Origin of the sequence: Helicobacter valdiviensis (genome assembly GCF_003245365.1) — a bacterium.
Taxonomy (GTDB): Bacteria; Campylobacterota; Campylobacteria; order Campylobacterales; family Helicobacteraceae; genus Helicobacter_D; species Helicobacter_D valdiviensis.
The window spans coordinates 1-44,106 of sequence record NZ_NBIU01000013.1 but is presented as its reverse complement, the minus strand read 5'-3'; the positions used below and the strand labels follow the sequence as shown (position 1 = coordinate 44,106).

Genomic DNA, 44,106 nt, shown 5'->3' with positions numbered 1-44,106 from the left:
AACCAAAGAACTTGTGTGGTGAGTGAGAACTTTAAGACAAACAATCCTTGTATGGCACAAAGAATATAGAGGAAATTTGTATTCAAGATATCTAGCATATAGATTTATAAAATTTCAAGAGGCACGGACACTAAGTCCGCTAACCTCTTAAAATTTCATAAAAGCTAAAGCTATATACCGTAACTATTAGAATTTATTACATCTTTTTCTTTTTTAGCCTCGTTCCAAAAATTTATTAAAAACTCACAAAGCTCATCCGCCACTACTAGAATTTATTTTTAATTCTTGCAGTTTTTTTAACTTATAAAATTTTAATAATTTCATTGATAATCTCTTGTCATTGCGAAGCTCTTTAGAACTGAAGCAATCTATAAAACAATCTTTAAAAGTAAATCCTTTAGAGTAAGTATTTAATAGATTTTAAAAATTTTATAGGGTTTATATTATTTATCTAGTCTCACCCTGCACATTGCATAGCAATTTGCCCATACTTGCACAACATTTTAAAAAACTCCTAAAGCCTTACTGCCACTACTAGAATTTATTAACCTATCTTTACCACTTTATTTTAAATAACTATATTTAAAAACTCTCTAACCTCTTAAAATTTCATAAAAACTAAAGCTATATATAGTAACTACTAGAATTTATTGAATTCTTGTAACCGTTTAACTTATAAAATTTTAATAATTTCATTGATAATCTCTTGCCATTGCAAAGCTCTTTAGAACTGAAGCAATCTGAAAAACAATCAAGAAGCTTAAGCATTCATTAGACTGTCACGCAGTGTTCCACTGCTCGCAGTGACGCTCCTATGTTTCTTTAGACTGCCATGCAATTTGTTTTTATTGTCTTTATAGAAGATGTAAAAAGGAGCTAGTATGGAATTAATAATTTTATTTATAATTTTTTTAATAGTTCTCATTCTAGTTTCAAAAAGAAACTAGAATAAAACATATCTAACAAAACAATAAGTTTCTAGTTAATACCTGCTTAACTTAGACTTAAAGTATTTTAAAAAATTCTTCTAAAGGTAAAGAGCGAAGCTCCCCCGCAAGCGTAGCGTAGTGGGACGGGGGCTTCAGGTAGGTGCAGGGAGTGGAACTCCCGCTCGCGTAATGAGGAATTTACAACCCCAGCGAAGTTAAAATAAGCAGGTTAGAATCTTTTCTTTTTGCCTTTTATTTAAACTCTTTTAATTTTTATTACTATTTATAAAATGATAGGTTTATTGATTGTGCTTTGTGGGTCTTTAGATTGCCACACACAAGTCCTATCAATGCTTTTGGTAACAAAATAGTGCATTATAGGGGATTTTCTTATTATTATGTTTAGGTTTATGGCAATCTAAAAAACTCATTAAAAGGCGTTTTTATACATTGCAATTCTAAATAACCCTTAGGATATACTATAGATTTTAATTCTTTTATTTCTAATTTGTAAAAATATATTCCCCCACAATAAAGCTATCTAGCTCATAAACAACCTAAAATCTAATTTTTCATGTGCAAAAGTAGTTAAGTCTATTTCTTGATGTGAGGCAAACAAACAATTTTCTTTATCATTTAAGCTTATATAGCCCTTTTGCAATGTGCTTTGTGCTAGAAACTCACATTTTCTCGCCACTTCTTTGGAAAGTTCTAAATTTTCATACAAAATTTGACTAGATTTCCTATAAGAAAGTGGGATTGCCCTTGTAGCGTTTTGAGTAAGGGTTTTAATATTTGCATAAGCATATTGCTCCATTAAGTCTTCACAGCTTAGCACACTAAAAGCAATAGCAGGATGCGCATAATCTTCATTTTGACAAATCGCATAATACCAACTTGCTATTTGATTATGCAAAAACTCTGTATTTTTCAAAGTAGCTCTTGCTATACTAATTGCACCATTGCGACATTCTTTGCTTAAAAGTGAAGCATTTGCGATGCGTGCTAGCTTCAAAAGACTTAAAGGTTTAGTTTTAAATGCATTAGCTAACACATAAACTACACCCTCTTGAGGTGCAAACACCTCTAACATATAGCCCCTAAGCCATTCTTGAAAGCTTTTAGCATCTACTACCCTACCCCAAGAAATATAAGTTTCTAGCCCAAAGCTATGTGAATATGCCCCATTTGCAAAGGCACTATCAAACAAAAAAGCTCCTAGCATTAATGATGATGGCTTGCATGCTTTAGCGCACATTTTAAAACCTTTTGTGCTTTTTGATAAGGCACTTTATTAGCTTCTAACCATTCTATCAACAAATAATCTTCTTCTACAATCATCGCTCCCTCTTCAAAAACTGCTGGAGTATGTCTATTACCGATAGAATGAGCCACAAAACCCATTTGCATCATATCTTTTGGAGTGATTAAAAGCACATTTTGCGGTAGAAAATCCACCACAAAAATGCTTTTATCATCTTCTCCTAAAATATCGCCATTATGCAAATGTCCCTCTTGCAAATTCACACCTATTTCTATTCCACTATCGCTCTTTAGGCGTATAATCTGCTTTAGTCTATCCTCTGCACTTACTTTTACTTTATCAATAGTTTTACCTTTACAATCAAAACTACTAATATTACCGATTATTTTAGAAACTATCATGATTTTTCCTAGAATAAATAATATCTTTGTGCTAAAGGCAGTTCGCTAACAGGCTCACTATAAGCCTCTTTACCATCTACACTTACCACATAAGTTTGCGGATCTACATCAATTTTTGGCGTAGCATTATTTAGCTTCATATCCGCCTTTTTAGCATGTGCTGCACCTTTGATTGGCAATACTTTTTTCTTAATTCCATATTCCTCTGCTACATTTGCTTCTACTGCCATTTTACACATAAAGCTATAGCAAGTCCTATGCACTGCTTCGCCTATTGCACCAAACATTTTTCTATGCATAATAGGCTCTGGCGTAGGAATAGAAGCATTGCTATCTCCCATTACTGAAAGTGCACAAAAGCCACCTTTAATTACCATTTTAGGCTTTGTTCCAAACGATTTTGGATCCCAAAGAACCAAATCAGCAATTTTTCCTACCTCTACACTTCCTACATACTCGCTAACTCCTGCAGCAATAGCTGGATTAATTGTGTATTTTGCAATATAGCGTTTAATTCTATTGTTATCACAATATTCGCTATCACCCTCCATAGCACCTCTTTGCTCTTTCATTTTATGTGCGGTTTGCCAAGTTCTACTTACCACTTCACCAATTCTTCCCATAGCTTGAGAATCTGAACTCATAATAGAAATTGCTCCCAAATCATGCAAAACATCTTCAGCACCGATTGTTTCTTTTCTAATACGACTATCTGCAAAAGCAACATCTTCTTTTACATTTTTACTTAAATGGTGGCATACCATTAACATATCTAAATGCTCTTCAATAGTATTTGTAGTAAATGGCATTGTCGGGTTTGTAGAAGCGGGTAGAATGTTTGCATCTCCTGCTAATTTAATAATATCTGGAGCATGTCCACCACCTGCACCCTCTGTGTGGAATGTATGGATAGTTCTTCCACCAATAGCTGCTCTAGTATCCTCTACACAACCAAACTCATTAAGCGTATCTGTATGGATTCCCACAGATACATCTGCAATCTCGGCTGCTTTTAGCGCATTATCAATCGCACTCTTTGTAGTTCCCCAATCTTCATGGATTTTAAGCCCAGCAGCCCCTGCTCTTAATTGCTCCAAATTTACCTCCACATTAGATCCATGTCCTTTTCCATAAAGTCCTATATTAATAGGTAAATCATCTGTCCCTTGTAGCATTCTTTTAATATGGAATTTTCCTGGGGTGCAAGTAGTTGCTTTTGAACCATCATTAGGCCCCGTTCCTCCTCCAAAAAGAGTTGTAACACCATTGCTTAATGCTTCATTTACTTGCTCTGGGTTAATAAAGTGAATATGCGTATCCACGCCACCTGCTGTTAAAATAAGCCCTTCTCCTGCTAATGCTTCTGTGCTAACTCCTGTAACAAAATCTACACCATCCATAATATCTGGGTTTCCACCCTTACCTATTCCATAAATAAGTCCATCTTTAATCCCAATATCTGCTTTATAAATTCCTGTATAATCAATAACCAAAGCATTTGTAATGATTAAATCCACAACATCTTTATCTAGCATTCTAGAATTCTGTCCCATACCATCTCTTAGTGTTTTTCCACCACCAAATTTACATTCCTCACCATAGATTGCATAATCTTTTTCAACTCTAGCAAAAAGATTAGTATCTGCAAGCCTTATACTATCGCCCTTTGTAATCCCAAAATGAGATGCATATTCTGCTCTACTTACTTTAAACATAGCTTCTCCTTATAATTTTCCATTAATTTTGCAGTTTTGTCCCCACACTTCTCTAGTTCCTGCCAAATCTATTAAATTTACGCTTTTTGTAACACCTGGTTCAAAACGCACTGCAGTTCCACTAATAATATCTAATCTTTTTCCTCTAGCTTTTTCTCTATCAAAGATTAAAGCTGTATTGGTTTCATAAAAATGATAATGTGATCCTACCTGAATAGGTCTATCTCCACTATTTGTAACTTCTAGCGTAATTGCTTCACGGTTTGCATTGCAAACAATCTCACCTTGTGCATAAATAATTTCACCAAGTTTCATATTAACTCCTTAATTTATTGGATGATGGATTGTTACAAGCTTAGTTCCATCTCTAAAAGTCGCTTCTACTTGCACCTCATCTACCATATCAGCAACGCCTTCTAAAACTTGTGATTTAGATAAAACATTCTTACCCTCATTCATAAGCTCACTCACACTTTTGCCATCTCTAGCACCCTCTAATATAAAATCACTTATTATTGCTATTGCCTCAGGACAATTTAGCTTTAATCCTCTTTCTAATCGTTTTCTTGCTACAACAGCTGCATAACTTAATAAAAGTTTTTCTTGCTCTTTTTGCGTTAAAGTCATATTTTCTCCTTAAGTTAAATTTAAATTACTTTGTAATTTTTTTTAATAATTAAAATTCATATTTACTCCTTTTACAAAGTAACGCTTGAGTGCGTTAATGTATTCTAATGCCCCATCTTGATTTTTAGATAAAATTCTTACAATAAGATTGTCTTTGATTTTACTTGCATAAGCTTTGAGGTTTTTTTCATTTTTATGTGGAACCTCATCTAATCCACGGATAAAAATCGTATAAAAATATTCATATTCTAAAAGTAAATGGAGATTTTTTGGACTAAAATAACAAAAAGCATCATTTAAAATAAGCCTACTTTCTATAAATAGCCTAAAATTCATCTTTGCTTTAAAATCTCCTAAAGAATAACCTATAAATCCACCATCTAAATAAAAAAACTTAGAATCTTTTTTGGCAAACAAACTTGTTTGGCTTAAAAAATCACTCTTTGCATAAAAGATATTGGCATCATTATGAAAAACTAGACTTGAATTTTCATCCAAATGGATTTTGCTCTCCAAAATAGAATGCCCTTTATAGATTTTTTGGTTAGATTGAGAATTTAGCGTTACTTTAGAATTAAAAAGTGCAATTTCTTGCCTATAAGTATCTCCGCTTACTAGCCCTCCACCAAGAGTGCTAATATAGGCGAAAAATTCATTTTCACTTAGCCTCTCACCGCAAATAGGAACTTGCAATAATCTTTGCATACCACTTTGATAATGTTCTTTTAAAGCACCTTCTTGAAGTTTGATTTTTAAAATATTCATCTATAAATCTTTTAAAAGGCAATTTCTTTCAATCCAATTAATCACATCTTCTAAACCTTCATCTTTTTTAAGATTTGTAAAATAGAAATCTTTATTGCCTCTAAAATGTCTTGTATCACTTGCCATTACTTCAAGATTTGCACCTACATAAGGCGCTAAGTCGGTTTTATTAATCACAAATAAATCAGATTTTATCATACCTGCACCTGCTTTTCTTGGGATTTTCTCACCCTGCGCCACATCAATAACATAAATACTAAAATCTACTAAATCTGGACTAAAAGTAGCTGCTAAATTATCCCCACCGCTCTCTAAAAACAATAAATCAAGAGAAAATTTCTTTTGCAACTCCATTAATGCTGCCTCATTCATTGAAGCATCTTCTCTAATTGCTGTATGCGGACAACCACCTGTTTCCACACCAATAATCCTATCTTCAGAAAGAACACTGTTTTTAGCCAAAAACAAAGCATCTTCTTTGGTGTAAATATCATTGGTTACTACCGCAATTTCATAATTTTCACTCATTTTTCTAATAACTCTTTCAATAAGCAGTGTTTTTCCAGCACCTACTGGACCGCCAACACCTATAATCACTGGCTTTTTCATATATTTTCTCCATAATTCTTAAACATAAATTCTTAAACATAAGCATAGTAGGCTAATTTATTTTAAATATGGCTTAAATAATATGCTTATTTAATTAACTTATTTGCATAATATTTAATTTTAAGTATAAAATATTGTTTTTTAACATATAAATTAATAATCAGTTACTTTTTGTATCAAATCAAGAGAAAAAAAGAAAAAAAAGAAAAAAATCATTTTTTTAATTATGATTCAGTTTATTTTTTGAATTTTATAGTTATCTTAGGGAGTATTTACGAAAAAATATAATCTATCTATTTATATTTTTAATAAATATTAAAAGTTATTTTAACAAAAAGGAAAAAACATGAATAATGATGAACTAAGAGGCAATGCAACTGCAATGACTTATGTGATATTTCTTGTAGGAATTTTGTTTTTATCTTTTACAGCTCCATGGCAAAAATTATCCAACTTTGATCCAGCAACAGGTGCTTTTGTGCGTTGTTTAATTGGTGCTCTTTGTTTGATACCTTTTGCTATTATGGAAGCAAGAAAAATCGGTTCTCTTAGTAAAAAAGGTGTGCTATTATCTCTTTTGGCTGGACTTGTTTTGGGAATTGATTTTACTGCTTGGAATTATTCTATTTATTTTGTGGGTTCTGGAATTGCTTCTATTTTGTTAAATATTCAAGTAATTATGTTACCTGCTTTAGCATTCTTTGTAGATAGAGAAAAAATCCCTTTTAGCTATTATTTTATAGCACCTATTATGTTAGCAGGTGTGATTTTAGCAGGAGGTGCGTTAGAAAATGGTATCGTAGATCCAAACGGCCCCCAAGAAGTATTTGGGTTAGGAATTATGGCAGTTGGAACAATTTGTGGATTAACTTCTGGATTTTGTTATGGTATCTATCTTTTTGCAAGTAGAAGAGCTGGAAGAATTGGCAATGGACAAGTTGTGCAACCTATTTTTCTTTCAAGCATGGCACAATTAGTAGCACCTCTAATATGGGCATTTTTAATCACAGGGCAAGGATTTGATTTTACAAATGGTGTTATGGTAGATACTGCAGGTGGTATTAAAGCTATGCACTTAAGTGCTGAAATGGGAAATATTACAAGCGTATTTTCATCAGTAACTATCGGAGATCCTATTAATACTACAAATTGGTTTTGGATGATTGTTCTAGGGGTGGCAGGGCAAGCAGCAGCTTGGACTTTTACACAGCATGGTTCTATCAAATTAAACCCAACTTTAGGCGCAGGACTTTTGATTTTAAGCCCTATTGCTACAGTAGCTCTTATTGCTCCTATTATGTTTGGCGAGAGCCTCTCTGCATTACAAATTTTTGGTGTTGTGATTGCTTTGCTTGCAGTTGCTTATCAAAATGGCTTATTAAGTGCAATCTTTGGCAAAAAGAAATAAATTATATCCTCTTAGCATCCATTGCTAAGGGATACAACCAAAACACTCCAAAACAAATCATTTTCTTTACAAATAAGTTGTAATTAATAAAAGATATATTAGAATTCCCACTGCCCTTTTTGAGACTTGTGCAATAGGGTTTTTAAGCAATGCTTCAGGGTGGGAACACAGCAGAGCACTTGAAAATTTTATGTGCCGCAAGTATCTTAAGAGGGGTGCTTATGTATCTAACTCCTTTTCTTCCTCTTCCATAGATTTTAAGATTTCTTGATAAGTTTCTAAAGAAAGTTTTGCTTGTTCTTCATCAATCTTTGCCATTACATAGCCAATATGCAAAAGCACATAATCACCAATCTTAACTTCTTCACTCATTAAATCTAAACTCGCCTCTCGTTCAATTCCTAAAGTATCCAAAACCACCATATTCGTATCTTTATCAATAGAAACCACTTTAGAAGGTATGGCTAGACACATAATTTTCTCCTTTTTTAGTTTTTAAAAATTCGCAAAACTGCACCAAACTTGCTTCATCTTTATTAGAAAGCACAAATAAAGGGATTTTCTTTTTAAGCTTATCCAAATCCTCTCTTACCTGCTCTATTTTAAAGCCAAAAATCTCTATCAAATCTGCTTTACTTACCACTACAGCATCTGCACATAAAAACATGGTAGGATATTTTAAAACCTTATCATCACCCTCTGGAGTTGAAAGCAATACAATATTTAAATTCGCACCCAAATCATAGCTTGCAGGACATACAAGATTTCCCACATTTTCTATAAAAAGATATTCTTTTAGAGGGGCTTTTTTTTGCAATTCCCCCAAAGCCTCTTTTACCATTAATGCTTCCAAATGGCAAGCATCCCCTGTAGTAATCTGATGTGCATTAACACCAAGATTTAGCAATCTTTGTGCATCTCTATTTGTCTGCAAATCTCCTTCTACTACGCTAAATTCCAACAATTTCTTTTTGGCAATGCTTTCTAAAAGAGTAGTTTTTCCACTTCCAGGAGAACTCATAAGATTAATAGCAAAAATATTATTATTTCTATAAAACTCCCTTAATTTTATGGCTTCTTCATCATTTTTAGAAAGAATTCTACTTAGCACTTCTATGCTTTTTTTATTCATTGTAGGATTTTCCATAAATTTCCTTAAAATTTTTAAAAAATTACTAAAATTATGGCTAACCTTATCTAAAATATTCTTGATAAAAGGGTAAATTTCTACCAAAATTTTATCAAATATTTTCCATTTGGTTAAATTTTATTTTAATTTTTTGGTTTTTTTCCTATAATCTATGCAAAACCAAAAAATCCAAGGAGGAAGTTTATGCAAACTCCAAAAATTTTAATCATTGGTGGAGGATATGGAGGTTTAAAGGCCGCTTTAGGCCTCCAAAGAAAACTAAAAACACCAGCAAGCATCACTCTAATTAGCAAACACGATTACCACTATCAAACTACTTTACTCCATAAAGTTTCCATAGGCACACTTAGTGCTAGAAAAGCTAGAATTTATTATAGAAAAATTCTAAATCCCAAAAAAATTCATTTCATCAAGGATAAAATTCTTAAAATTCTTCCTAATGAAAATAAAGTTTTAGGCAATGGCGGAGAATATTCTTATGATTATTTAATTATCGGACTTGGTTTTAAACCCGATAGTTTTGGTATTAAAGGAGTAGAAGAACATACTTTTAAACTCTCTTCTTTAAATGCTTCGCTAAAACTTTCTAAAAACATAGAAAATAAATTTAAAGAATTTGTGCATACTAAAAACCCACAAGATCTCCATACTATCATTTGCGGAACAGGATTTACTGGCATTGAATTTGCAGCAGAGCTTGCCACTCAAATTAGTGAATTAAGTCTTATTTGTGGAATTGACAAGAATATTCCCAAAATCACTTGCATTGGAAGATCTAAACATATTTTGCCCGTATTTGATCAAAAATTAGCAAAAGTTGCACAAGATAAACTCCAAAAACTAGGTGTAGAAATCATCTGTGAAGGAAATATTAAAGAAATTCAAAAAAACAAAGTCCTCTTAGAAAAAGATGGTAAAGAATTAGAAATATGTGGCAATACTATTATTTGGAGTGCGGGTGTTAAAGGAAGCGATATTGTAGAAAAAAGTGAAATCCCCAACAAAAAAGGCAGAATCCCTGTAAATTCGCAACTCCAATGCGAAAGTTTCCCCAATATTTATGCAGTAGGCGATTGTGCTCTTGCTACAAGCAAAGATGTTATCCACGCACCCACTGCGCAACTAGCAGCACAAATGGGAGATTATATAGCTGATTTGTTTGTAGCTAAGCTTTCTAATGAACCTTTTAAAAAAGATTTTAAATTCCACCATAGAGGCACAGTTTGTTCTATAGGACACACTGATGGAGTGGGTGTAGTTTATGGTAAAAAACTCAAAGGAGAAATGGCAGCATTTATGAAAAATACTATTGAAAACAAATGGCTCTTTAGCATTGGAGGTTTTGAAATGGTTTTCAAAAAAGGACAATTCCGCTACCGCACTAGCAATTAATTTAAGCAAAAAGTAAGCTCTTAAAAATATAATTGCTAGATTTTTTACATATTTTTAGTTTAAAAAAGGTTTGCAATGAATAAAGCTTTAATGATTTTCCTTTTTTGTCTTAGTTTCTTAAATGCTAAGCCCACAGTAAGCGTTAGCATTCCTCCACAAGCCTATTTTGTGGAACAAATTGCAAAAGATAGTGTAGAAATTAATATCTTAATTTCACCAAATACAGACGAACACAACTTTGATTTTAAACCACAAGATGCCCTAAAACTCTCTAAAAGCGATTTGTTTTTTAAAGCTAATATGGAATTTGAAAATGCAATGCTAGATAAATTTCAAGAACTTTTTTCCAATCTTACAGTAGTAGATACTAACGCAAATGTTCCTCTTTTATCTCACACACATAATCATTCACATAGCCATTTTGATCCACACACTTGGCTAGATCCAAATCTCGTCAAAATCCAAGCTAAAAATATCTTAGAAGCTTTAAGCCAACAATACCCAACAAACAAAGATTTCTATACAGCAAACTACCTTAATTTTATTGAAAAACTTGAAAAATTAAACGACACAATTAAAGCTTCTCTTGCCCCTTTAAAATCTAAACAATTTATTGTTTATCACCCTAGCTGGAGCTATTTTGCAAAAGCCTATGGATTAGTGCAACTTCCTGTAGAAATTAATGGCAAAGAACCTAAGCCCAAAGAACTTTTAAACCTTATAAAAACTGCTAAAAAAAACAATATCCACACAATCTTTGTCCAATCTGGCTTTCCTGAAAATGCCGCTAAAACCCTAGCCAAAGAACTCAATGCAAATATTGTGCAAATCAACCATCTCTCATACGATTGGGAGAATGAGCTTTTAAAAACCACACAATCTTTAAGCAATAGTCTAAAATGAAGCTCTTTGAAATTAAAAATCTTAGCTTTTCTTACAAGGAAGAACTTGTCTTAAAAAATATCCATCTTAGTTATGACAGTGAAGACTTTTTAGCCATCATTGGTCCTAATGGAGGGGGTAAATCTACCCTCATCAAACTTATTTTAGGTATCTTAGAACCTAAAACACCCCTTTGTTTCCTTATCTCTAAAAATAAAATAGGTTATGTTCCACAAAATCCTATTCCAAATCCAAATTTTCCTTTACGCGTTTTAGAAGTAGTGCTAATGGGAAGAATCCATCAAAAAAAATTTGGATTTTACAGCAAAAAAGACAAAGAGAGTGCTTTGAATGCACTTAAAAAAGTAGGTTTGCAAGATTTATGGGATAGGAGCATACAAGACTTAAGTGGAGGACAAATCCAACGCGTATTTATTGCAAGAGCGTTGGTAAGTGATTGCAAGCTTTTAATTTTAGATGAGCCCACTGCAAGTGTGGATTCTAAAATGTCTATCCAAATCTTTGAACTCTTAAAAGAATTGCACAATCAAGGTATAGGGATTATCCTTATTTGCCACAATATCAATCTTATTTTAGCTTATGCTAATAAAATCGCCCATCTTGATAAAGAGCTTACTTTACACACAAATCCTCAAGAAAAACAAAAATCACATCTTCTAAAGCATCTTTTAAGCGAACATAACCATTTTTGCGATGTGGAATTAAGCCTTAATCTTTGTGAATGCAATATGCCTAAGCACCAAAATATAGGAAAACACAATGCTTGAACTCTTAGAACATGACTTTTTTATCCATGCCCTAATAGGTGCATTTCTTGTAAGCATTGCTTGTGGTATTATGGGTTCTTTAATTATGGTAAATCGCTTACTTTCTATGGCAGGCGGTATAACGCACGCAGCATTTGGAGGTATTGGAATAGCATTTTATTTTGGGATTCCCATTTTATTAAGCACAAGTATTTTTACGCTAATTTTAGCTATTTTAGTTGCATATTTAACCAAAAAATACGAAAAAAGAAGCGACAATATTATCGCTGTAATTTGGGCTTTAGGAATGGCAGTTGGAATTATTTTAATTGATCTTTCTAGTGGATATTCTAGTGATTTAATGTCTTATCTTTTTGGAAGCATTTTAGGAATTTCACAATATGATTTATATCTTATGGGCATTATAGATTTTATCTTTTTAGTCTTGATTGTAGTTTTTTACCGTCAATTTGAAGCAGTAAGCTTTGATTCTCAATTTGCAAAATTAAAAGGGGTTTCTACAGATTTCTTCCATTATCTTTTAGTGATTATGATTGCATTTTGCATTGTAATTACTATTCGCACAGTAGGATTAATATTAGTCATTGCACTGCTTAGTATTCCTTGCTTTATTGCAGAACAATTTACAAAAAGATTAGGCTCTATGATGGCTTTAAGTGCCATCTTAAGTATGTTTTTCTGCTTAGTTGGACTACTTTTAAGCTATTTTTTAAACCTAAGCAGTGGAGCTAGCATTATTTTAGTTGCAAGCTTGGGATTTTTCCTTAGCATCTTTAAAAAACTAACTATTTTTCATAGATAATCACTTCATAAGAGCTCTGTTTTTTAATAATAGATTTCCCACTCTGATTGCTCTTAAACTTCTCTAAATCCATCAAAAGATTTTCAATTTCTTTGTCCTGCTCATCTAAGCGATCTTTAAGACGCAAAATAATATCCACTCCTGCCAAATTCACTCCCAAATCCCGCGTAAGACGCAAAATGGTTTTGATTTTATCAATATCTCTTTGAGAGTAAAGACGCATTTTACCATCTGTCCGCCCTGGTTCCACCAATCCTTCGCGTTCATACTGCCTAAGCGTTTGTGGATGGATTGATAAAATCTTTGCAACAACACTAATAAGATAGACAGGTTCATCATAACTATACATTTTTGCCTCCTTATAAATATTTTTCTAATGCAGTTTTTAATTCCTCTGGCAAAGTATCTACATCTGGCAAAATTACATTAGCTTCTAAAAATAAATCACCCTTTGCACCACTTTTCCTATCATAGCCACCAAGCTCTTTTACTCTAAATCTTTGCTTATTTTTTGTATTTTTAGGCACTTTTAAGGTAATTGTTTTATAAAGTGTTTCTATCTCTACCTTACCTCCAAAAAGTGCAATTTTAAGCGGAAGTTCAAAACTTTTTGTAAGATTATTTCCTTCTTGAGAATATTCAGGATGCTCTGCCACACTTACTTTTAAAAGCAAATCTCCATTCTGCCCCCCTGCACTCCTGCCTTTACCTCTTAAGCGGATTGTTTCGCCATTTTTAATTCCTGCGGGTATTTTAATATCATAAGTTGCACTCTCCACATTCACACTATGCTTTCCACCTAAAACTGCTGTGCTAAAAGGAATGGTAATGTTTGCATTGATATCTAAATTTGCACTTCTAAATCCTCCCCCAAAAGGATTAAATCCCTCTCCAAAACCTCCACCAAATCCTTGAGAGAATCCACCTCCACTTCCAAAAATCTGGCTTAATATATCATCTAAATTAACATTTCCTTGCCCTCTTGCAAAGTCATGGAAATTCTGCCCTCCAAACATAGAATCACCAAACTGATCGTATTGTTTGCGTTTTTTCTCATCGCTTAAAATCTCATAAGCTGCATTGATTTCTTTAAACTTTTCCTCTGCATCCTTTTCTTTATTAATATCAGGATGGTATTTTCTAGCCAAACGGCGATAGGACTTTTTAATCTCATCTGCACTTGCATTTGGGCTTACCTCAAGCGTATCATATAAACTTTTTGACATTTTCTTACTAACCTTTATTTAAAAATATTAACTCTTAATCTAATGCTAATTATATTATAAAAGTTTAGTTTATGTCAATCAAGTTTTAAAATATTTTGCTATAATTATCCTTTATATCTCTCTATTTAGGAAAACTATGAAAAATGCCTTATTATGTCTTAGTGCAAGTGCAGGCAGTGGCAAAACCTACCGTCTTGTTATGCGTTATCTTGAATTACTATTTTTAGGTGCTAAACCCTCTTCTATTCTTACACTTACCTTTACCAAAAAAGCAGCCAAAGAAATGGAAGAAAGAATCGTGCAAAAAATCAAAGAGATTTATGACAATAAAAATGATATTAATTATATAAAAAATCTTGAGTTTATTTCTATCAATAATCCCAAACAGATGGAAGAAAAAATTTCACAAATCTATCACAATTTTTTAAAAGATGATTTGAAAATTACTACCATTGATGCATTTTTTGGCAGGATTTTAAAAAATTTTTGCTGGTATGTAGGAGTAGAGCATAATTTCCAAATAGCCTCCCAAAACCATGAAGAAATCACAAATTTATTTTTAAATCTTTTAGAACATTCTTTTTCTAAAAAGCTTAATTTGGAAAAAATGATTGATTTTGCCCTCCAAAGTAACCAAGATTTAGAATCCCTTTTGTCTTTATGTGCGTTTTTAGATTCTTTTAAAGAAATGCTAGATTCCTCACTTTTTATTCTTCCAGCATTAGCCCAAAATAAAAATTTATCTACTTTAAAAAATGACGCTCTTATCCTTGGCAAAAAACTACAAACAGAATATCTATCACAAAAAGAAAATCTTCACACCGCATTAGATTTCAATGATTATGAAGAAATGCTAACCAAAGGAAAAACATGGCTTACAAAAGAAAATTTAAATGATTATCGCGATTTTAAGAAAATCATTTTTAATCCCTCCATTTTCACAGACTTAAAACTTTGCATTCAAGAAATCTTTTTACAAGAAGAAAGAGAATATTTACAAAAAATTTATGAGATATTTAAACTCTATTTAAAAGCCAAAGAATTGTATTTTAACAACAAAAACTCTCTAAGCTTTGATGGAGTTACCAAAAAGGTTTATGAGCTATTTTCTAAAGAAAATTTTTCTCATGATTTTTTGTATTTTAGGCTTGATAGCACTCTTAGTCATATTTTAATAGATGAATTTCAAGATACAAGCATTTTGCAATATGAAATACTAAAACCTCTTATTGAAGAGATTAAAGCAGGAGTTGGAGCTAAAAATTTCTTAAGAAGCTTTTTTTATGTAGGAGATACCAAACAATCCATTTACCGCTTTAGAGGAGGAAATCCTAGACTTTTTGAAATTGCTTCAACCTCTATGGTTAAAGAAGAAATGGATACAAATTATCGCAGTGCCAAAAACATTGTAGAATTTGTCAATGAAGTTTTTAAAAATAAAATTGCAAACTTCACACCTCAAAATGCCAAAAAAGAGCTTCTAGGCTATGTTAATGTAAGCAAAGTGGAAAATTTAGAAGAAACTTCCTTTTTAAAAATACAAGAACTCCTAGAAAAAGGTGCCAAAGAAGAGGAAATTGCCATTTTAGTGTTTGATAATAAAACGGTGGTGGAAATTGCAACTTTTCTACAAGAAAAGGGTTTGAAAGTAGTAATGGATACTAGCACAAAGCTCATAGAACATAATGAAGTGCGTGCTTTGATTGAATATTTACGCTTTTGTGAGAGTAATAACCCCCTATTTAAAGAAGAATTTTTTATGCTTTTGGGATTAAAATTTGAAGAATTACCTAAATTTTTAGAACACAAAGAGCCTTCATTTAAGCTTTTAGCAATTATGGAAAAATACAAAATTGCAAGTTTGAGTGCTAAAAAATTTTTAGAATACAGCCTAAATTTTGCAAATACACAAGAATTACTAGAAGAAGTTGAAAGACTTGAAACTGATATTGTTTCTAGCGACTTTTCTGGAATTAGAATTATGACAATCCACAAATCTAAAGGCTTAGAGTTTGAAAATATTTTATTATTAGATAGACGGACAAAACCCTCCAATAACAAAGGGAAAGTCTTTTTTGAATTTAAAGAAAATGGCGTAGAAATAAAAAGGATTTATAAGCTTTCCAACCCTATTAGAGAAAGCCTAGATACACAATATAAAGAAGCTATTTTACAAGAAAAAGAACTTGTCCAAAAAGAGCTTAAAAATCAACTTTATGTAGGATTGACACGCGCTAAAAATACTATGCATATCTTACAAAATGACAAAAATAGCATTTTTGATGTTTTAGATATCCAAACACAAGAGCTAGGAGATTTAAAAACAGCTATCTTAGAATACCAACATAATTTTTCCCACACCAAAACTCCTATAAATTCTCCAAAAATCAATGAATTTAACAAAACATTTTTGCAAAATTTAGGACAACAAACCAAAATGCAAATTATAGAAAAACAAAAAATACAAGGGGATTTAAAGTCTTTATATTATGGAATTGCTTTCCATTATGCAATGGAGCAAAAATTAAAATGTGGACTAGATGATACCATTTTAAAAGATGTTCTTTTAAATAAAATGGGTTTCTTTTTAGAAGAAGAAACCATAAATGATATTATAAAAAAATGCAATACATCTTTAAAATTCCCACAATTTAATGAAATTTTAGCTAAAGGTAGTGTAAAATGTGAAGTTCCCTTTTTAATAGAAGGAAGGCAAAAAAGATTAGACATATTAATAGAAAATGCCACAGAAGCATTTGTAATTGATTATAAAAGCGGTATTCATAGCCCTCTTTATCAAGAACAAATGAAAGAATACATCCAGTGTGTAGAAAAATTCCTAAAAAAGCCTGTATATGGCTATATTTTTTACACAGAGGGAGAAGGGAAATGGATAGAAATTATACAAGGAGGTCATTAAAATGGAAAACCAATTTGTTTTAGCGATAAAAAAATTTGCAAAAAGCGAATCTTTTGCGGGTATCTTATTGCTTTGTTGCGCTCTTTTAGCAATGATTGTTGCAAACTCTCCTCTAGCAGAGGGTTACGCACAGCTTTGGAAAAGCAAAATAGGCTTTGATATTAATGGAACTTTCATAGGAATGAGCTTAGAGCATTGGATTAATGATGTATTGATGGCTTTTTTCTTTTTGGTAGTAGGCTTAGAAATTAAACGCGAAGTTTTATTTGGTGAGCTTGCAGGATTTAAAAGAGCAGCTTTACCTGTAATTGCCGCACTTGGTGGTATGGTGGGTCCAGGAATTATTTATTATACCCTCAATATGGGGACTAACTCTGCTGATGGTTTTGGGATTCCAATGGCTACTGATATTGCCTTTGCATTAGGAGTTTTGGCAACTTTAGGCAAGAGAGTTTCTATTTCTGTAAAAGTCTTTTTGGTTTCTTTAGCGGTAGCCGATGATTTGGGTGCTATTATTATAATTGCTGTTGCTTATAGCCAAGGTTTATCTTTTGGATGGTTGGCTGTTGCTGCTGGAATTGTATGCGTTTTAATTCTCTTAAATAAAATGGGTGTTAAACGCCTTGCTCCTTATATGATTTTAGGTGTATTCTTGTGGATTGCTGTGCATAATTGTGGTATCCATGCTACCATTGCAGCAGTAGTTTTAGCCTTTACCATTCCTGTAACTCCTAAAATTGACACAATGTCTTTTATGGAAAAAGCCAAGCTTGTAATTGGACATTTCCAAGAAGCAGATAAGAATAAAGAAAATATTCTTTTACAAAATGAGCAATTAGAAGCATTACACCACTTCGCAAAACATAAAAACGATGTGCAAAATCCACTTGTTAGACTAGAACATGCACTCGCACCTTATTCTAGCTTTTTGATTATGCCTATTTTTGCTTTTGCAAACGCTGGGGTAACCATAGGAGATAACATTAATTTTAGTATTGATCATATATTTTTAGGAATCTTGTGCGGACTTGTTATTGGAAAACCGCTTGGGATTTTCACTTTCACATTCTTAGCAGAAAAATTTGGAATTGCTGCTAGACCTAAAGGTATGACTTGGACAGAAGTTTTTGGTGCAGGAGCTTTGGGGGGAATTGGATTTACAATGTCAATTTTTGTAACCAATCTAGCCTTTAAAGGCGAAGATGCTGTAATGGCAACTGATGTAGCAAAAATCTCTATTTTGATAGCTTCGCTAACTGCTGGTATTTTAGGTAGTCTTTTCTTTATTTTACGCGATAAAGCAACACACCACCATTAATCTTATTTGTTAGAGCCTTTCTTGGCTTTAACACTCTCTTTAAACCAAAAACTTTCTAAAAATACACAAATTAAAATACATAAAATATATTAAAAATCCAAAACTTTAAAGATTGATTGAAAGACTAAAATGGTCGGAGTAGCGGGATTTGAACCCACGACCTCACCCACCCCAAGGGTGTGCGCTAGCCAGGCTGCGCTATACTCCGCTTTAAGAAAATAAGAGTTATAATAAATAAAAGCGGTATCTTATCATAATAAGTTTAAAAAAGCTTAAAAACATTTTGGAATGCAATTTGCTTTAAAGCCATTAATAGTATTCAAAATGCAATATAAGGATATGGAGCAAATGAAGAAAATATCAAAATTCTTAGTAAGTTTATGCCTTGCTTCTTTTTTTGGCACTTCTCTTTTTGGTGCTAAAGTAAGTGATTTAGCTAATATTGTAGGTGTTAGGGATAACCAACTCATTGGCTATGGTTTGGTTGTTGGTTTAAATGGGACGGGAGATAAAACCACTTCTACTTTTACTATGCAATCTATTTCTAATATGCTTGAGAGCGTAAATGTAAAAGTTGATCCTAATGATATAAGCTCTAAAAATGCTGCTGCTGTAATGGTAACTGCTAAACTTCCTCCTTTTGCAAGACAGGGAGATAAAATAGATATTTTAGTTTCAAGCATTGGTGATGCTAAATCCTTAGAAGGTGGAACGCTATTACTTACGCCCCTTTCAGGATTAGATGGCAGAATCTATGCAGTTGCACAAGGTGCAGTAGGAATTGGCGGTAAAAGTGAAAGAGGAGGCAGTGCCAACCACCCGCTAGCTGCTATGCTTTCAGGTGGAGGTATTGTAGAGCGAGAGGTTACTTATGATCTTTACAATAAAACAAATGCAACTTTAAGTCTAAAAGAAGCAAACTTCCAAAATGCCATTAGAATCCAAACAAGCGTTAATCAAGCTTTTAATACAAATACCCCAAATGATTCAAACCAAACGCCACAAGCTATAGCCACTGCGATTGATCCTAGAACAATCCGCCTAGTGCGTCCAGAAAATATGAGTATGGTAGAATTTTTAGCAAAAGTTCAAAATATTGATGTAGATTACATTAAAGAAGAAAAAATCATCATCAATGAACGCACAGGAACAGTCATTGCAGGTATGGGAGTGGAAGTTTCACCAGTAGTAGTTACGCACAATAATATTACCATTAAAGTTTCCACAGAAAACATTAACGATCCAGAAGCACTAGATTTAGGAAGTGGAGCTACTTTTAGCCCTACTCTTGGCATGGTTACTAGCACCAACAATCCGACTATTGCAAGTGTTACAAGAGCTCTTCAAAGAATGGGTGCTACACCAAAAGATATGATTGCCATCATTGAAACTATGAAAAAGGCAGGTGCCTTTAACGCAGATTTAGAAATCATCTAAGGAGTAAAATATGCAACTAGATTTTAAAGGAATTAGTGGATACTCAAAAGAATTATTAGATGCAGCAAAAGAAGCTCCAAAAATCACAAAAACCGATGATGATACAAGATTAAGAGAGCAAACAGATGCATTTGAAGCACTCATTATTAAAAATATGCTAAACACCGCACTTAAAATGGATGATAGTCTCTATCCTAAAGCACCAGGACATGATATTTATGAATCAATGTATAGAGATACTTTATCAGAAAGCTTAAGTGGTAGCTTTGGTTTTAGCGATCTTTTGTTTGATTATCTAAAAGATTTACAAGGCAAGCAAGGCACAAAAGAAGTCAAAGGTTCTAAATGATTGATCAAAATTTACTAGAATCTCTAAGTAGTAGTGATAAAGAATCTTTTGCAAAAGGCTTAAAAGAGCTTATCACACAAACCTATGAAGTAGAAAAAGAATTTGTTGAGTTAAGAGCACTTTTTGAGGAAGTTTTGGATATTTTACCTACTGCTGTTTGGGTTCTACAAGAAAATGGTGAAATTTTTTACCAAAACACTCTTGCAAGTGAAATTAGCGAACTTTTAGAACTCATTAGCAACGAAGAGCGTCAAGAAATAGAATTTGAAACAAAAGTTTATTTGGTGCAGCTTAACAAAAAGCTTAATAAAATTATCATCACCGCCACTGATATCACAAGCGAAAAAAGGCGGGAGCGTCTTGCCTCTATGGGACAAATTTCTGCGCATTTAGCTCATGAGATTAGAAACCCTATTGGTTCAGTTGCCCTGCTTTCCTCCACTCTAGCTAACCGCGTAGATTTAAAGAATAAAGCTTTGGTGCTTGAGATTAAAAAATCTATTTGGCGTGTGGAAAGAATTATCAAAGCAACTCTACTCTTTTCTAAAGGGGTGCATATCCAAAAAGACAGCATTGATCCAATCGCCCTAGAAAATGAACTCCATGAAGCCCTAGGATACTACACCTATACCAAAGAAATCCATTTTGATTTTGATTTTGAAAATACATATTTAATAGGAGATTTTGAGCTTTTATGTATCGTTTTACAAAACTTTCTTTTTAATGCAATTGATGCCATAGAAGAAGGTGAAAATGATACAGGAACCATAAAAATCTCTTATAAAATGCAAAATAATGAAGCCCTCTTTCAAATTTGTGATGATGGTAAAGCTATTGAAAACCCACAAATTTTATTTGAGCCCTTTAAAAGCACCAAACTTAAAGGAAACGGACTAGGTTTAGCACTCTCTTTACAAATTATTGAAGCACACAATGGAGATATTAAGCTACTAAATCAAGAAAGAAAATGCTTTAAAATCCTCTTACCACAAAACCTAATCAAAAACTAAATCCATAAAGCAAGAGAATAAATTAGCATTTTAAAATATGTCCTTGCAACTCTATTGAATTTATTTGGTAGATAAAATAAAACTCCAAAATATTCTTAAAAATATAGACTAGATTAAAAATTTATAAGATTGAAGCAAAGTTTATCTAAACCGCAAAGATAATCATCTAAAGCATTCAAGCTTTATAAAATATATCTTTTGCAAACTTCAACAATTCTCCATTTAAATCACAAGAAAGATCTAGTTTATAATTAATTAAATCATAGATTTTAGCTTCTATGCTTTCTTTATACAATAGTCTATAAATTTTCACTTCTTTTTCTTGTCCAATGCGATGAATTCTACTAAATGCCTGCTCCTCAACTGCAGGATTAAACCAAGGCTCTAAAATAATTGCATTTTGTGCATTTGTAAGATTTAATCCAACACCACCAGCTTTTAAACTTATTAAAAACACATTAAAGGGGCTATCTTTTTCTTGAAAGCTATCCACAAATTTAGCACGATCTTTCTTGGAAGTCGCACCATTTAAATACAATACATTAGTATCTTGCAATGCGTTTTTTAACAAATCCAAACTCTTTGTAAATTGAGAAAATATAAGCACTCTTTCTTTGTTTTCAATAATAGTATGCACCAATTTTAACAACACTTTCATTTTAGAATCTTCTAAATTTCCACAATCACAAAGGGAGTTTGGAACAATTTTATGCAAGGAGCAAAACTGCCTAAGTCTTAAAAGCCCCTCTAACATCACAAAATTTGCTCTTGCAGATAAGCCAGTATGCAATGCTGATACAAAAATATTATAAATTCTATCATATTGCACTCTTTCTTTATCACTAAAATCAACAAAAATCGTTTCATCTTGTCGCTTTGGCAAATTTAAAACTTGCTTTTTCTCTCGCCTTTTAATAAAAGGACTTAAAAATTTTACACTTAGATTAATTGCTGATTGTGTTTCACTCACTAATGGAGCGATTTTATTTTCATAAAGCCATTTAAAATTTACATTAATTGCACTCATCATATTCCACAAATCTAGTAATGAATTTTCAATAGGCGTCCCACTAAGTATCATTGTAAAATCACGCTCAATTTGGCTTAATGCGTTGAAAATTTGCGTTTTATCATTTTTTATTTTTTGCGATTCATCTAAGATTAAAACTTGATAGCTTTTAAGCTGTGCTATCTTGCTTCTAGCACTCTCATAAGATAAGATTTGAATCTTGCGTTGCTCCAAATTCAATGAGATTTCATTCTCTTTAATGTGTGTAAATTTTATAATCTCGTTCTTCCAATTTTGCACCAAAGAAGCTGGTGCAACTATAAGAACACTCTTAATATCATTAGCCACTAAAAAACAAATACTTTGCAAAGTTTTGCCAAGCCCCATATCATCGGCTAACAATCCTCCCCATAAATTATTTTTATAAAGATTACACAACCACAAAACACCTTCATATTGATAGGGTTTTAACTGTGTTTTTATATGGAGTTTTATAGCCTTTAAAATATTATCCATAGGGTATTGTTTAATATTTTCTATCTTCTCTAAAAATTCTACAACATCATAGTTTGTAGTATTTGTTTTTTGCATTAAATGCAAAGTTGTTTTTTCATCAAAATCTGTTTTATTAAAAATAAACACCTCATCATTAAATTCTACATAATTTTTTCCTTTTAAATACGCCCCCAATAAGCGATTATAAAATTCTACATTTTCATCTATTTTTTTCTCAAAAGATAAAAAACCACTAGCAGTTTTACTAAAGCTTACACTCTTAGAAGGGCTATCATTAGATTTTACTAATACACTAAATTCCTCTTTTAGCCTTTTAAGTTCTTCATATTCAAAATATTGCTTTGTAATATCAACAATAGCATTTGCCCTCTGGATAATTTCTGCTGTATCCATCATAAAAAGCTTATTATCGCTCACAATTAAAAAATCATACCAAATAGGGACTTCAATACCATTAAAATCAAAATAAATTTCTACATTAGCAACTTCTTTTTGAAAACCTGTTATGTAAAATTTCATATTTGTAGCTTTAAGTTTTGCAAAATGCTTTTGCTCTGTTTTAAAAGGCATTTTATGTATGCGTTTTAAACTTTTATTTTTGTTATGAGCAAATAAAAAATCAATCTCTTCTATTTTTTCAAAAAGCAAATCGCAAAAAAATTTTTCTGGTATTAAAAAAGGGGGCTTTTCACCATTAAATTGCCTAACAAAAACCAACATCTCCTCTTCAATAGGTTGAAGTTTAGCACTTTTTATTAGACTTTTTGTGCTAATGGCTACACCTAGTCTATCAATATTACTTTGATATCTTATAGAAATTGCTTCTTTTATGCAATCAAATCTTAAACGCAAATTAGATTGCATAGATATATTTTAATCCATTAAGCAATGATTGCTTAAATTTTGTTCTATAAGCTTCACTGCATTCTTTTGTGATTTCTTTATCCATCAACTCTTGTCTTCCTTTAAAATTATACTCATCAATTCTACATCCACCCCCACAAATGTATCGCACACTACAATCTTTACAAGGATTGACGAAATCTACACTGCTTTTGTAATTAAACTCTCTAGCTTTTTTCAAAACTTCTTTTAAATCCTCATTAATATCAGCAAAAGGATGCAATTCATCCACACGATTGCATAGATAAATCTTACCATTACTTGCAATAGTTAAATTACCATAACCACAATTTCTAACGCGTTCTTTTCCTTCAATGCTAATGGCTAAGTTTTTTAGTTTATAATTAGGATAAATCTGCTCCATTACACAATCAGCACTTTTTGCATAGGCTTTAGATTCTTCATCAAATTTCATCTCTATGCCTCTGCCTCCAAGCATTTTTTGCGAAACAATAAATTTTAAATTTTTCCCATAAAGTGCTAATAAATTTTTTGCAAAAGGCACAAATCCTTCTTCAATTTCCTTGATATTATCATAAGTTGGCGTTGTAGCAATAATAACTTTTGCTCCACATTTTATAAACTCTCCAACACTAAATAAAGCTTTATCAAAATTAAAAGCTCCACGCACTTTTGCATTCATCTCTTCATTAATTCCATCAATGCTAATTTGTATATCATCAATAAATTTAGCTATCTCTTCAATCTTTTCTTTAGTCCATAGCGTTCCATTGCTTTTAAGCCTTACAATCAATCCAAGATTTTTAGCATACTTTACAATCTCTAAGCAATCTTTATGTAATAAAATCTCTCCACCGCTAAAAATCACTTCTTTTGTGCCATATTCTACAAGTTTATCAAGCACACTATACCATTGCTCTTTTTTTAGCTCATTTGCATTTGCCTTTCCTGAACTCATATAACAATGAGGGCAAGAAAGATTGCAAGCATTGGTTAAATAAATTTGAGCCGTATCATATTCTTCAATCATACTAAGAGGTGTATCAAAAAACTCTCTATCTAAAATTTGCGCCACGACAAAATTAAAATCTGCTTTACTTTTTGATAATTGTCCTGCTTTAGCTATGGAATATTGTTGCAAATTCTTAAACACGCTAACTTGCTCTTCATTAAACAAACCTATAAAATTCCCACAGCTAGGAGATAAAACCAACACTTCTTTATCTAAAGGAATAAATTCTAAATCTTTTGGTAATGTAAGTAATGTATTTTCATCAATTTGTTTTGTGATTGTCATCTGGTTTCCTAAATATTTTTAAGATTTTTAAAGTTTTTAGGAATCCTAAGAAGATTCCTAAATATAGTTTTTGTAAGAATTAATTAGGATTAGCATTTCCGCAATACTTAAAGCAGTAATAAAATACAATCTCATCTTCAAGATCACGCTTAGCAATTGTAAAATCTTTCATAAAAACTCCTTATAGTTATCTTCCAAAATTGGAGACAACATCGTATCAAAAAAAAAAAAAAAAAAAAAAACAAGTGGGGTTTCTCATTTAGGCTATTAGCTTTAATTAGATTTTAATAACTTATAATCTTTTTATCCAAACTACTTAAAACATCTCCTAGATTTTAAACTCTTTATCAAAATCAAGATTTAATATATTTTTAGCTAAAATCCCACACTAAAATTAAAAGCACAAGGCAGGAAAAAACAAGAGATGGCAAAAATTAGCATATTTGGTGGTGGAGCATGGGGAAGTGCACTACACCACGCTTTTAAAGAAAAAAATCAAAGTTGTATCATTTCAAGAAAAAATTTAAACTCCCCCTTTCAAATTAGCAAAGAAGAAGCACAAGATAGCGACTATTTTGCAGTAGCGATTAAAACTTCTGCACTTATTTCTTGGCTAGAGAGTTTTCCACTTCCTAAGAATGCTAAGATTTTAGTTGCTTCCAAAGGTATCTCACAAGGGCTTTTTGTAAGTGATATTTTTAGCAAATTCTATCCTCTTGCCAAGCTCTCTTTTTTAGCAGGTCCTAGCTTTGCTAAAGAGGTTATACAAAATCTACCTTGTGCTCTTAATATCCATTCAAACAACCTAGAAGATGCAAAAGAATGGCTTCCCCTCTTTCCTAGCTTCATAAAGCCTTATGCAAATACAGATGTAATGGGTGGAGAGATAGGCGGAGCTTATAAAAATGTAATTGCCATTGCAAGTGGAATTTGTTTTGGATTAAATCTAGGAGATAATGCTAAGGCCTCATTGATTGCAAGAGGGCTTGTAGAAATGTGTAGATTTGGGCAATTCTTTGGTGCTAAAGAAGAAACATTTTTAGGCTTAAGCGGTGCTGGAGATTTGTTTTTAACAGCAAATTCCACGCTTTCTCGCAATTTTCGCGTAGGTATTGGACTAGCACAAAACAAAAAACTAGAAACCATTTTAGAAGAACTTGGAGAAGTAGCAGAGGGAGTGCAAACCTCTAAAGAAATCTATGCCTTAGCAGAGAAAAACAATATCTACACCCCTATTGCCAAGGAAGTTTCCCTAATTTTAGATGGGAAAGATCCTAAAAGTAGCCTAATGGATTTAATGAAAAATTAACTAAGCCTCAAAAAATCCTTCACATTTTTTACCACTCCATTAATTAAAATTTCTTTAGAATTTTCATACCCCCACGCATTATGCGGAGTAAGCAAAAATTGCTGGGATAATTTTGGATTTAAAAAGGGGTGGTTTGCCTCCATAGGTTCTTTAGAAAATACATCAAAACCTGCATAAATTTTATGCTTTAGCATTAAAGAGCTTAAATCTTCTTCATTTACAATTCCGCCACGCCCAACATTAATTAAAATTGAACCCTCTTGCATTAAAGGTAAATTAGAAGCATTAAGAAGATTTTTTGTGTTTTCATTTAAAGGAGCATGGATTGAAACAATGCGACTTGTTTTTAAAAGCTCCTCTAAACTTATGCTTTTATAGTCTTTATTATCATTTTTACCACTTGTAGAATAATACACAATCTCTACTCCAAAGGCACTTGCAAGTTTTGCTACTTCTTTGCCTATGCTACCTAATCCTATAATTCCCCATCTTTTGCCCTCCATAAGCTCCAAAGGCTCACTTAAATTAGTAAAAAGCCCACTTTTTGCATATTCTCCACTTTTACAAAAATCATCATAATAAGACACTTTAGCACTTAAGTTTAAAGCCATCATCAAAGCATGTTGTGCTACGCTTTTGGTGGAGTAACCTGCTACATTTTTAACTTCTATGTTAAATTCTCTAGCCGCTTCTAAATCTACATTATTTGTTCCAGTTGCTGTGATACAAATAAGCTTTAAAGTTCCTTGTAACTCTTTTAAAATGTTTCTATCCAACACTACTTTATTACTTAAAACAATCTCTGCTCCTTTACATCTTTGTAAAGTTTCATGGGGTTTTGTGTTCTCATATTCTGTATAAGCACCCAAAGGGCTCAATAATTCTTTTAAGTTATTTTTACCTAAACTTAGTCCATCTAAAAAAACAATTTGCATTTATATTCCTTTTAGTTATAATTCCATATCTATTTTACATCATTAAAGGGAATAAAATGCATAATTCTACAAAAATTGTTTCTATTTTATTAGATTCACTCCCCTATATTAGATTTTTTCGCGGTTCTAAAATTGTGATTAAATATGGGGGTGCAGCACAGATTAACCCAGAGCTCAAAGAGCAATTTGCTATGGATATTGTAATGCTTTATATGCTTGGTATTAAGCCTATTATTGTGCATGGAGGGGGCAAAAGAATCAATGAATTATTAGATTCTTTAAAAATCCATTCTGAATTTGTTGATGGTTTTAGAATTACTAGCATTGATGCTTTGCGTATCGTAGAAATGGTGCTAAGTGGCGAGATAAACAAAGAAATCACTGCCTTTTTAAACCACCATGGCGTAAATGCTCTAGGCATTAGCGGCAAAGATGCCTCTCTTTTTAAAGCTATCCCAAAAGCAAATGGGAAATATGGTTACACAGGAGAGATTATAGAAACAAGAGGAGAAGTGATTGATAATCTCCTCTCTCAAAATCTCATACCCGTGATTGCCCCTATTGCTTGTGGAGATGAAGCAGGACATCCAGGTTTTAATATTAATGCTGATAGTGCTGCAAGTGCGATTGCCATTGCTTCAAAAGCTAAAAGAGCAATTTTTCTCACAGATACAATAGGTGTCTTAGATAACCAAGGAGAAATTTTAGAAAGCTTAAATTTAGAGCAAACTCAAGCACTTATAAAAGATGGAACCATCAAAGGCGGTATGATACCAAAAGTAGAAGCATGTTTAGAATGTATTAGCAAAGGTGTAGAAAAAGCCCATATCATTGATGGAAGAATCCCACACTCTTTGCTTTTAGAGCTTTTTACAAGCAGTGGAATAGGCACAGAATTCACACTAGAATAATTTCCAAATTAATTTTTGGAATGAAAGCCACTTAATTAGTTCAAGTTACTTAATTAATTATTGTAGGGCCCACAACTCTTAAAGCAGTAGCAAAATACAATCTCATCTTCAAAATTACGCTTAGTAATTGTAAAAGATTTCATAAAAACTCCTTGTAGTTATATTTTAAAATTTGAAGATAACATTATATCAAAAAAAACAAAAAAGGCTTCTCATTTAAGTTATTTAGTTCAAAAATAAATTTATAAGAACTTATAATCCATTTTTATCCAAAAATTACTAAAAAATATTCTATGGTTTTTAAACTCTTCATAAAAACAAGTTTTAATATATTTTTAACTAAAACCTAAGAATTATTAGCAAAGATGTCTCCCTTTTTAAAGCAACACAAAAATAAGATGGGAAATATGGTTATGTGGTATAATACCAAAAGTAGAAGCATGTTTAGAATGTATTAGCAAAGGTGTAGAAAAAGCCCATATTATTGATGAAAGAATCCCACACTCTTTGCTTTTAGAGCTTTTTACAAGCAGTGGAATAGGCACAGAATTCACACTAGAATAATTTCCAAATTAATTTTTGGAATGAAAGTTGCTTAAGTCTTTACAACAAATTGCAAATAGGAGTTTTAAATGAGCATATTTAGTTATTCACCAGCACGAGCACTTGCACAAGAGGCATTGGATCATAGAGCATTACGCCGTGATATGATTGCTAGTAATATTGCTAACATTTCTACTCCTATGTATCGCCCAAAAGACATTAATTTTGAACAAATGTTAGCCCAAAAAGCAGATGATATTTTTAACCAAAACAAGAAGTTAGAACTAAAAGTCGCCCTAACCAACAAAAATCATCTCTTGCCACAAAAAGAGTTAGATGATAGACCTACATTCTTCTACCGCGATGGACATTTAGCAAGAAATGATGGAAATAGTGTAGATCTTGATGTGGAAACTAGTGAAATGGCTAAAAATGATACAATGTATCAAGCTCTTGTGGGTGCTTTAAGAAAGCAAGGCGGTATTTATAGCTATGCAGTTGAATCTTCAAAGAATATTTAAGGTAGTGTGAAATGTTTTTATCTAGTTTTGATATTAGTGGTTATGGACTATCCGCACAAAGACAAAGAATTAATTTAATTTCTTCAAATATTGCAAACGCAAATACCACAAGAACGGATGAAGGCGGTCCTTATAGAAGAAGAGAATTGATTTTTAAAGCCTTTGATTTTGATAAAGTTTTAAATCAAAAGTATGAAAAAAGCAATAATTTGCTAGAATATGAAGATCCATTAGATGAAATGGATAGTTTTGATGAGCAAAGGAAGCCAAAACCCACCTTAATGAGTGTCTATGTGGATAAAATCGTAAGAGATGATTCGCAACCTAGACTAAAATATGAGCCAAGCCACCCTGATGCAAATTCAGAAGGCTATGTGGCTTATCCTAATATTAATCCTGTGGTGGAAATGGCCGATTTAATAGATGCTACAAAAGCATACCAAGCAAATGTTGCTGTTTTCCAAAGTGCAAAAAGTATGGCAGCAACTGCTATTTCGATGTTCCAAGCATAAAGGATGATCAATGGAAATCAATAAATACGGTGTAGATTTACAAAAGCTACAAGAAAAGTTACAAGATGTTCCAAACCTATCGCCAAACCATGAGCTTAATCCTCCTGCAAAAACTTTTGGCAGTATGCTAAAAGATGCAGTAGATGAGGTAAATGCTTACCAAAAGACAACCGAACAAGCTATGGCAGATATGGCAACAGGACAGATTAAAGACTTGCATCAAGCTGCTATTGCAATTGGTAAGGCCGAAAATAGTATGAAGCTTATGCTAGAAGTTAGAAATAAGGCGATTAGTGCTTATAAAGAACTCATTAAAACACAAATTTAATGCAGGACGCTGATTTTAAAAAAAGAGGAAAAGTTGCACTGCTTTTCTTCCTTATCACTTTTGGTTTTGTGATTTTTTTAGGAGCTATTTTTTATCATTCTTCCAATAAGCAAGAAGACACAAACTTCACAGCTAAACGCACACAAAGTGCTATAAGAGGTTCTATTTATAGCAGTGATGGCTTTTTACTAGCCTCTAGCAAAAAGGTTTATAAGGCTGTAGTAAATACTTATAACATTGATCCTAACAAAAAAGAGCTTTTTATCAATCTTTTTTCTATTTATAGCAAAATTCCAAAAGATACAATCGCACAAAAACTACAAGAGAAAGGAAATGTCGTCCTCTCTTATGATATTGATTCAAAAACTGCAAGTTATTTGCGTCAATTAAATATCAAACTCAATCAACTAGATGTATTTATCTCTCATATTGATAAAAAAGGCAGAGTGTTTAAATATGGATTATCCGTAGTAGAAAGTGGAGAAAGCAGAGATTATTTATACGGAAATAGCCTAGAACCCATTTTAGGCTATGTCAACAAACAAGATATTAACAATATGACACGCACTATTGGCATTAAAGGAGTCGAAAAAAGCTATAATGAAAATCTAAAGCCTATAAGCGATTCTTTAATGACTGGAGAGAGGGATATTGCTTTTAATATTATCCTTAATAAAAATTCTACCCTAAATGACAGAATAGATGGTTATAACCTCTTTACCACAATTCCTTTAAAATTACAAAAAAAGATAGAACGCCTTGTAGATGAAAATGCTAAAAATTTAGGTGCTAAGGAAGTTGTGGTAGGCATTATAGAAAGCAAAAGTGGCAAGATACTCTCTCTTGCCACAAGTGCTAGATTTGATCCAAACTCCATTAGCAAAGAAGATTATCCAAAACTTAATGCAAGTGCTATTGAATATTCTTATGAACCTGGCAGTATCATAAAACCTATTATCTATTCTATCTTGCTTGAAAACAACCTCATCAATCCTAGTGAGATTATAGAGCTTGATAATGGACGCTACAAACTACACAACTTTTATATTACCGACACACACCGCCTAGAATCTGCTAGCATTGAAGAAATTTTACTCTATTCTAGCAATATTGGTATGGCAAAGATTTCTCAACGCCTTAGTCCTAGCCTTTATAATCTTTTCTTGCAAAATTTTGGCTTTGGAAATCTTAGCGGTATTGATTTACCTTATGAGAGAATAGGAGTTATCCCAGATATTTCCCGCTTTAGAAGCGAAGTATATCGTGCAAGCGTTTCTTATGGATATGGGATTAGAACAACCTTTATCCAAATGCTAAAAGCCTATAATACCATTATAAGCGATGGTTTAGCCTATGAACCCTATGTTGTAGAATACCTGGAGGGTAATAAAGGCGAACTTTATCGCATAAAACACAATCCACCCACACAAATCATCTCTAAAAATACAGCTTCCAAAGTCAAAGAAACTCTCATTAAAGTCGTTACTCAAGGAACAGGAAAAAGTGCAAAAGTGGAAGGATTAACTATTGGTGGAAAAACAGGAACCGCACACATCGCACAAGGAGGAAAATACATCCGCAAATACAATAGCTCCTTTTTTGGCTTTGTAAGCGATGGCAAAAAAGAATACACTATAGGAATTAGCGTTTTTGAACCCAACGAGACTGACGCTTATTTTGCCTCACAAACTGCTGTTCCACTCTTTAAGAGTATTGTGGAACTACTTCTTAAAGAAGATTTCCTAAAACGCTCCAAAAACCCATAATAATATTCTTTATTAAAAAATTATTTTATTTTTAATCTCTCTTAAGCCAAACCTTTTTCTAATTCTAAAAGCTTAATCTTTTTATCTATCCCACCATTATAACCCCCTATTCCACTTTTTGCTACCACTCTATGGCATGGAACTAAAATGGCTAATTTATTCTTACTATTTGCATTACCTACTGCTCTACAAGCTTTTGACTTGTTTATATTTTGTGCAATTTGCTTATAGGTTCTCACCTCTCCATAAGGTATCTTTAAGAGTTCTCCATACACAACCTTTTCAAACTCACTTCCACAAATTCTAAGTGGCAAATCAAACCCTCTTCTTTCTTTTAAAAAATATTCTTTTAATTGTTTTTTGCACTCTATAACTAAGGAATTTTCCCTAATCTCAATCTTTGTATTATTTTCTAAAAAATCCACACATAAAATCACTTCCTTTGTTGCACAAATCTTTAATTTTCCCAATAAACTCTCTAAAACCCCACAAAAAACTTCCTCCATATTCTTGCCTTTTTAATCAAAATAACGCGTAGTATTTACTTGTTTTTTCTTAATTGCAATTTTTGCATAACTCTTTCCTATTTTTCTACATTACCATACTAAAAATTAAAATGAGTTTTTATCTTGTAGATACATATTATTAATATACCCTATAACTCCTATATTTTTCAAACGCCTTAATATTGCCCTTTATCATCTAATGTTTATCATAATATACTTTCTTTAACTTGAAAAAATTTATTCTCCTCTATATTCTCTTATTTTTACAAGCCAATAAATAGTTTTTAAAAATCTTAACTAAATATATTAAGTTTTCAAATCCAAGTCTTTTTTACTAAATAAAATTTAAACAATATTCCTCTATTAATAAATTTTTAGGAAAATCACACATTGCTATCATTTTATTCTTTTTATCTTGCATTGTTTGCATTCGCTTTCTTTGTAAATTTTCTTCATATACTTAAAAATTATTCAAATAATCCCAAATACATTTATTTGAACAATTTTCTAACCTTTAAACCTCATTTAAAATTTATAAAAATTCTCCACTCATTATTAAGCCCAAATAAAATACGCAAAAAAGGTAATCGCACACATACCAAACAAATTTACAAGTCCCCCATATTTTACCATCTCAATTTGCTTAATATAGCCCGTTCCATATACAATTGCATTAGGAGGAGTAGCCACAGGGAGCATAAAAGCACATCCAGCTCCCATTGCAACTACTAAAGGCAAAATATCTTTAGGCATTCCTAGTGCCTCTCCTGCTACAGAAAAAATAGGTAATAAAAGAGCTGCACTTGCTGTGTTGCTTGTAAATTCGGTTAGCAAAATCACAAAAAATGCCACCACAAAAACTACAAGCACAAAACTATCTTTTCCTAAAATCTTCACAATTTCATTTGCAATAAGTCTGCTTGCCCCCGTATCCTGCAAAATAGCATTTAAAGTTAATCCTCCACCAAATAATATTAAAACTCCAAAATCCGTATTTTTTTGAATATCTTTCCAGCTAGCTACCCCACTAATCCCTATAAGCACTACAGCACATATGGCTATATAGGTATCCATCTCTTTAATCCCTCCTAAAATAGAAGAGATCTTTGCACTAAAAATCCACGCAAATGCCGTTAAAATAAAAATGGCTAATGTGATAATCTTTTGCATATTCCAAGCAAATTCTTCACGCTGGATTTGAAAATTTTTATGCAATTTTGGCTTTAGTAGTTGCCATAAAATAAAAATGCAAGCAGGCAACATTACAAGCACAAAAGGAACTCCAATAGACATCCATTCTAAGAAATCCATTTCTAGAAATCTCGCTGTCATTGCATTTGGAGGACTTCCCACCAATGTTCCAAACCCACCAATTCCAGCACTATATGCAATCCCAAGCAATACAAACACAAAAGTATTACGATCTTTACTAAAATCCAAATTAGATAAAACTCCAAGCCCAAGCGGAAGCATAATTGCTGCCGTTGCTGTATTGCTAATCCACATAGAAATGAGCGCACTCAAAATAAAAAGCATAAAAAATGCCAATCTCATATTCCCTTTTGCAAGCAACATCAAACGATTTGCAATCCATCTATCAATTCCTTGAATATGCAAAGCACAAGCAAGTGCAAATCCACCAAAAAATAAAAATATTGTAGGATTTGCAAATTCCCTAAAAGCTCCCACCACATCATTAAGACCCAATATAATTGCAAGAAGAGGAATTAAAAGAGCGGTAAAAGCTATATGAATTGCCTCACTAATCCATAAAATTGCTGCAAAAACTAAAATACAAATCCCAAGATTTGCTTCTCTTTCAAAAGATAAAAAATAATAAAGCAACACAAAAATGAGAATATCCGCCCCCAAAATCCCTAAAGTTTTACCCAATCGCTCCATTTTACTTAAACCATTTTTTAATCTTATCCATTAATCCTTCAAACGCACTAATAGGCTTTGAAGATTCATAGCCAAAAGAGTTATGCAACTCTTCTAGCAATTTTTGCTGATTTTCATCCAATTTTTCTGGATAAATAATCTTAATCACTGCTATAAAATTCCCTCTTTTAGAACCATTAACGCTTTTAATCCCCTCTCCATGAAAAACAAATTGTTGTTTATCTTTAACACCTACAGGGATTTTTAAATCCAATTCTTTTGTAAGTGAGGGGATTTTAATCACTCCTCCAAGCATTACTAGCGTAAAAAATACTGGCACTTCTAAATATACATCATTATGATGTCTTATAAAATGTTCATCTTCTTTCACATCTACTTCAAGATACAAATCTCCTCTTGTGCCATCTTCTGCAATATTCCCTCTTTTGCTAATGCGGATTTGATTGCCACTATCCACACCTTCTGGAATATTTACTTCAAACTTTTCTTTTTCATAAGCATATCCCTTTCCTTGACAGCTAGGACATTTTTCACTAATTTCTTCTCCGCTACCTTGACATTTAGAGCAAGTTTGAGCAAAAGTCATAAAGCCTTGAGAGAATGTTTCTCTTCCGCTACCACCACATGCTTTACAAGTGGTAGTTTTCCCTTCTTTTGCTCCACTTCCTCTACAATCCTTACAAGCAACCTTATAAGAAATTTCAATCTCTTTTTTACAGCCAAAAACTGCTTCATGAAAGCTAAGTTCTAATTCTTGCGCTAAATCTTTTGCATACTTGCTTTGTTTGCCCTGCTTCCTACCTCCGCCAAAGCCTCCAAAACCTCCTCCAAAAAAGGAATTAAACACATCAAAAATATCTTCCATTCCACCACTTGAAAATCCGCTACTCTCCAAGCCTCTTTTGCCATATCTATCATAAATTTGTCTTTTTTCATTGTCGCTTAAAACTTGATAGGCTTCATTGACTTTTTTAAACATCTCTTCTGAATCTTTATCATCTGGATTTCTATCAGGATGGTATTTTAGTGCCATTTTGCGATAAGCTTTTTTAATTGTATCGCCATCTGCACTTCTTTCTACTTGCAAAATCTCATAATAATCAAACTCTTCCAAGAAAAGCTCCTTTAATATTTTAAAAATGTAAATTCTAGCTAAAATTAGTTTTATGAGATATTAAACGACTTTAACATAAAATTCATTTTATGAAATCTTATCCACACCATTTTGCAAAATTAGTCGAATCATTAGAAAAATTACCTAGCATAGGTAGAAAATCTGCTATGCGTCTAGCTTACTTTTTAGCCTATGAGGATAAATTTAGTGCTTTACAAATTGCCCATAGCATTGAAACATGCGTGCAGGAGCTAAGAACTTGCGAGAGTTGCAATGGAATTAGCGAGGGACATTATTGTGAAATCTGCTTAGATGAAAATAGAGACAATGGGGAACTTTGCATTGTTGCAAATCCTAGAGATATTTTCTTAATTGAAGAGGGTGGCGAGTTTAATGGAAAATATTTTGTAATAAAAGATATAGAAACACTTAATCTAAAAGCATTAGAACAAAAAATCATACAAGAAAAAATTGTAGAAGTTATTTTTGCACTTAGTCCTTCATTAGGAAGTGATAGTCTTATTTTATTTTTAGAAGATAAACTCACACATCTAGGATTACAGTTTAGCAAAATTGCTCAAGGTGTCCCTACAGGAGTAAGCCTAGAAAATATTGATCAACTCTCGCTTCTTAGGGCTTTACAATCAAGAATAAAAGTATAATTTAGTTTCTAATTAATTTTTTGCTATAATTCCAATAAAATTTTGCTATTTATTAGGAGTGCAAATGCGTAAAATTAGCCTCTTTAGCCTTATTTTATTCTCTTCTTTTGTTTATGCAGAGCCTATAGAGCCAAGCACACCCAGTGGTGCTATTGATAGCTTCAATGCTTATTATGGTATAGAGCCTACAAACTCTAGCAATTCCACAAACACTCCTATAAATACTCCCTCTAGTCAAAATGCAAATGAAAATCCACTTGAAACCTCGCCTATACAATCCCAAAACCCACAAACTTCTATCCAAACCAACAACACACAAAACCACCCCTTATTAGAACAACGCAAAAAACGCCTACTAGGTGTCTATGGTATGGGTAATATTGTAGAATCGGACGCAAAATTAAGCATTGAGGGTTTTGCTACACAAACTCACAATCTAGAAGAACGCCCTTTAGGTTTTGGTTTGCAAGCAGGCTATCTTTTAAATGAAAACCACAGAATTATCTTAGGCTATGAAAAGTCTCTAAAGAAAAATGGCTTTGCCTATACGAGTGCTACACTTGGTTATGCTTTCACCCCACGCCTCCCAAACACTTCGCGTTGGCGTGCATTACTTGGAGCTAATGCAGGACTTGCATTTGGAAAATTTGATAGAGGCAGTTTTGTGGTTAATAATAGCGCAATGGATGAGCTAAGCTATACTGGGATAACTTATGGCATAAAACTTGGGGCAATTTATGAGAGCAACTATGGGGAGTTAGAGTTTGGTGTGCAATCTAAAAGACTAGATTTTGGCGAGGAGGCTAGTAAGGTGCTTATTAATGATACGCAAACAGGAACTAAACTAGATTTAAGCCAAACTTCAAGCACAGGATTCTTTTTTGGCTACAACTATCTCTTCTAACCCCATAAAACTTCCCAAAAAACCCTCATTTAGCTTTATCCAAAATCTTTTAGAAGAGCAATATAAGCTTTTCAATCAGGAATTAAACGCAAATTCTCACCCTGATCCCATTATGGTAGCAAAGGAGTTTTTAAACCATAAAGAGAGGGATAGACTTATTTTATTTTGTGCCCTTTTTTCTTATGGAAATGCTAAAGCTATTGTAAATTTTCTAAATTCTTGTCAGCTCCAAAACCCCTCCCCTCTATTTTTAAAACCCTACCGCTTCCAAAACCCAAAAGATATAAAAAATTTTTTTGAAACACTTTTAAAAATTCCTATCTATTCAATATTTTTAGAAAACTATCAAAAAGAAAATTCTGTGCTTTATGGCATAGAAGCTTTACAAAATACACTTTTAAAATCATTAGATAAACCACTAAGTGAGGGATTAAAATTCTTAATAGGGATTCCAAACAACCACTCCCCGCTAAAGCGATGGAATATGTTTTTGCGTTGGATGGTTAGAAATGACAAAATTGATTTTGGACTATGGAAAGAAGTGGATAAAAGCACTCTTGTTTTACCTCTTGATACACACACTTTTAAAATCTCTAGCAAGCTTGGCTTATTAAAACGCAAAACTTACGATTTAAAAGCCGCATTAGAAATCACAGATTTTCTAAGAAAGCTAGATCCAAAAGATCCCACAAAATTCGACTTTGCCCTCTATCGTATTGGACAGCTTTGCTTGCTAGACTAATAAATTTTGTGCAATTTTAATCATAAAATTTAAAAGATTTATTTTCTCTTTACTTTTTCAAAAAATTACCGATATATATGTTACACTATTTTAAACAGGCAAAAAGGGAGGGAAAATGCTAAAAAAATGGATTTTATTGGCTACTATTTGCTTTAATCTAGTTTCTTATGCCTATATGCTAGATACAAATGCAAAAGGAGATTTTACTCTTAAAGAACTAAGTGGAGAAGAGCTAAAAAGTGCCTTAGCTAAAGCAAATAAACTAAAAAAAAGGAGATGAGGGGGGAAAGCCTAGGGCTATTAAACCTATTGAACAATTTACCTTTAATAAAACTACAGATATTTTGCTAGAAGCAAGGGATGGCAGTGGTGCTTTATTGTTTTATATTAAAGCAAAAAAAGGCTTGCAAGAGTTCTGCACTAAAAACAAAGATTGGTTGAATTATACAAATGAAGAGAGTGCCAACCAAATGCTTGGCAATACCTAATGGCGATTTTAATGCAACAGGTGGAGGAAGTGCAAGAACTGGAATTAATAGCGTAGGTATGTGGATTTATGCGACTTCTTATGCAGAATTTGCAAATCAAGTGATATTTTCTCGTAACTATAGTGGCACAGGCCCAATAAGAACAGATTATTTTCATGCTATTATTAAACCTGATGGGATTTTACAAGTAACCTCTGCAGTTACAGATTATTCTACTACAAATATAGCTACTACAAAACCTTATCCCCTAAATGAATGGGTGTATATCCAAGTGTATCAATCAGGAAATCTCTATAAAATAGGTTGGAAAAGTGCTAGCGATGAAAATGTGCAAGAAAAGGTTTTTGCTAGAGGTGCTACATTAAAAGCAGATAGGTTTAATAATTTTTTGTTTAACAATCCAAGTGCTTGTGCTAGAGTAAAAGAATTTTTTTGGCAACCTGGTATTAATATGTTTGAACTTATGAATAACTACAATGCAAAAGCAAAAGAAATATTTCAAGTTAGACAATACTTTACTTTAGATACTCGCTTAGTTCAAGAATTAATCAATGCAATACAAGGGATATCTACTACTCTTACAACCAATGATTTTGATGTTTATATTGATACAAATGGTGTTGTTTATGTAGCAGATATTACTATCATGCAATAATAAGGCAATGCTATGAAAACCATAATTACCAATAGCTATCATGGAGGGAAACTTTTTGCACCTAGTGCAGAAAAATATCAAGAATGGTTTAAAAAAGATGCAGAAAAAAAGATTCAAGATTTTATAAAAAATCTTGAACCAAACAAAAATGGCTTTAACTTTTGGGAACCCAATTCTTATTCTTATTATACTTATAATCTTCGCTCTCCCCAACCTTACTATGCTGGCACACATTACAACGCAAGTTTTCATGAGCTTATATCTTATGAAAGTATGCAATATAATGCAAATGGAGAAAGAAATACACTTAAAACCGCACTAGGAGAAGTTGAAGTTTTTTTAGATCTCTTTGGTGATGAATCTATGCTAGAAGCTGGGAAAATCAATAGAATAGGAGATTTGTTTAAGTTTGATAGCAATCAAGATGGATTTTTAAACAAAGAAGATGAGCTATTCTCAAAACTTAAAATTAAAACTTCTAGTGGCAAAACTCTAAATTTAGGCGATGTAGTAGGCACACTAGATTTATATTCCTTTGTGCAAGGAGTAGATAGGACAAGCGCTAAAGAAGTAAAAGAATGGATAGCAAATAACAAAAATGGAAAAATGGATAATACAAATCGTTCTTTAAATGAACATCTTTATGACCCATACAACGATATTCGTTTATATCAAGATGATGTTATGAAGCTTTTTCCACCTGAACAACGCTACAAACCCATCAAAAAAGAAGAAATTAGAGAAATGTTTGATGCCTTGGCAGATAAAGATGGCTGGGTAAATCTAAGAGATCCTAAGATAAATGAAGCACTTTTTGCAAGTGGAGAGTTTATTACAAACTTTGCTTACAAAAAGAAAAATTTAGCAGGAGTAGAAGTCTTAGAAGAATTTAACATTGTTGATAGTTTGGATAATGGCTCAAGAATTCCTCGCTATAAAGATACAAATATAAGAGAATATGAAGAGATTTTGCGAACAAAATATGGCGATAATCAGAGCTATGAGTCCCATTACACAGAACTTTTTAATAGCTTTTATGAAGAATACAAAAAAGCACAAGAAGATTTTAACGCTAAAAAAGAGGCAATTTTAAATGATATACAAGTAAGCGAAGATAAAAAAGAGCAAGTAGCCTCCATAGATAAGTCAAATCTTATGATGGAAATGGAACAAGAATTTAAAAACATCACTGGGCTAGAGTTTAGCAAAGAAAAGCTAGAAGAAATAAAAGAAGCCCTAAATGATCCCACTAAGCAAAAAGAAACCATAGCTAAAATGAGTGATTTAGACTCTGTTACTTCTATGAAACTAGAAGATGATGGATTTATCACTTTGCGTTTTAGCTCTGGAAGAGAAATAAAAGTAGATACACTCTATAATGATACTGGCACACTAAACATCACAAAAAAGGAAGATAGAGCTACTATCAATCTAAAAGCTCAAAGCCTAGAAGAGAAAGAGCTCAATAAACTTGATTTTAAAGAAGTAGGAATTAAACAAGGGGAAAATACTGTAAGTTTGCAAGATATTGGTGCTAAGATGATAGAAAAAATTGTAAGCGAAAATGGAAAATTTCTAGGCTTTGCAATTACAACTGCTAATGATATACTTTTTGTTGATGTGCTTTATAATATTTATACACTTGATAGCCTTAATAAAAATAGAGAATTTAGCGTTGAATTTTAACCATATAAACTCGCTCAACATCTTATAAGCAAAGTTTTCAATGCTTAAAAGTATTGAATGATAGAAATTGTTTTTACCTCTTTTTTAAAGAGGTAATCAAAAATTTAAAATATCTCTATTATTTCATTCCTAAAATTGTATTTATCATCTCATCTATAGCAGTAACCATCTTTGCATTAGCACTATAACCACTTTGGTAGCGGATAAGATTTACAAGCTCATCATCTACTGAAACTTCTGAAATAGCTTTATATTCTTGCTTAATTGACACATAAACAGCTTCTTTTGTTTCCCTTGTAGCATTTGTTGCTTCTGCATCACTTGCTACTTTTGAAGAAAGAAATCTAAAAAATCCGCTAATAGTTTCTTGATGTTCTGTGCCATCAGCACTAAAGAAAGAAATTTTTTGATTTTGCAATTCTTGCATTAAGTTTGCCATTTCAAAATTCCCTTCCACTGGCTCTCTATAAGCATGGATTAAAGTAGGATCATCACGATATTTTAAAGCAAGATTCATATCTAATGCACTACTTCCTTCAAAAAATCTATTAACCCCCAAAGCACCCGCAAAATTTGTGCCACTATCTTGAAAAGAAATATAAATCTCTTCACTTGGATTTTTAGAAGTGATAGCAAAAGTCTTTGTATCATTGTTAAAAGTTGCTACAAACCTATCATCAAAATCATTACTAGCGTTTCCATCAGCATTATCATCAATATTAGCATTGAGTTGATTTACAATATCTTGCATAGTAGTGCTACTATTAATAGTAACCGTTCTTGTGCCTATAGGCTCTCCCTCTTTGTTATACATCACAACATCAAAGCTACCCTCTTTTACATTATATCCACTATTTACCAAGGCATCTTGAGTTCCTATATTTAATACATCAGAACTAGCACCTGTTTGTGCAGTTTGCGCATAAATATTATTTGTAGCTTCAATCATACCTTGTGCGAAAGTATCTAGCTGGTTAATATACTCTTGTAGCTTACCAATATTTCCATTACATCCTAATACATCATCTGTTCTAATTAAATCTAAAATCGCCCCTACTTTTCCACTAGATAGGCTATTTGTAAGATCATACACTTTGTGATCGCTTCTTTGGTATTTAATCTCATAAATACCGCTTGCATTTTGAGTATTATCTAAAACTAAGGGATGAAAAGAAGCTCCATCTACTAAAGCCATACCCCCAACAGTTAAAGTATAACTTTCTTCAAAATCTGCAATTTGATCATCGCCACTCCCTCTAATTCCGTCTTTAAAAACATCTGCACCGATTAAATTATTAAGCTCAAATTCATACTTATCTCTTAAATCTCTTAAATCATTTGCCTTTTTATTAAGCCCTTGATTTTCATAAAGACTAATTTGCTTATTTAATTCAGCAATTTGAGAACCTAATCTATTTACCTCATCTACAGCCACTTTCATTTCATCATTTAAGCGTTGTTGGAGCTGGACTAGGCGCTCTCTTGTATCCCGAACATTTTGCGAGAGGGTTTGTGCTTGTTCTGCTAAAGAAGTCTTTTGTGCAGGGTCTCCTGCTTTAGTAGAAATATCCTTCCAAGCATTAAAATAGTTTTGCAAATCATTAAAAATCCCAACCCCATCAATCTCTGGAAAATAAGAAGAAGCTTCTTTTAAACCTGAAAAACTTGTATCATAATAAGTTTTTTCCACACTTGCCTTTTTATAACGCGAAAAGGTATATTCATCATGGATTCTCTCCACCGTCATGACATGCAAGCCCTGCCCTAAAGCATAATTTTGCTTCCAAAGTGGTGTTTGAGCTGAACTTCTTACAACCTGTCTTGAATAAAATTCATTATTTGCATTTGCTATATTATTACCTGTGGTATCCACCATTACTTGATGGCCACTCAACCCTGTATAAGGAGTATTTAAAGAAGAAAGTAACCCACCCATAAGAACTCCTTATGCTTCTGCTTTAAGAAACGAAGAAGCCCCAAGGGAACTTTTTTGATAACCTTTTTCCTCAAGAGGAACCATCTTTTTAAGCAAGGAATTATAAAGCTCTGAAACTGCTAAAGACATCCTGCCAAAACGATAATTTAACTGTTTTAAAAGTTCTAACTTATCATGTAGTTTGGCTGTAAATTCACTAGCACCCTCACCTAAGAGTTTCTTTTTATCTTCATAGCTTAAATCCGCTATTGTAGCATTTGGATAATCTTTTCTTAATTTTTCTTCAATACTTTTTGCATAAGCTTCTTTTTTGTGGATGAAAGAGGTAGTAAGCTCCTCTTTTTGAGAAATGCGTGCAAAAATTTCTTCATTTTTTGCTTCTTTAATATCTGCAATATCTTGCTCTGTAATTGCAATAAGAGCGTCAATATCTTCTAGTGCATCTTTTAAAAATTGCAAGGACATAAATAACTCCTTATAAATTTAGCTATTTATTCTCCAAGCAAATTTTGTGCCAACTTTTCTGCACTCCCTTTAATATCTATAGTATAGTTTCCTTCTTGAATAGACTTTTTTAAAGCTTCTAACCTTGAATTTCCAGCACTTTGTGCGACATTTTCCTGTTTATTAACATTTTCATTCTTACCATTATTAATGGAGGAATTTCCTCTACTCTGTGTTATAGTAGAAGAAAAAGTCGGATTGGATAGCAAGTTATTAACCATTCTTTTTCTCCTTTTTTGATTTATAAATACTATATCGGATATTTTTCAAAAAACTTAAAAACTTTCTTTAATACTTTTTGAAATATCTTGCAAAAACTTCTCTGCATCAGTTTTTGGAGCAACTTCTACAGGATTATTATTTTGATATAAAGGCACATTTGCTCCGCCAATTTTAATTGCATACAAAACCACAAAAAGCATAAAATAAACAAACATAAAAAAGCCAATAGAAGGCACAAACCAATCTTTCATTTTAGTCCTTTGTGAAAATATACCATAAAACTTCCTATTTTTTCTTAAATCAAACCATAAAAACTTTTAATTATGTTTTTAACACCAAGCCCCCCTATTAAATGCTAAGTCTTCTAACAAACCATCTTACTATTAAAGTCCAATATTCTCACACTCTTGCTTATGGTTTAATTTGTGATTTTTCTTAACAATTAAACCTGCTCCCACGATAAAAATTACCAAAGCAATTGCATTGTTTTATCATAACACTTTCTTTTCTCACTGCAAAAGATTATTAAACCTTGTAACAATCTCTATTTATTAGCTATAAAATCATATTGAGCGATAGCAAAATATTTCTTTATAAAGTTTTAAGATAGCAAAGGAAGTTGGATTGACCTTGCCTTGCTTTCAATAACATAAAGAAGCTTACAAGATTACTTTGTTGTCAAAATTTCTTGCAATAACAGATAAACCAAGTAAAATTAATTTGCCACAGTGATTACATCACCTTGCAATAATATCCTTTTGTCACTGCGAGCAGTGGAACGACTTGCGTGGTTAGTCTTTTTTCATCATTGTAAATACCACCCTCACCAAGTTATTACGAGCAAAACACAGTCTTGCGTGGTAATCTAACATTGTCTTAGGGTATTAATTGCTTCTTTGCCAATACTTTTTGCAATGATATTCCATCTTGTCACTGCGAATGAAACAAAGTGGAGTGTGGCAGTCTAAAGGGTTTGCATTGTAGGGTAAAACTCTATTGAAATACTTTAAAACTCTTGGTTGCTCTTTTAGATTGCTACGCAAATATTGCATATTTGCTCGCAATGACAGTAAAAGACTTGCAATGATAATAGTTTGGTTTTTGTTGTCTTGCTTCTTACAATGATAAATTAAACAAAAATATAAAAAATAAATCATATTTTATTTTTAAAGTAATCTTAAAAGTTAAATGATAAAATTCTAATGTGTTTTAAGCAGTTTTTATTGTCTTTTAAAGGCTTTAAGGAGGCTTAATGGTAGAAATAAATATTTTTATGATACTA

The 44,106-nt window shown here is 32.4% G+C and carries 44 protein-coding genes, 1 tRNA gene, 1 other RNA gene and 1 pseudogene; 25 read left to right on the top strand and 22 right to left on the bottom strand.

All coding sequences use genetic code 11. The features are described from left to right. Positions 1-1,470: 1,470 nt before the first annotated feature. The 7 genes from B6S12_RS05735 to ureG are packed head-to-tail and all read right to left on the bottom strand — an operon-like array spanning position 1,471 to position 6,310. Complete coding sequence (locus tag B6S12_RS05735) at positions 1,471-2,187, bottom strand: urease accessory protein UreF (protein WP_111229846.1); 717 nt, start codon at positions 2,185-2,187, stop codon at positions 1,471-1,473. Further along, positions 2,154-2,594 (bottom strand): urease accessory protein UreE, encoded by a 441-nt coding sequence (locus tag B6S12_RS05730; protein WP_111229845.1) that lies wholly within the window; start codon positions 2,592-2,594, stop codon positions 2,154-2,156. The genes B6S12_RS05735 and B6S12_RS05730 overlap by 34 nt, the downstream gene beginning before the upstream one ends. A gap of 8 nt (positions 2,595-2,602) precedes the next feature. After that, a complete protein-coding gene (gene ureC, locus B6S12_RS05725) occupies positions 2,603-4,309 on the bottom strand; it encodes an urease subunit alpha (protein ID WP_111229844.1) in 1,707 nt (568 codons plus the stop codon). A 9-nt stretch (positions 4,310-4,318) separates the two neighbouring features. Further along, complete coding sequence (locus tag B6S12_RS05720) at positions 4,319-4,624, bottom strand: urease subunit beta (RefSeq protein WP_111229843.1); 306 nt, start codon at positions 4,622-4,624, stop codon at positions 4,319-4,321. Positions 4,625-4,633: 9 nt separating this feature from the next. Continuing rightward, the gene (locus B6S12_RS05715; RefSeq protein ID WP_111229842.1) at positions 4,634-4,936 is read right to left on the bottom strand and encodes an urease subunit gamma; all 303 of its coding nucleotides are present in this window, start codon (positions 4,934-4,936) and stop codon (positions 4,634-4,636) included. A 42-nt stretch (positions 4,937-4,978) separates the two neighbouring features. Next, complete coding sequence (locus B6S12_RS05710) at positions 4,979-5,701, bottom strand: urease accessory protein UreD (protein ID WP_111229841.1); 723 nt, start codon at positions 5,699-5,701, stop codon at positions 4,979-4,981. Further along, positions 5,702-6,310 carry an urease accessory protein UreG gene (ureG, locus tag B6S12_RS05705; protein WP_111229840.1) on the bottom strand — a complete coding sequence of 203 codons (609 nt, stop codon included), beginning with the start codon at positions 6,308-6,310 and terminating at the stop codon, positions 5,702-5,704. Positions 6,311-6,656: 346 nt separating this feature from the next. Between ureG and B6S12_RS05700 the strand changes: the two genes are divergently transcribed. Continuing rightward, on the top strand, positions 6,657-7,718 hold the full coding sequence (locus tag B6S12_RS05700; protein WP_111229839.1) for a DMT family transporter: 1,062 nt from the start codon (positions 6,657-6,659) through the stop codon (positions 7,716-7,718). 117 nt (positions 7,719-7,835) lie between these two features. Further along, an RNA gene (gene ffs / locus B6S12_RS05695) (signal recognition particle sRNA small type) lies at positions 7,836-7,933 on the top strand. Between the two features lie 4 nt (positions 7,934-7,937). Here the strand turns inward: ffs and B6S12_RS05690 are convergent. Together B6S12_RS05690 and hypB are read right to left on the bottom strand one after the other, a co-directional pair. Then, positions 7,938-8,192, bottom strand: coding sequence for a HypC/HybG/HupF family hydrogenase formation chaperone (locus tag B6S12_RS05690; RefSeq protein WP_111229838.1), 255 nt, complete (start codon positions 8,190-8,192; stop codon positions 7,938-7,940). Further along, the gene (hypB, locus tag B6S12_RS05685) at positions 8,170-8,865 is read right to left on the bottom strand and encodes a hydrogenase nickel incorporation protein HypB (RefSeq protein ID WP_111229837.1); all 696 of its coding nucleotides are present in this window, start codon (positions 8,863-8,865) and stop codon (positions 8,170-8,172) included. The genes B6S12_RS05690 and hypB overlap by 23 nt, the downstream gene beginning before the upstream one ends. Positions 8,866-9,051: 186 nt before the next feature. On the opposite strand from hypB, the gene B6S12_RS05680 reads away from it, so the two are divergent. From B6S12_RS05680 to B6S12_RS05665, 4 genes are all read left to right on the top strand, one after another. Continuing rightward, on the top strand, positions 9,052-10,260 hold the full coding sequence (locus B6S12_RS05680) for an NAD(P)/FAD-dependent oxidoreductase (RefSeq protein ID WP_111229836.1): 1,209 nt from the start codon (positions 9,052-9,054) through the stop codon (positions 10,258-10,260). Between the two features lie 75 nt (positions 10,261-10,335). Continuing rightward, a complete protein-coding gene (locus B6S12_RS05675) occupies positions 10,336-11,163 on the top strand; it encodes a metal ABC transporter solute-binding protein, Zn/Mn family (protein ID WP_111229835.1) in 828 nt (275 codons plus the stop codon). Next, the gene (locus B6S12_RS05670) at positions 11,160-11,930 is read left to right on the top strand and encodes a metal ABC transporter ATP-binding protein (RefSeq protein WP_111229834.1); all 771 of its coding nucleotides are present in this window, start codon (positions 11,160-11,162) and stop codon (positions 11,928-11,930) included. Before B6S12_RS05675 ends, B6S12_RS05670 begins: the two co-directional genes overlap by 4 nt. Then, positions 11,923-12,732, top strand: a complete 810-nt coding sequence (locus tag B6S12_RS05665; RefSeq protein WP_111229833.1) for a metal ABC transporter permease — start codon at positions 11,923-11,925, stop codon at positions 12,730-12,732. Before B6S12_RS05670 ends, B6S12_RS05665 begins: the two co-directional genes overlap by 8 nt. On the opposite strand, the gene B6S12_RS05660 is transcribed toward B6S12_RS05665, so the two are convergent. Then, entirely contained in the window at positions 12,716-13,081 is a 366-nt protein-coding gene (locus tag B6S12_RS05660) for a heat shock protein transcriptional repressor HspR (protein ID WP_111229832.1), read from the bottom strand. The two genes, B6S12_RS05665 and B6S12_RS05660, sit on opposite strands and share 17 nt — an antisense overlap. Positions 13,082-13,091: 10 nt before the next feature. Next, positions 13,092-13,958 carry a DnaJ C-terminal domain-containing protein gene (locus B6S12_RS05655; protein ID WP_111229831.1) on the bottom strand — a complete coding sequence of 289 codons (867 nt, stop codon included), beginning with the start codon at positions 13,956-13,958 and terminating at the stop codon, positions 13,092-13,094. 136 nt (positions 13,959-14,094) lie between these two features. Between B6S12_RS05655 and B6S12_RS05650 the strand changes: the two genes are divergently transcribed. Beyond that, positions 14,095-16,878 carry a RecB-like helicase gene (locus B6S12_RS05650; protein ID WP_111229830.1) on the top strand — a complete coding sequence of 928 codons (2,784 nt, stop codon included), beginning with the start codon at positions 14,095-14,097 and terminating at the stop codon, positions 16,876-16,878. A 1-nt stretch (position 16,879) separates the two neighbouring features. Beyond that, on the top strand, positions 16,880-18,196 hold the full coding sequence (gene nhaA, locus B6S12_RS05645; RefSeq protein ID WP_181450970.1) for a Na+/H+ antiporter NhaA: 1,317 nt from the start codon (positions 16,880-16,882) through the stop codon (positions 18,194-18,196). A 130-nt stretch (positions 18,197-18,326) separates the two neighbouring features. Here the strand turns inward: nhaA and B6S12_RS05640 are convergent. Next, positions 18,327-18,404 (bottom strand) — tRNA-Pro (locus tag B6S12_RS05640). A gap of 140 nt (positions 18,405-18,544) precedes the next feature. On the opposite strand from B6S12_RS05640, the gene B6S12_RS05635 reads away from it, so the two are divergent. The 3 genes from B6S12_RS05635 to B6S12_RS05625 are packed head-to-tail and all read left to right on the top strand — an operon-like array spanning position 18,545 to position 20,992. Continuing rightward, positions 18,545-19,633 carry a flagellar basal body P-ring protein FlgI gene (locus B6S12_RS05635; RefSeq protein WP_111229828.1) on the top strand — a complete coding sequence of 363 codons (1,089 nt, stop codon included), beginning with the start codon at positions 18,545-18,547 and terminating at the stop codon, positions 19,631-19,633. Between the two features lie 10 nt (positions 19,634-19,643). Next, complete coding sequence (locus tag B6S12_RS05630; protein ID WP_111229827.1) at positions 19,644-19,982, top strand: rod-binding protein; 339 nt, start codon at positions 19,644-19,646, stop codon at positions 19,980-19,982. Then, on the top strand, positions 19,979-20,992 hold the full coding sequence (locus tag B6S12_RS05625) for a sensor histidine kinase (RefSeq protein WP_111229826.1): 1,014 nt from the start codon (positions 19,979-19,981) through the stop codon (positions 20,990-20,992). The genes B6S12_RS05630 and B6S12_RS05625 overlap by 4 nt, the downstream gene beginning before the upstream one ends. A 175-nt stretch (positions 20,993-21,167) precedes the next feature. On the opposite strand, the gene B6S12_RS05620 is transcribed toward B6S12_RS05625, so the two are convergent. Both B6S12_RS05620 and B6S12_RS05615 read right to left on the bottom strand, forming a co-directional pair. Beyond that, positions 21,168-23,381 carry a DEAD/DEAH box helicase gene (locus B6S12_RS05620; RefSeq protein WP_111229825.1) on the bottom strand — a complete coding sequence of 738 codons (2,214 nt, stop codon included), beginning with the start codon at positions 23,379-23,381 and terminating at the stop codon, positions 21,168-21,170. After that, positions 23,371-24,678: a radical SAM/SPASM domain-containing protein gene (locus B6S12_RS05615; RefSeq protein WP_111229824.1), complete on the bottom strand. Its 1,308-nt coding sequence runs from the start codon at positions 24,676-24,678 to the stop codon at positions 23,371-23,373. Before B6S12_RS05615 ends, B6S12_RS05620 begins: the two co-directional genes overlap by 11 nt. Positions 24,679-25,102: 424 nt before the next feature. Between B6S12_RS05615 and B6S12_RS05610 the strand changes: the two genes are divergently transcribed. After that, positions 25,103-25,987 carry an NAD(P)H-dependent glycerol-3-phosphate dehydrogenase gene (locus B6S12_RS05610; protein WP_111229823.1) on the top strand — a complete coding sequence of 295 codons (885 nt, stop codon included), beginning with the start codon at positions 25,103-25,105 and terminating at the stop codon, positions 25,985-25,987. Here the strand turns inward: B6S12_RS05610 and B6S12_RS05605 are convergent. Then, on the bottom strand, positions 25,984-26,922 hold the full coding sequence (locus B6S12_RS05605; protein WP_111229822.1) for a D-2-hydroxyacid dehydrogenase: 939 nt from the start codon (positions 26,920-26,922) through the stop codon (positions 25,984-25,986). The genes B6S12_RS05610 and B6S12_RS05605 overlap by 4 nt on opposite strands. A gap of 56 nt (positions 26,923-26,978) precedes the next feature. Between B6S12_RS05605 and argB the strand changes: the two genes are divergently transcribed. The 6 genes and pseudogenes from argB to B6S12_RS05575 all read left to right on the top strand — a co-directional run bounded on the left by argB (position 26,979) and on the right by B6S12_RS05575 (position 31,503). After that, positions 26,979-27,833 carry an acetylglutamate kinase gene (gene argB / locus B6S12_RS05600; RefSeq protein ID WP_111229821.1) on the top strand — a complete coding sequence of 285 codons (855 nt, stop codon included), beginning with the start codon at positions 26,979-26,981 and terminating at the stop codon, positions 27,831-27,833. Between the two features lie 417 nt (positions 27,834-28,250). Next, a pseudogene (locus tag B6S12_RS11465) lies at positions 28,251-28,397 on the top strand (acetylglutamate kinase); the annotation flags it as partial. A 68-nt stretch (positions 28,398-28,465) separates the two neighbouring features. Then, the gene (flgB, locus tag B6S12_RS05590; RefSeq protein WP_111229820.1) at positions 28,466-28,897 is read left to right on the top strand and encodes a flagellar basal body rod protein FlgB; all 432 of its coding nucleotides are present in this window, start codon (positions 28,466-28,468) and stop codon (positions 28,895-28,897) included. 11 nt (positions 28,898-28,908) lie between these two features. Continuing rightward, positions 28,909-29,409 carry a flagellar basal body rod protein FlgC gene (gene flgC / locus B6S12_RS05585; RefSeq protein ID WP_111229819.1) on the top strand — a complete coding sequence of 167 codons (501 nt, stop codon included), beginning with the start codon at positions 28,909-28,911 and terminating at the stop codon, positions 29,407-29,409. 10 nt (positions 29,410-29,419) lie between these two features. Next, entirely contained in the window at positions 29,420-29,737 is a 318-nt protein-coding gene (gene fliE / locus B6S12_RS05580; RefSeq protein ID WP_111229818.1) for a flagellar hook-basal body complex protein FliE, read from the top strand. Next, positions 29,737-31,503 (top strand): peptidoglycan D,D-transpeptidase FtsI family protein, encoded by a 1,767-nt coding sequence (locus tag B6S12_RS05575; RefSeq protein WP_111229817.1) that lies wholly within the window; start codon positions 29,737-29,739, stop codon positions 31,501-31,503. The genes fliE and B6S12_RS05575 overlap by 1 nt, the downstream gene beginning before the upstream one ends. A 41-nt stretch (positions 31,504-31,544) precedes the next feature. Here B6S12_RS05575 and B6S12_RS05570 read toward each other — a convergent pair whose 3' ends face one another. From B6S12_RS05570 to dnaJ, 3 genes are all read right to left on the bottom strand, one after another. Continuing rightward, complete coding sequence (locus B6S12_RS05570) at positions 31,545-32,009, bottom strand: methylated-DNA--[protein]-cysteine S-methyltransferase (protein WP_111229816.1); 465 nt, start codon at positions 32,007-32,009, stop codon at positions 31,545-31,547. Between the two features lie 555 nt (positions 32,010-32,564). Continuing rightward, on the bottom strand, positions 32,565-33,911 hold the full coding sequence (locus B6S12_RS05565) for an SLC13 family permease (RefSeq protein ID WP_111229815.1): 1,347 nt from the start codon (positions 33,909-33,911) through the stop codon (positions 32,565-32,567). Position 33,912: 1 nt separating this feature from the next. After that, the gene (dnaJ, locus tag B6S12_RS05560) at positions 33,913-35,025 is read right to left on the bottom strand and encodes a molecular chaperone DnaJ (RefSeq protein ID WP_111229814.1); all 1,113 of its coding nucleotides are present in this window, start codon (positions 35,023-35,025) and stop codon (positions 33,913-33,915) included. A gap of 80 nt (positions 35,026-35,105) precedes the next feature. Here dnaJ and recR point away from each other — a divergent pair, with 80 nt between their 5' ends. The 7 genes from recR to B6S12_RS05535 all read left to right on the top strand — a co-directional run bounded on the left by recR (position 35,106) and on the right by B6S12_RS05535 (position 40,162). After that, positions 35,106-35,687 carry a recombination mediator RecR gene (recR, locus tag B6S12_RS05555; protein ID WP_181450971.1) on the top strand — a complete coding sequence of 194 codons (582 nt, stop codon included), beginning with the start codon at positions 35,106-35,108 and terminating at the stop codon, positions 35,685-35,687. Positions 35,688-35,751: 64 nt separating this feature from the next. Then, a complete protein-coding gene (locus B6S12_RS05550) occupies positions 35,752-36,591 on the top strand; it encodes a hypothetical protein (protein WP_111229812.1) in 840 nt (279 codons plus the stop codon). Continuing rightward, positions 36,569-37,333: a TIGR02757 family protein gene (locus B6S12_RS05545; protein ID WP_245892547.1), complete on the top strand. Its 765-nt coding sequence runs from the start codon at positions 36,569-36,571 to the stop codon at positions 37,331-37,333. Before B6S12_RS05550 ends, B6S12_RS05545 begins: the two co-directional genes overlap by 23 nt. 115 nt (positions 37,334-37,448) lie before the next feature. Next, a complete protein-coding gene (locus B6S12_RS11075; protein WP_181450969.1) occupies positions 37,449-37,613 on the top strand; it encodes a hypothetical protein in 165 nt (54 codons plus the stop codon). Between the two features lie 64 nt (positions 37,614-37,677). Then, on the top strand, positions 37,678-37,821 hold the full coding sequence (locus tag B6S12_RS11070) for a hypothetical protein (protein WP_181450968.1): 144 nt from the start codon (positions 37,678-37,680) through the stop codon (positions 37,819-37,821). Then, positions 37,784-38,476, top strand: coding sequence for a hypothetical protein (locus B6S12_RS05540; RefSeq protein ID WP_146239346.1), 693 nt, complete (start codon positions 37,784-37,786; stop codon positions 38,474-38,476). Before B6S12_RS11070 ends, B6S12_RS05540 begins: the two co-directional genes overlap by 38 nt. A 12-nt stretch (positions 38,477-38,488) precedes the next feature. Continuing rightward, positions 38,489-40,162, top strand: a complete 1,674-nt coding sequence (locus B6S12_RS05535) for a hypothetical protein (protein ID WP_111229810.1) — start codon at positions 38,489-38,491, stop codon at positions 40,160-40,162. Positions 40,163-40,280: 118 nt separating this feature from the next. Here the strand turns inward: B6S12_RS05535 and flgK are convergent, their stop codons facing one another. The 4 genes from flgK to B6S12_RS05515 are packed head-to-tail and all read right to left on the bottom strand — an operon-like array spanning position 40,281 to position 43,075. Next, on the bottom strand, positions 40,281-42,098 hold the full coding sequence (flgK, locus tag B6S12_RS05530) for a flagellar hook-associated protein FlgK (RefSeq protein WP_111229809.1): 1,818 nt from the start codon (positions 42,096-42,098) through the stop codon (positions 40,281-40,283). A gap of 9 nt (positions 42,099-42,107) precedes the next feature. Then, positions 42,108-42,563 carry a hypothetical protein gene (locus B6S12_RS05525; protein ID WP_181450967.1) on the bottom strand — a complete coding sequence of 152 codons (456 nt, stop codon included), beginning with the start codon at positions 42,561-42,563 and terminating at the stop codon, positions 42,108-42,110. Positions 42,564-42,589: 26 nt separating this feature from the next. Beyond that, positions 42,590-42,823, bottom strand: coding sequence for a flagellar biosynthesis anti-sigma factor FlgM (locus tag B6S12_RS05520; RefSeq protein WP_111229808.1), 234 nt, complete (start codon positions 42,821-42,823; stop codon positions 42,590-42,592). A 54-nt stretch (positions 42,824-42,877) separates the two neighbouring features. Beyond that, entirely contained in the window at positions 42,878-43,075 is a 198-nt protein-coding gene (locus tag B6S12_RS05515; protein ID WP_111229807.1) for a hypothetical protein, read from the bottom strand. Between the last annotated feature and the right edge of the window lie 1,031 nt (positions 43,076-44,106).

Coding starts and splice junctions, on each gene's coding strand:
- B6S12_RS05735 (WP_111229846.1), bottom strand. CDS start 2,187: ATGTGCGCTAAAGCATGCAAGCCATCATCATTAATGCTAGGAGCTTTT.
- B6S12_RS05730 (WP_111229845.1), bottom strand. CDS start 2,594: ATGATAGTTTCTAAAATAATCGGTAATATTAGTAGTTTTGATTGTAAA.
- ureC (WP_111229844.1), bottom strand. CDS start 4,309: ATGTTTAAAGTAAGTAGAGCAGAATATGCATCTCATTTTGGGATTACA.
- B6S12_RS05720 (WP_111229843.1), bottom strand. CDS start 4,624: ATGAAACTTGGTGAAATTATTTATGCACAAGGTGAGATTGTTTGCAAT.
- B6S12_RS05715 (WP_111229842.1), bottom strand. CDS start 4,936: ATGACTTTAACGCAAAAAGAGCAAGAAAAACTTTTATTAAGTTATGCA.
- B6S12_RS05710 (WP_111229841.1), bottom strand. CDS start 5,701: ATGAATATTTTAAAAATCAAACTTCAAGAAGGTGCTTTAAAAGAACAT.
- ureG (WP_111229840.1), bottom strand. CDS start 6,310: ATGAAAAAGCCAGTGATTATAGGTGTTGGCGGTCCAGTAGGTGCTGGA.
- B6S12_RS05700 (WP_111229839.1), top strand. CDS start 6,657: ATGAATAATGATGAACTAAGAGGCAATGCAACTGCAATGACTTATGTG.
- B6S12_RS05690 (WP_111229838.1), bottom strand. CDS start 8,192: ATGTGTCTAGCCATACCTTCTAAAGTGGTTTCTATTGATAAAGATACG.
- hypB (WP_111229837.1), bottom strand. CDS start 8,865: ATGGAAAATCCTACAATGAATAAAAAAAGCATAGAAGTGCTAAGTAGA.
- B6S12_RS05680 (WP_111229836.1), top strand. CDS start 9,052: ATGCAAACTCCAAAAATTTTAATCATTGGTGGAGGATATGGAGGTTTA.
- B6S12_RS05675 (WP_111229835.1), top strand. CDS start 10,336: ATGAATAAAGCTTTAATGATTTTCCTTTTTTGTCTTAGTTTCTTAAAT.
- B6S12_RS05670 (WP_111229834.1), top strand. CDS start 11,160: ATGAAGCTCTTTGAAATTAAAAATCTTAGCTTTTCTTACAAGGAAGAA.
- B6S12_RS05665 (WP_111229833.1), top strand. CDS start 11,923: ATGCTTGAACTCTTAGAACATGACTTTTTTATCCATGCCCTAATAGGT.
- B6S12_RS05660 (WP_111229832.1), bottom strand. CDS start 13,081: ATGTATAGTTATGATGAACCTGTCTATCTTATTAGTGTTGTTGCAAAG.
- B6S12_RS05655 (WP_111229831.1), bottom strand. CDS start 13,958: ATGTCAAAAAGTTTATATGATACGCTTGAGGTAAGCCCAAATGCAAGT.
- B6S12_RS05650 (WP_111229830.1), top strand. CDS start 14,095: ATGAAAAATGCCTTATTATGTCTTAGTGCAAGTGCAGGCAGTGGCAAA.
- nhaA (WP_181450970.1), top strand. CDS start 16,880: ATGGAAAACCAATTTGTTTTAGCGATAAAAAAATTTGCAAAAAGCGAA.
- B6S12_RS05635 (WP_111229828.1), top strand. CDS start 18,545: ATGAAGAAAATATCAAAATTCTTAGTAAGTTTATGCCTTGCTTCTTTT.
- B6S12_RS05630 (WP_111229827.1), top strand. CDS start 19,644: ATGCAACTAGATTTTAAAGGAATTAGTGGATACTCAAAAGAATTATTA.
- B6S12_RS05625 (WP_111229826.1), top strand. CDS start 19,979: ATGATTGATCAAAATTTACTAGAATCTCTAAGTAGTAGTGATAAAGAA.
- B6S12_RS05620 (WP_111229825.1), bottom strand. CDS start 23,381: ATGCAATCTAATTTGCGTTTAAGATTTGATTGCATAAAAGAAGCAATT.
- B6S12_RS05615 (WP_111229824.1), bottom strand. CDS start 24,678: ATGACAATCACAAAACAAATTGATGAAAATACATTACTTACATTACCA.
- B6S12_RS05610 (WP_111229823.1), top strand. CDS start 25,103: ATGGCAAAAATTAGCATATTTGGTGGTGGAGCATGGGGAAGTGCACTA.
- B6S12_RS05605 (WP_111229822.1), bottom strand. CDS start 26,922: ATGCAAATTGTTTTTTTAGATGGACTAAGTTTAGGTAAAAATAACTTA.
- argB (WP_111229821.1), top strand. CDS start 26,979: ATGCATAATTCTACAAAAATTGTTTCTATTTTATTAGATTCACTCCCC.
- flgB (WP_111229820.1), top strand. CDS start 28,466: ATGAGCATATTTAGTTATTCACCAGCACGAGCACTTGCACAAGAGGCA.
- flgC (WP_111229819.1), top strand. CDS start 28,909: ATGTTTTTATCTAGTTTTGATATTAGTGGTTATGGACTATCCGCACAA.
- fliE (WP_111229818.1), top strand. CDS start 29,420: ATGGAAATCAATAAATACGGTGTAGATTTACAAAAGCTACAAGAAAAG.
- B6S12_RS05575 (WP_111229817.1), top strand. CDS start 29,737: ATGCAGGACGCTGATTTTAAAAAAAGAGGAAAAGTTGCACTGCTTTTC.
- B6S12_RS05570 (WP_111229816.1), bottom strand. CDS start 32,009: ATGGAGGAAGTTTTTTGTGGGGTTTTAGAGAGTTTATTGGGAAAATTA.
- B6S12_RS05565 (WP_111229815.1), bottom strand. CDS start 33,911: ATGGAGCGATTGGGTAAAACTTTAGGGATTTTGGGGGCGGATATTCTC.
- B6S12_RS05550 (WP_111229812.1), top strand. CDS start 35,752: ATGCGTAAAATTAGCCTCTTTAGCCTTATTTTATTCTCTTCTTTTGTT.
- B6S12_RS11075 (WP_181450969.1), top strand. CDS start 37,449: ATGCTAAAAAAATGGATTTTATTGGCTACTATTTGCTTTAATCTAGTT.
- B6S12_RS05540 (WP_146239346.1), top strand. CDS start 37,784: ATGAAGAGAGTGCCAACCAAATGCTTGGCAATACCTAATGGCGATTTT.
- B6S12_RS05535 (WP_111229810.1), top strand. CDS start 38,489: ATGAAAACCATAATTACCAATAGCTATCATGGAGGGAAACTTTTTGCA.
- flgK (WP_111229809.1), bottom strand. CDS start 42,098: ATGGGTGGGTTACTTTCTTCTTTAAATACTCCTTATACAGGGTTGAGT.
- B6S12_RS05525 (WP_181450967.1), bottom strand. CDS start 42,563: ATGTCCTTGCAATTTTTAAAAGATGCACTAGAAGATATTGACGCTCTT.
- B6S12_RS05520 (WP_111229808.1), bottom strand. CDS start 42,823: ATGGTTAATAACTTGCTATCCAATCCGACTTTTTCTTCTACTATAACA.
- B6S12_RS05515 (WP_111229807.1), bottom strand. CDS start 43,075: ATGAAAGATTGGTTTGTGCCTTCTATTGGCTTTTTTATGTTTGTTTAT.